At 71.1% G+C, this 56401-nt stretch carries 50 protein-coding genes, 1 other RNA gene and 1 pseudogene (1 of these 52 running past the window's edge); 32 read left to right on the top strand and 20 right to left on the bottom strand.

What is annotated here, in order from left to right; genetic code table 11:
* From ASF18_RS07360 to ASF18_RS07335, 6 genes are all read left to right on the top strand, one after another.
* A protein-coding gene (locus ASF18_RS07360; protein WP_056350498.1) for a phosphoglycerate kinase crosses the window boundary here: on the top strand, window positions 1–85 show its final stretch. The gene continues 1118 nt to the left of window position 1, outside the view; only the last 85 of its 1203 coding nucleotides appear in the window; its start codon lies beyond the left edge, outside the window; its stop codon occupies window positions 83–85.
* A gap of 193 nt (window positions 86–278) precedes the next feature.
* Entirely contained in the window at window positions 279–1352 is a 1074-nt protein-coding gene (gene fba / locus ASF18_RS07355) for a class II fructose-bisphosphate aldolase (RefSeq protein ID WP_056216895.1), read from the top strand.
* Window positions 1353–1371: 19 nt separating this feature from the next.
* Window positions 1372–2034 carry a thiamine phosphate synthase gene (locus tag ASF18_RS07350; protein ID WP_056350495.1) on the top strand — a complete coding sequence of 221 codons (663 nt, stop codon included), beginning with the start codon at window positions 1372–1374 and terminating at the stop codon, window positions 2032–2034.
* Window positions 2031–3056, top strand: a complete 1026-nt coding sequence (locus tag ASF18_RS07345) for a tetratricopeptide repeat protein (protein ID WP_244472606.1) — start codon at window positions 2031–2033, stop codon at window positions 3054–3056. The genes ASF18_RS07350 and ASF18_RS07345 overlap by 4 nt, the downstream gene beginning before the upstream one ends.
* 119 nt (window positions 3057–3175) lie before the next feature.
* Window positions 3176–3970, top strand: coding sequence for an inositol monophosphatase family protein (locus tag ASF18_RS07340; RefSeq protein ID WP_055955245.1), 795 nt, complete (start codon window positions 3176–3178; stop codon window positions 3968–3970).
* 51 nt (window positions 3971–4021) lie between these two features.
* Window positions 4022–4567: an adenine phosphoribosyltransferase gene (locus ASF18_RS07335; RefSeq protein WP_056216903.1), complete on the top strand. Its 546-nt coding sequence runs from the start codon at window positions 4022–4024 to the stop codon at window positions 4565–4567.
* Window positions 4568–4702: 135 nt separating this feature from the next.
* Here the strand turns inward: ASF18_RS07335 and purQ are convergent, their stop codons facing one another.
* The 5 genes from purQ to ASF18_RS07310 form a co-directional block, all read right to left on the bottom strand.
* A complete protein-coding gene (gene purQ, locus ASF18_RS07330) occupies window positions 4703–5386 on the bottom strand; it encodes a phosphoribosylformylglycinamidine synthase subunit PurQ (RefSeq protein ID WP_056350493.1) in 684 nt (227 codons plus the stop codon).
* Window positions 5386–5625, bottom strand: a complete 240-nt coding sequence (purS, locus tag ASF18_RS07325; protein ID WP_056269849.1) for a phosphoribosylformylglycinamidine synthase subunit PurS — start codon at window positions 5623–5625, stop codon at window positions 5386–5388. The genes purQ and purS overlap by 1 nt, the downstream gene beginning before the upstream one ends.
* Window positions 5626–5740: 115 nt before the next feature.
* Entirely contained in the window at window positions 5741–5977 is a 237-nt protein-coding gene (locus ASF18_RS07320) for a hypothetical protein (RefSeq protein WP_056216916.1), read from the bottom strand.
* Window positions 5978–6095: 118 nt separating this feature from the next.
* Window positions 6096–6698 carry an ActR/PrrA/RegA family redox response regulator transcription factor gene (locus ASF18_RS07315; RefSeq protein ID WP_056216919.1) on the bottom strand — a complete coding sequence of 201 codons (603 nt, stop codon included), beginning with the start codon at window positions 6696–6698 and terminating at the stop codon, window positions 6096–6098.
* Window positions 6699–6752: 54 nt separating this feature from the next.
* Window positions 6753–8138, bottom strand: a complete 1386-nt coding sequence (locus ASF18_RS07310; RefSeq protein WP_056269847.1) for an ActS/PrrB/RegB family redox-sensitive histidine kinase — start codon at window positions 8136–8138, stop codon at window positions 6753–6755.
* A gap of 189 nt (window positions 8139–8327) precedes the next feature.
* Between ASF18_RS07310 and phaZ the strand changes: the two genes are divergently transcribed.
* Complete coding sequence (gene phaZ / locus ASF18_RS07305) at window positions 8328–9629, top strand: polyhydroxyalkanoate depolymerase (RefSeq protein WP_056350491.1); 1302 nt, start codon at window positions 8328–8330, stop codon at window positions 9627–9629.
* Window positions 9630–9685: 56 nt separating this feature from the next.
* Window positions 9686–10420 (top strand): SprT family zinc-dependent metalloprotease, encoded by a 735-nt coding sequence (locus ASF18_RS07300; protein ID WP_056216930.1) that lies wholly within the window; start codon window positions 9686–9688, stop codon window positions 10418–10420.
* Window positions 10421–10427: 7 nt separating this feature from the next.
* On the opposite strand, the gene ASF18_RS07295 is transcribed toward ASF18_RS07300, so the two are convergent.
* A complete protein-coding gene (locus tag ASF18_RS07295) occupies window positions 10428–10805 on the bottom strand; it encodes a hypothetical protein (RefSeq protein ID WP_056350489.1) in 378 nt (125 codons plus the stop codon).
* A gap of 192 nt (window positions 10806–10997) precedes the next feature.
* Here ASF18_RS07295 and ASF18_RS07290 point away from each other — a divergent pair, with 192 nt between their 5' ends.
* The 4 genes from ASF18_RS07290 (at window position 10998) to ASF18_RS07275 (ending at window position 16000) form a co-directional block, all read left to right on the top strand.
* Entirely contained in the window at window positions 10998–11528 is a 531-nt protein-coding gene (locus tag ASF18_RS07290) for an invasion associated locus B family protein (protein WP_108039224.1), read from the top strand.
* A gap of 55 nt (window positions 11529–11583) precedes the next feature.
* Window positions 11584–12249, top strand: a complete 666-nt coding sequence (locus ASF18_RS07285) for a hypothetical protein (protein ID WP_056350487.1) — start codon at window positions 11584–11586, stop codon at window positions 12247–12249.
* A complete protein-coding gene (locus ASF18_RS07280; RefSeq protein ID WP_082487196.1) occupies window positions 12236–14296 on the top strand; it encodes a glycosyltransferase family 2 protein in 2061 nt (686 codons plus the stop codon). The genes ASF18_RS07285 and ASF18_RS07280 overlap by 14 nt, the downstream gene beginning before the upstream one ends.
* 135 nt (window positions 14297–14431) lie before the next feature.
* On the top strand, window positions 14432–16000 hold the full coding sequence (locus tag ASF18_RS07275; RefSeq protein ID WP_082487193.1) for a glycosyltransferase: 1569 nt from the start codon (window positions 14432–14434) through the stop codon (window positions 15998–16000).
* 285 nt (window positions 16001–16285) lie between these two features.
* Here ASF18_RS07275 and purC read toward each other — a convergent pair whose 3' ends face one another.
* Both purC and nth read right to left on the bottom strand, forming a co-directional pair.
* Complete coding sequence (gene purC / locus ASF18_RS07270; protein ID WP_055955211.1) at window positions 16286–17080, bottom strand: phosphoribosylaminoimidazolesuccinocarboxamide synthase; 795 nt, start codon at window positions 17078–17080, stop codon at window positions 16286–16288.
* A 272-nt stretch (window positions 17081–17352) separates the two neighbouring features.
* Window positions 17353–18087 (bottom strand): endonuclease III, encoded by a 735-nt coding sequence (nth, locus tag ASF18_RS07265; protein WP_082487191.1) that lies wholly within the window; start codon window positions 18085–18087, stop codon window positions 17353–17355.
* 20 nt (window positions 18088–18107) lie between these two features.
* Here nth and ASF18_RS07260 point away from each other — a divergent pair, with 20 nt between their 5' ends.
* From ASF18_RS07260 to ASF18_RS07240, 5 genes are all read left to right on the top strand, one after another.
* The gene (locus ASF18_RS07260) at window positions 18108–18644 is read left to right on the top strand and encodes a DUF2244 domain-containing protein (RefSeq protein ID WP_056216945.1); all 537 of its coding nucleotides are present in this window, start codon (window positions 18108–18110) and stop codon (window positions 18642–18644) included.
* A gap of 31 nt (window positions 18645–18675) precedes the next feature.
* A complete protein-coding gene (locus ASF18_RS07255) occupies window positions 18676–19188 on the top strand; it encodes a DUF3016 domain-containing protein (protein WP_056217447.1) in 513 nt (170 codons plus the stop codon).
* 180 nt (window positions 19189–19368) lie between these two features.
* Window positions 19369–20079, top strand: a complete 711-nt coding sequence (locus ASF18_RS07250) for a response regulator transcription factor (protein ID WP_056216948.1) — start codon at window positions 19369–19371, stop codon at window positions 20077–20079.
* Complete coding sequence (locus tag ASF18_RS07245) at window positions 20076–21488, top strand: ATP-binding protein (protein ID WP_056350483.1); 1413 nt, start codon at window positions 20076–20078, stop codon at window positions 21486–21488. Before ASF18_RS07250 ends, ASF18_RS07245 begins: the two co-directional genes overlap by 4 nt.
* A 3-nt stretch (window positions 21489–21491) precedes the next feature.
* A complete protein-coding gene (locus ASF18_RS07240) occupies window positions 21492–24410 on the top strand; it encodes a bifunctional [glutamine synthetase] adenylyltransferase/[glutamine synthetase]-adenylyl-L-tyrosine phosphorylase (protein ID WP_056350480.1) in 2919 nt (972 codons plus the stop codon).
* Window positions 24411–24666: 256 nt separating this feature from the next.
* Here the strand turns inward: ASF18_RS07240 and ASF18_RS07235 are convergent, their stop codons facing one another.
* Window positions 24667–27057 carry an ATP-binding protein gene (locus ASF18_RS07235; RefSeq protein WP_056269829.1) on the bottom strand — a complete coding sequence of 797 codons (2391 nt, stop codon included), beginning with the start codon at window positions 27055–27057 and terminating at the stop codon, window positions 24667–24669.
* Window positions 27058–27250: 193 nt separating this feature from the next.
* Entirely contained in the window at window positions 27251–29878 is a 2628-nt protein-coding gene (gene pepN / locus ASF18_RS07230; RefSeq protein ID WP_056350478.1) for an aminopeptidase N, read from the bottom strand.
* Window positions 29879–30025: 147 nt separating this feature from the next.
* On the opposite strand from pepN, the gene gloA reads away from it, so the two are divergent.
* Complete coding sequence (gene gloA / locus ASF18_RS07225) at window positions 30026–30466, top strand: lactoylglutathione lyase (protein ID WP_056216966.1); 441 nt, start codon at window positions 30026–30028, stop codon at window positions 30464–30466.
* 73 nt (window positions 30467–30539) lie between these two features.
* Here the strand turns inward: gloA and ASF18_RS07220 are convergent, their stop codons facing one another.
* The gene (locus tag ASF18_RS07220) at window positions 30540–30713 is read right to left on the bottom strand and encodes a hypothetical protein (RefSeq protein ID WP_156649706.1); all 174 of its coding nucleotides are present in this window, start codon (window positions 30711–30713) and stop codon (window positions 30540–30542) included.
* 239 nt (window positions 30714–30952) lie between these two features.
* On the opposite strand from ASF18_RS07220, the gene rnpB reads away from it, so the two are divergent.
* The 9 genes from rnpB (at window position 30953) to ASF18_RS07180 (ending at window position 42125) form a co-directional block, all read left to right on the top strand.
* Window positions 30953–31363: RNase P RNA component class A (gene rnpB / locus ASF18_RS07690), an RNA gene on the top strand.
* A 511-nt stretch (window positions 31364–31874) separates the two neighbouring features.
* The gene (gene rsmH, locus ASF18_RS07215; RefSeq protein WP_056350474.1) at window positions 31875–32933 is read left to right on the top strand and encodes a 16S rRNA (cytosine(1402)-N(4))-methyltransferase RsmH; all 1059 of its coding nucleotides are present in this window, start codon (window positions 31875–31877) and stop codon (window positions 32931–32933) included.
* Window positions 32930–33358, top strand: a complete 429-nt coding sequence (locus ASF18_RS07210) for a hypothetical protein (protein ID WP_056216973.1) — start codon at window positions 32930–32932, stop codon at window positions 33356–33358. The genes rsmH and ASF18_RS07210 overlap by 4 nt, the downstream gene beginning before the upstream one ends.
* A gap of 119 nt (window positions 33359–33477) precedes the next feature.
* On the top strand, window positions 33478–35271 hold the full coding sequence (locus tag ASF18_RS07205; RefSeq protein WP_056269988.1) for a penicillin-binding protein 2: 1794 nt from the start codon (window positions 33478–33480) through the stop codon (window positions 35269–35271).
* The gene (locus ASF18_RS07200; protein ID WP_056350472.1) at window positions 35268–36746 is read left to right on the top strand and encodes a UDP-N-acetylmuramoyl-L-alanyl-D-glutamate--2,6-diaminopimelate ligase; all 1479 of its coding nucleotides are present in this window, start codon (window positions 35268–35270) and stop codon (window positions 36744–36746) included. Before ASF18_RS07205 ends, ASF18_RS07200 begins: the two co-directional genes overlap by 4 nt.
* Window positions 36743–38218: a UDP-N-acetylmuramoylalanyl-D-glutamyl-2,6-diaminopimelate--D-alanyl-D-alanine ligase gene (locus ASF18_RS07195; protein WP_056350470.1), complete on the top strand. Its 1476-nt coding sequence runs from the start codon at window positions 36743–36745 to the stop codon at window positions 38216–38218. Before ASF18_RS07200 ends, ASF18_RS07195 begins: the two co-directional genes overlap by 4 nt.
* Window positions 38219–38303: 85 nt before the next feature.
* Window positions 38304–39389, top strand: coding sequence for a phospho-N-acetylmuramoyl-pentapeptide-transferase (gene mraY / locus ASF18_RS07190; protein WP_056216982.1), 1086 nt, complete (start codon window positions 38304–38306; stop codon window positions 39387–39389).
* Window positions 39390–39394: 5 nt separating this feature from the next.
* Window positions 39395–40756: a UDP-N-acetylmuramoyl-L-alanine--D-glutamate ligase gene (gene murD / locus ASF18_RS07185; protein WP_056350468.1), complete on the top strand. Its 1362-nt coding sequence runs from the start codon at window positions 39395–39397 to the stop codon at window positions 40754–40756.
* 109 nt (window positions 40757–40865) lie between these two features.
* Window positions 40866–42125, top strand: a complete 1260-nt coding sequence (locus ASF18_RS07180) for an O-antigen ligase family protein (protein ID WP_056269814.1) — start codon at window positions 40866–40868, stop codon at window positions 42123–42125.
* A 24-nt stretch (window positions 42126–42149) separates the two neighbouring features.
* Here the strand turns inward: ASF18_RS07180 and ASF18_RS07175 are convergent, their stop codons facing one another.
* The 3 genes from ASF18_RS07175 to maiA all read right to left on the bottom strand — a co-directional run bounded on the left by ASF18_RS07175 (window position 42150) and on the right by maiA (window position 44594).
* The gene (locus ASF18_RS07175; protein ID WP_056216991.1) at window positions 42150–42482 is read right to left on the bottom strand and encodes a hypothetical protein; all 333 of its coding nucleotides are present in this window, start codon (window positions 42480–42482) and stop codon (window positions 42150–42152) included.
* Window positions 42483–42504: 22 nt separating this feature from the next.
* The gene (locus tag ASF18_RS07170) at window positions 42505–43836 is read right to left on the bottom strand and encodes an NAD(P)/FAD-dependent oxidoreductase (RefSeq protein WP_056350467.1); all 1332 of its coding nucleotides are present in this window, start codon (window positions 43834–43836) and stop codon (window positions 42505–42507) included.
* 113 nt (window positions 43837–43949) lie between these two features.
* Window positions 43950–44594, bottom strand: coding sequence for a maleylacetoacetate isomerase (gene maiA / locus ASF18_RS07165; protein WP_056350465.1), 645 nt, complete (start codon window positions 44592–44594; stop codon window positions 43950–43952).
* A gap of 185 nt (window positions 44595–44779) precedes the next feature.
* On the opposite strand from maiA, the gene dgcN reads away from it, so the two are divergent.
* Both dgcN and dgcA read left to right on the top strand, forming a co-directional pair.
* Window positions 44780–45811, top strand: coding sequence for an N-acetyltransferase DgcN (dgcN, locus tag ASF18_RS07160; RefSeq protein ID WP_056350594.1), 1032 nt, complete (start codon window positions 44780–44782; stop codon window positions 45809–45811).
* A complete protein-coding gene (gene dgcA / locus ASF18_RS07155) occupies window positions 45808–46794 on the top strand; it encodes an N-acetyl-D-Glu racemase DgcA (RefSeq protein WP_056350463.1) in 987 nt (328 codons plus the stop codon). Before dgcN ends, dgcA begins: the two co-directional genes overlap by 4 nt.
* A 46-nt stretch (window positions 46795–46840) precedes the next feature.
* Here the strand turns inward: dgcA and ASF18_RS25040 are convergent, their stop codons facing one another.
* Genes ASF18_RS25040 through ASF18_RS07145 form a run of 3 tightly spaced genes read right to left on the bottom strand, consistent with a single transcriptional unit; the run spans window position 46841 to window position 48360 of the window.
* Window positions 46841–46963, bottom strand: a complete 123-nt coding sequence (locus ASF18_RS25040; protein WP_274534737.1) for a hypothetical protein — start codon at window positions 46961–46963, stop codon at window positions 46841–46843.
* Window positions 46960–48006, bottom strand: a complete 1047-nt coding sequence (cydB, locus tag ASF18_RS07150) for a cytochrome d ubiquinol oxidase subunit II (RefSeq protein WP_056217013.1) — start codon at window positions 48004–48006, stop codon at window positions 46960–46962. Before cydB ends, ASF18_RS25040 begins: the two co-directional genes overlap by 4 nt.
* 39 nt (window positions 48007–48045) lie before the next feature.
* Window positions 48046–48360: a hypothetical protein gene (locus tag ASF18_RS07145; RefSeq protein ID WP_056217016.1), complete on the bottom strand. Its 315-nt coding sequence runs from the start codon at window positions 48358–48360 to the stop codon at window positions 48046–48048.
* Window positions 48361–48680: 320 nt separating this feature from the next.
* Here ASF18_RS07145 and ASF18_RS07140 point away from each other — a divergent pair, with 320 nt between their 5' ends.
* From ASF18_RS07140 to ASF18_RS07130, 3 genes are all read left to right on the top strand, one after another.
* A complete protein-coding gene (locus tag ASF18_RS07140) occupies window positions 48681–50621 on the top strand; it encodes an ATP-binding protein (RefSeq protein WP_056350460.1) in 1941 nt (646 codons plus the stop codon).
* Window positions 50622–50710: 89 nt separating this feature from the next.
* A complete protein-coding gene (locus tag ASF18_RS07135; protein ID WP_056350458.1) occupies window positions 50711–51439 on the top strand; it encodes a peptidoglycan-binding domain-containing protein in 729 nt (242 codons plus the stop codon).
* 31 nt (window positions 51440–51470) lie between these two features.
* On the top strand, window positions 51471–51812 hold the full coding sequence (locus ASF18_RS07130) for a DUF1491 family protein (RefSeq protein WP_056350455.1): 342 nt from the start codon (window positions 51471–51473) through the stop codon (window positions 51810–51812).
* Window positions 51813–51844: 32 nt separating this feature from the next.
* Here the strand turns inward: ASF18_RS07130 and ASF18_RS07125 are convergent, their stop codons facing one another.
* The 3 genes and pseudogenes from ASF18_RS07125 to ASF18_RS23570 all read right to left on the bottom strand — a co-directional run.
* On the bottom strand, window positions 51845–52969 hold the full coding sequence (locus ASF18_RS07125; protein ID WP_056350453.1) for a DUF2336 domain-containing protein: 1125 nt from the start codon (window positions 52967–52969) through the stop codon (window positions 51845–51847).
* A gap of 151 nt (window positions 52970–53120) precedes the next feature.
* Window positions 53121–54731 (bottom strand): heme biosynthesis HemY N-terminal domain-containing protein, encoded by a 1611-nt coding sequence (locus ASF18_RS07120; protein ID WP_056350450.1) that lies wholly within the window; start codon window positions 54729–54731, stop codon window positions 53121–53123.
* Window positions 54732–54866: 135 nt separating this feature from the next.
* Window positions 54867–56401: pseudogene (locus ASF18_RS23570) on the bottom strand (hypothetical protein); the annotation flags it as partial.

Raw genomic sequence — 56401 nt, 5'->3', positions numbered from 1 at the left:
CGTTTCTACCGCGGGCGGCGCCTTCCTCGAGTGGCTCGAGGGCAAGGAACTGCCCGGCGTCGAGGCCCTGCGGGCCAAGGGCTGATCGCATCCGCGACGCGGTCTTTTGCGGGATGTCAGTCTCCGTCACGCAACGCGGCGTCCCCGGAATGCTGTCCTGCGAGAGTTGCAACGGATCCGCAAAGGTCCGAAATGACGAACGAATTCGGAAGGCTCGCGTTTTCTGGCGCGACGATTGGCGGATCGCCTCGGCGGCGATCGTATCTGAGGAGAAACCCATGGCCCGCATCACCCTGAGGCAACTCCTGGACCATGCCGCCGAGCATGAATACGGCGTGCCGGCGTTTAATCTCAACAACATGGAGCAGGGCCTCGCCATCATGGCGGCGGCGGATGCGACCGACTCCCCGGTAATCCTGCAGGCGAGCAAGGGCGCGCGCGCCTATGCCAACGACATCGTGTTGGCCAAGCTTATCGACGGCCTCGTGGAGATCTATCCCCATATCCCCGTCTGCATGCACCTCGACCACGGCAGTGACGAGGCCACCTGCGCCACGGCGATCCAGTACGGCTTCACCTCGGTCATGATGGACGGGTCGCTGAAGGCCGACGGCAAGACCCCGGCCGACTACAACTACAATGTCGAGATCACTCGCAACGTCACCAAGATGGCCCACTGGGCCGGCGTCTCGGTCGAGGGCGAGCTCGGCGTGCTCGGCTCCCTGGAAAGCGGCCAGGGCGAGGCCGAGGACGGCCACGGCGCCGAGGGCGTGCTCAGCCACGACCAACTCCTCACCGATCCCGACGAGGCCGTGAAGTTCGTGGAGGCCACCAAAGTCGACGCGCTCGCGGTCGCCATGGGCACCTCGCACGGCGCCTACAAGTTTACCCGCAAGCCCGACGGCGACGTCCTGGCGATGAACGTCATCGAGGAGATCCACCGCCGCCTGCCCACGACCCACCTCGTGATGCATGGATCCTCATCGGTGCCGCAGGACCTTCAGGACATCATCAACCAGTATGGCGGCGAGATGAAGCCGACCTGGGGCGTGCCGGTCGAGGAGATCCAGCGCGGCATCAAGCATGGCGTTCGCAAGATCAACATCGACACGGACAACCGGATGGCGATGACGGGCCAGATTCGGAAGATTCTGGCCGAGAACAAGGCAGAGTTCGATCCGCGTAAGTACTTGAAGCCTGCCATGGAGGCGATGACCAAACTGTGCAGGCAGCGCTTCGAGGAGTTCGGTACCGCCGGCCAGGGTTCCAAGATTCGCCCGGTTTCCGTGGCCACCATGGCCAAGCGTTATGCCAACGGCTCCCTCGATCCGAAGATCGGCGCATTGAGCTGAGGCGCCGGAAGGACCCTGTATGTCGGAACCCCGCACCCGCCTCGCCCTGCTCAGCCCCCACCGGGTCGAGGCCGGTGATGCCGACGCGCTCGGCGCGGCGATCACGGCCGCCTGTGCGGCCGGCGACGTCGCGGCCGTCATCCTGAGACTGGCCCCGGTCGACGAGCGCAGCCTGGTCAATCTGGTCAAGCGCCTGGCCCCGGCCGCGCACGAGGCCGGCGCGGCCGTGGTCGTCGCCTGCGCGCATTTCGACGGCGACCTCGTCAGCGTCTCCGCCCGCGGCGGTGCCGATGGTGTTCATCTCGACAAGGCTCGGGATGGCGACCTGCGCGACCTGCGCGAGCGCTTGGCCGACGGACGAATCCTGGGGGCCGGCGGTCACGAGCAGAAGCACGCCGCGATGGAGGCCGGCGAGGCCGGCGTCGACTACGTCATGTTCGGTGGCCTCTACCCGGATGGGATGTCTCCCGACTCCGAGACGGTCCTAGATCGCGCCGGTTGGTGGACCGAGATCTTTGAGACGCCCTGCATCGCCGTTGCAGACGCTGTCGACCAGATCGGTCCACTTCTGGCGACCGGCGTGGAGTTCCTCGGCCTGGAGAGTGGCCTCTGGATCGGCGAGCACGCCGACGTAGCCGGAATCCAAGCGCGGGTTGCCGCCGCCGGGGAGACGGCCGCGTGAGGGTGGCGTTCAGCCTGTTGGCTCTGATGCTCGGCCTGTCCGAGGTCCGGGCCGCGTCGTCTCTGTCGCCGGAAGCGGCCAAGCCTGCGACACGCGAGGTCTTTTCCGCCCCGCTAAAGGAATTGCCGACTCCCTATTCGCCCAATGCCATGCGGGCGGTCCCCTTCACGGCGAAGCCCAGCGACAAGGCAGCCGATACAGCCTTTGGCGCCTACCAGCGCGGGCAATACACCACCGCGTTTCGTGAGGCGACGAAGCGGATCGCGGCTGACCCGAAGGATGCGGCGGCGATGACGCTGCTGGGTGAGCTTTACAATCAGGGCCTCGGCATCAAGCAGGATCCGGTCAAGGCGGCTGAGTGGTACCGACTCGCGGCGGCCCAGGGCGACGTGCACGCAATGGCGTCGCTGGGCCTGATGTCGATCGACGGGCGGGGCGGCGCCAAGGACATGAAGGCCGGCCGACAATGGCTCGAGAAGGCCGCCGGGAACGGTGACACGACGGCAGCCTACAATCTCGCCTTGATTCTCCTCGGGACGGGCTCCGAGCCGGATCAGGCCCGGGCCGCCACCCTGTTCCGCAAGGCGGCGGACGGGGAGATCGGCGCGGCCCAGCACGATCTCGGCGTCCTCTACCTACAGGGGCGCGGTGTGCAGAAGGATCCGACCCAGGCCGCCGAATGGTTTCGGCGTGCGGCGGATAACGGTGATCTGGCCGGCGAGGTCGAATTCGCCATCCTTCTCTTCAACGGGACGGGCCTCCCGAAGGACGAGACCCGTGCGGCGCGCTACTTCCAGCATGCCGCTGCCCGCGGCAATGCCATCGCGCAGAACCGGATCGCGCGGCTGTTCGTGGTCGGGCGCGGCGTTCAGAAGAATCTGGTCGAGGCGGCAGCCTGGAATCTCGCGGCATCCGCACAGGGTTTGTCCGACGGCTGGCTCGACGAGAACCTAAAGGGCCTGGAGCCAGCCGAGCGACAACGCGCTGAAGCGCTGGCCGCGGATCGCGCGAAGGTCAATTAGCTGCGTCCCGTGGGGCAGACCCGCTTTCGATAGGGGTGAGCCGGCGCGCAAACGTGCTATGGCCGCGCCGAATGTTAAGTGAATCGACGTTCTTTGAATCGGCCTGGACCTGAAGATCGATGATCAGCTCACCTCTCATGACCGTCATGGTCGACGCCGTGCGCAAGGCGGCCCGCGGTCTCAAGCGCGACTACGGCGAGATCGAAAATTTACAGGTCTCTCGCAAAGGCCCCGGAAACTTCGTCTCAGCCGCCGACCGCAAGGCCGAGGAAGTCTTGAAGGATGCCCTGATGAAGGCACGTCCGGGCTACGGGCTCATCTTGGAAGAATCCGGCAACGTTGAGGGCGCAGACAAGAGCCACACTTGGCACGTCGACCCCCTCGACGGGACTACGAACTTTCTTCATGGCATCCCGCACTTCGCGATTTCCGTCGGGCTGGAGCGTGAGGGACAGATCGTGGCCGGCGTGATCTACGATCCGGCCAAGGATGAGCTGTTCGTGGCCGAGCGCGGCAAGGGTGCCTATCTCAACAACCGTCGCCTGCGCGTCTCCGGGCGCACCGACATGGCCGATGCCCTGGTCGCCTACGGATCACCCTATCTCGGCCGCGGCGATCATCCGAAGCTCCTGCGGGAAGTCGCCGCCGTGATGGCCGTGACCGGGGGCGCCCGCCGCTTTGGCTCCGCCGCCCTGGATCTCGCCTACGTCGCCTGCGGCCGCTCGGACCTGTACTGGGAGCGCGATCTGCAAACCTGGGATATCGCCGCGGGGATCATTCTGGTGCGCGAGGCCGGTGGCTTCGTCACCAGCGCCGATGGGGGTGCCGAGCCCCTGGCAGCCCGCTCGGTCGCCTGCGGCAATGAGATTCTGCACGGTGAGCTCGTGAAGCTCCTGCGCCGCGCCAACGCCTAGGGGCGCCCTCGCGCGCTTCCTCGCCTCCACTCTCCTCGACAAGGGCTCCCCATGGAAACCCGCCGCCACATCGCGTTGAAGGACTCGATCCGGTCCATCCCGGATTACCCGAAGCCCGGCATCGTGTTTCGCGACATCACCACGCTTCTCAGCGACCCGCGCGCGTTCCGCCGGGCGGTTGACGCGCTGGTACATCCGTACGCGGGGGGACGCATCGATCAGGTGGCAGGCATTGAGGCGCGTGGATTCATCCTAGGAGGCGCGGTGGCACACCAGCTCTCGTCCGGCTTCGTTCCAATCCGCAAGAAGGGCAAGCTTCCGCACACGACGGTATCGATCGCCTACGCCCTAGAGTACGGCACGGACGAGATGGAAATCCACGTTGATGCCATCAAGCCGGGCGACCGGGTGCTTCTGGTGGATGACCTGATCGCCACCGGGGGGACGGCCTGTGCCGCGGTGAACCTGCTGCGTCGGATCGGCGCCGAAGTGGTGGCAGCTTGCTTCGTCATCGATCTGCCGGAAATCGGCGGCGCGCAGAAGCTGCGCGACCTCGATGTACCGGTCCGGACCTTGATGGAATTCGACGGCCACTGACCTTCGCCCCTTCGGGGACACGCGCGGGGCAGGTGGGTGAGGGTACGGGACCTATCCTGACCCCTCACCCACCTCGACCCAGCGTCAGCCGTTGGCGGGCAGCCTCTCTCCGGAGAAGAAAAAGGCGCGCGGAGGCTACGCCGCTGCCAAGCTCGTGAACAGGCCGCGCCCGTCACTCCCGCCGACGAGATCCTCTACGAAATTCTCCGGGTGCGGCATCAGGCCGAGCACGTTGAGTTTCTCGGAGTAGATGCCCGCGATGGAATTCAGCGAGCCGTTGCGATTGGCGTCCACGGTGAGGTTGCCAGCCGCGTCCGAGTAGCGGAACGCCACCCGGCCATCACCTTCGAGACGCGCAATGGTATCCGGGTCTGCGAAGTAATTGCCCTCGCCGTGAGCCACGCAGACGTCGATGACCTGATTCTCGGCATAGGCCGAGGTGAAACGGGTGTCGGCACGCTCCACCCGGAGCAGCTGGCGATGGCAGATAAAGCGCCGGTCCACGTTCCGCATCAGGACGCCCGGCAGAAGGCCGGACTCGCACAGGATCTGGAAGCCGTTGCAGATGCCGAGCACCAAGCCGCCCCGCGCGGCGTGCGCACGGACGGCATCCATCGCGGCTGCGCGGCCGGCGATGGCGCCGCAGCGTAGGTAATCGCCGTACGAAAATCCCCCCGGCAGCACGGCCAGATCGGTGCCGGCCGGTAGCGCGGTATCCGCGTGCCAAACCTTCACGACCTCCGCACCCGATTGGGTCAAGGCTCGGGCCACGTCCGCATCGCGGTTGGAGCCTGGAAAAACGATGATGGCAGCGCGCATCAGGCGATCTCGATGGCGTAGTTCTCGACGACCGTGTTCGCAAGCAGCTTCTCGCAGGCGCTCTTCAGCGTCGCCTCTGCAGCCGCGCGGTCCTCTCCCACGATCTCGACGTCGAAAACCTTCCCCTGGCGGACGCTGTCGATACCGGACAGGCCGAACGACGTCAGGGCTGCCTCAATCGCCTTGCCCTGCGGGTCCAGCACGCCGGTCTTCAGGGTGACGATGATGCGTGCTTTCATGGGTTCGAACTCGTCTGGTGTCGGGGCACCCTGCCGATAATCGGGAAATGCCAGGCAAGCAACGCGAAACGGCCCAAGAGCGGCCGCGCATAAACGTCGAAGCTGTGTGTTCCGATCAGCGTGTGGTGGGATCTGGCCCCCGCAGAGGCTCAATGCTCGTCGCGCGCCGCCAGAGTTGCAGCATCACCCAAGCTGCGAAGAGGCTGAACAGCGCCATCAGCACATGCCCCACCGTGTCGCCGAGGTCGAAGAGGCCGGCGAGAGCCCAGCCCGCCGCGATGGCGACGGCGAACACCTCTGTGCCGACGAGAACCATCATGCTCAGGATGGTGATGAGATTGCGCGTGTTCACTGAAGCGTCGCCCCGTTACCGGCTTCACGCGCGGGAGACCCGGCGCAAACATGATCGAGGGCGACGTAGCGCGAACCGGACGGGTCGCGCAATGTCGCCCTCGTTTCGACCCCGACCTTCAGCGTGGGGCGCGCTTGGCCAGGATACGCTGAAGCGTCCGGCGGTGCATGTTCAGGCGACGCGCCGTCTCGGAAACGTTTCGTCCGCACAGTTCGTAGACACGCTGGATGTGCTCCCAGCGCACCCGGTCCGCTGACATCGGGTTCTCCGGCGGGTCAGCCCGCTCGCCCGGCTGCGCCATCAGCGTCCCATGGATCTCGTCGGCGTCGGCTGGTTTGGCTAGATAGTCGAACGCACCGAGTTTCACGGCCGTGACCGCCGTCGCGATATTGCCGTAGCCGGTGAGAATAACCCCCCGTGCGTCCGGGCGGCGCTCCTTCAGGCGAGCGATCACGTCGAGCCCATTGCCGTCGCCGAGTCGCATGTCGATGACCGCGAAGGCCGGCGGACGGACGTCGACCATCGAGACGCCTTCGGCGACGCTTTCGGCAACTTGCACCTCGTAGCCGCGCATCTCCATGGCACGGGCCAGCCGGGTCGAGAACGGCTTATCGTCATCGACGATCAGCAGAGTGCGATCCTGGAAAGCGGCCAGGGGGTCATTGTCGGCGAGCTGAGCGATCTCAGCACTCGGCGCCGTGGTTCCAGTCTGCGTCAGCATCCGACGCTCCTCCGTAGTTCACGAACCATCTTCAATAGGGTTCTGCTGTGATCCTCATATAGGTGTCGCACCCGTTTCCGTCAGGGGTTGCCCACTACTCAATTGCGCATGATCGACCGTCGAGGCGCCTCGCTCAAAGATGTGACGCGCCCAGCTGACACGAACCACGGCGCCGGTCGCCTCATGTTGCGAGACGTTCGACAACGTCAGCTGCGCGCCGGAACGTTCGATCAGGGTCTTGGCGATGAAAAGTCCGAGGCCTAGACCGGCGCCGGTGCTGTCCGGGCTGCGGGAGCGATCCGGGCTCCGAGTCGTCACGTAGGGCTCGCCGGCCCGGAGCAGGACCTCGCTCGAGAAACCGGGTCCGTCGTCCCGGATCTCCAGCCAAACCCGCTCGAGGGTCCAGCGCGCCTCGATGATGACCCGCTCGGTGGCAAAGTCGACTGCGTTATCCACGATGTTGGCCAAGCCGAACATCACGCCCGGATTGCGCCGGCAAACCGGCTCCGGACCCTCTCCCTGGTTGGAGACGTCGAGGATGATGCCCATGGCACGCTGCGGCTCGACGAGCTCCTCCACGAGGTGGCTGAGACTGACCGTCTGCAGGAAGCCGGCCTCGTCGCTGTCGAGCGACGTCAGCTTCGAGAGGATACCACGGCAGCGATCGACCTGGTCGCGCAGGAGCGCAAGGTCCTCCCGCACCGAAGGGCTGGCGGTCGTCGCCAATTGACGGGTCAACTCCTTGGTGACCACCATGATGGTGCCGAGCGGCGTACCGAGTTCGTGAGCGGCTGCGGCCGCGAGCCCGTCGAGCTGTGACAGGTGCTGTTCGCGGGCCAGCACCAGTTCCGTGGCGGCCAAGGCCTGCGCCAGTTGGCGCGTCTCCTCCGCGACCTTCCAGGCATAGACGCCCGTGAAGGCGGTTCCGAGCAGGATCGCGGTCCAAATGCCCGAGATGTACAGGAAAGGCAGTTCCAACCGCCCGTCGGCAAACCAGGGCAGGGGGCGGTGCACGAGGGCGAGCAGGGTCGCGAGGCCGATCGCCAAGAGACCGAGCGCCAGGGTCCGTTCGGGCGGCAGGGCGGTTGCCGAGATCAGCACAGGCGCGAGGAACAGCAGCGAGAACGGGTTCTGCAGTCCGCCGGTCAGAAACAGCAGGGCGGCGAGCTGGATGATGTCGAAGGCGAGCAGCAGGGCCGCGGAATCGTCGCTCAAGCGGTAGCTCGCGGGAAAGCGGATGCGAAGCGCGAGGTTCAGCCAGGACGATGTGGCGATGACGAGGAAGCACCAGCCGAAGGGCAACGGCAGGCCCAATCCGAATTGCGCCCCGACCACCGCCGCACTTTGCCCGGTGATCGCGAGCCATCGCAGGCGCACGAAGGTGTCGAGACGCAGATGCCGTGCGTCGCGGACGAAGCCGTTGGTGCTCATGTCGATCATGTCAGGGGAACGATAGGGCCCGGCTGTCTCGCGTCTATCCCTCCGGGTTCGGACATGCGCTCTTGTCGACATCGCTTTTGCGCTAAACCGAGGGGAGCGAATCCGCAGAGGTCGATGTGGAGCGCCGAGCCGACGGCGCATTTCTCAGGCAGCTCGGGGAAGCGACGCCCGTGAAATGGGGAATGGTCCGTGAACTTGTCCTACCTCTGGTACGAGGCCGCCCGACTGATGACGACGCCGGCGCGACTTGTCGTCGACGTCGCCAGGCACGGCCTGCAGAACCCCGCCAATCCGCTCGCCTACTCGCCCTATGCCCGCTCGTTGGCGGCCGCCTGCGAGATGTTCGAGCGGGTCACGCGGCGCTACGGCAAGCCGTCCTTCGGCTTCACCAGCGTCACCGTCGACGGAACGAGCGTCCCGGTCAGCGAGCGAAGGGTGTGGGAGCGTCCCTTCTGCCGGGTGATCACCTTCGATCGAAGCTTCTTACGCGGCCCCACGGCGCCACAGCCGAAGCTTCTGATCGTCGCGCCGATGTCGGGCCACTACGCCACGCTCCTGCGCGGCACCGTGGAGGCCATGCTACCCGACCATCAGGTCTTCGTCACCGATTGGGCCGATGCGCGCATGGTGCCGATCGGAGCCGGGCGGTTCGATCTGGATTCCTACATCGACTACCTCATCGACATGTTTCGCGACCTCGGACCGGAGCTTCACGTCATGGCCGTGTGTCAGCCGGCCGTGCCGGTCCTGGCGGCGGTCGCCGTGATGGAGGCGCAGGGCTACGCACCGGTGACGCGCTCGATCACGCTGATGGGTGGTCCCATCGACACGCGGCGTTCACCGACCGCCGTGAACTGTGTGGCTCAGGAGCGCGGGACAGCCTGGTTCGAGCGCAACTGCATCACCACCGTGCCCGCCGGCTATCCCGGCGTCTGGCGCAGCGTCTATCCGGGCTTCTTCCAGCTCTCCGGATTCATGGCGATGAATCTCGACCGTCACGTTAACGCCCACGCCGAGATGTTCGACCACCTCGTGACGGGGGATGGCGATTCGGCTGAGAAGCACCGCGAGTTCTACGACGAGTATCTCGCCGTGATGGATCTGACGGCCGAGTTCTACCTGCAGACGGTGAAGACGGTCTTCGTCGATCACGCCCTTCCGAGGGGATCGATGATCCATCGTGGCGCCCGCGTCGACCTCGGCGCGATCCGTAGCTGTGCCATTCTCGCCATTGAGGGCGAGAACGACGACATCTCCGGCGTCGGCCAGACCCAAGCTGCCCTGGACCTCACGCCGAACCTTCCTCCGCAGCGAAAAGCCTATCATCTTCAGCAAGCTGTCGGACATTACGGGGTGTTCAACGGGTCGCGCTACCGCACCATCATCGCGCCCCGTATCGCCGCCTTCATTCGCCAGATGGGGGATTCCGAGGGGGGAGGAGTGGCAATCAGCCATCGGCCGGAACCCGACCTGTCGGGGGCGCCTGCCTGAGGATGGGGGCGCTCGGGTCGATGGCGAAGGGGCGCGACAGCGGCTAAGCTGGCGAGATGCGATTGGCGTTGCTGCGCGGGGCGGACCCGGATCACCTCGACATCCTGCACGAGGGCGAGACCCTCCGCGTCCTGCTGCGTCGCCGGCCGACAGCACGTCGTCTGACCCTGCGCGTCTCGAGTGCTACCGGCGAAGTGGTCATGACGCTTCCGACGCGCACCTCGGTCGGTGTCGCCCGAACCTTTGCCATCAGCCACGGGGGATGGATCGCGGCTCGGCTGGCGCGCATGCCCGAGCGGGTGCTGTTCGCGGCGGACGCTGTTCTGCCGATCCGAGGCGTGCCGCACAGGGTCCTGCATCGCGACCGTCGAAGCGGGCTCACCCGGCTCGAGACGCTTGCCGAGGAGCCCGTCCTCTCGGTTGCCTGCGACGCGCCGCACATCGCGCGAAGAGTCACCGATTTCCTGCAGCGGGAAGCCCGGCGTGATCTGACCGAGGCGGTGGCGCGCTACACCGAGAAGCTGGGGCAGGGGCCGACGCGCATCACCTTACGCGACACGCGAAGCCGCTGGGGCTCCTGCACGGTGCGTGGCGAGCTGAACTTCTCCTGGCGGCTGATCTTTGCGCCACCGATGGTGCTCGATTATCTGGTGGCGCACGAGATGGGGCATCTCCGCGAGATGAACCACTCGGCACGATTCTGGACCCTGGTGGGGTCGCTCTGCCCGCATGTGGACGAAGCCGAGCGCTGGCTGAAGCGCAACGGCGCCACCCTGCACCGCTACGGCTGAGGTCGGCTCAACCGCGGACGCGGAGTGCTCGGCCGCGTACGACTTGCTCGGCCGGCCAGGTCGGGCGGGGATCGACATCGCCCGGGTTCAGGGTGCGCGGCGCGACGCTGTCGCAGACTTCCCGCTGGCGCAGGATCACCGGCTGGCCGAACTCGTCCCGACGGCGGATGATGCCGCCGTCGCGGCAGAAGCCCGCGATCTCGGCCGAGCTTCCGCCGCGCCGGCCGCCGGGCGTGCGTGCCACCGGGCGATGCTCGATCACGAGGGGACCATCCCGGTTGAGGGAGCGCTCGACATAGGTCGTCTCGCCCACGGGGAGCGGCTCCGCGAGGGCCGGACCGGCGAGGGCGAGGGTGGCGAGGAGGAGGGGGGCGCGCAGTCGCATGGATCTGTCCGTTGTCGGGCAAGCGTGGCTGTCAGCACTAGAGGCTGTACGCGCGGCGCGATAGTCGGTTCCCGCAGGCCGGCCTTCGCTTGACATTCGATGGCCCAGCATGGTCGGAACACCCGTGTTTTCCGTTAACGGTTCGCGGGGCGGCGGGCCATGCGAAAGGGTCGACGCGTGGGGTTTCGAGGAATGGTGCAGCTTGCACGCGGCCTGGTCGCCCGGGGCGTCGCGGTGGGCCTGCTCGGTGCAGGGATCCTGCTCGCCGGCTTCGGGCCCGAGGGCGCAGCCGCCCAGGGGATGGTTCGCAACACGTTCGGCGATTGGCAACTACGGTGCGAGACCCCGGCGGGCGCCAAGGCCGAGCAATGCGCCCTGGTGCAATACCTGGCCGCCGAGGACCGGCCGAACCTCACGCTGGTCGTCATCGTCCTGAAGACGGCCGACAACCGTGGCTATCTCCTGCGGGTGGTCGCGCCGCTCGGTGTCCTGCTGCCGTCCGGCCTCGGCCTGAAGATCGACAAGACCGATGTGGGCCGCGCCGGCTTCGTGCGGTGTCTGACGACGGGCTGTGTCGCCGAGGTCGTGATGGATGACGGCTTGATCAAGCAGTTCAGCGGGGGGGCGCAGGCCACCTTCATCGTGTTCCAGACGCCGGAGGAGGGCGTCGGCATTCCTTTGTCGATGAAGGGATTCGCCCAGGGCTTCGATAGCCTCAAGTGATGGGCTTCGCGGCGTGCGGGTGAGACGGTTGGTGCGAAGAGAGCGGGATCTCGGCATGAATCTCAGCAGGGCGAAGGGCCGGCAGCGTTTGGGGCTCCTCCTGGCAGCGACCCTTGCGGCGAGCGGCGTCGGGGTCGGCCCCACCTCCGCGGAGGAGGGCAACGTCTTCATGAACATGCTGAAATTCGGCGGGACCACGGTGCCGCCGTCCCAGCCGGACGACGCCGATCCGCCCTATTGCCCGACGGTGGCGGTGCCGGAAGGCGGCGCAGCGATCCAGAGCTATGCGGGCCGGGCCGGAGACGGCACCAGCCTCCGGCACCAGGTCACGATCGGTCGCCTGGCCCGGGAATGCGCCAAGCTTCAGGACGGCTCCGTGTCGGTGAAGATCGGCGTCGAGGGGCAGGTTCTGCTCGGGCCCGTTGGTAAGCCGGGTCGCTTCGAAGCTCCGGTCTCGATCAGCATCAAGGCCGGCGACAAGGTCGTGCTGTCCCGGGTCCGCCGGGTGCCGGTCACGGTGCCCGCGGGGGCGGCGCAGGGACTGTTCTCCTTCGTCGAGGACAATCTCGTCGTCCCGGCGGCGATGGCCCGCGACTACGACATCGAGGTTCGTCTCGGGGCTGCGCCGCAGAAGATGGCGCCGCGGAAAAAGAAGATGCCCGCGGTCTCCGCCACGTCGGAGGATCGCGTGGCGGCGCCCGCCACGGATGCGGCCGAGTGAGCGGTGGGACTGCGCAGGTGATGTCCTGACCGCATCCGGACGCCCCGTCGCCTTCTCGCTCGACGCCACGGATGATCCCCTCTTCGGTCACCGGCTTCGCCTCGCCGAGAATGGGCGCGGTCGCTGGATCGTGTTGATGTATCGAGCAAATCCGGTCGTGCGTCCGCTACGGCCGCTCCTGCGCCTGACCCGCGACGACGGGCGGCGCGAACTTTTCGTCCTGCCCGGGGCGGGGCAGGGGGCGGCCTGCTGGCTCGGCTTCCTGCCGGCGGATGCCGCGGCGATCGACCTCGCCATCGACGAACGCAGCGGCTTCGTGTTGGAACGGGTCGGCCTGCGTTCGGAGGCGAGCGTGTTCGCCGAATGCCTGCGCGTACGTCCGCTCCGAGCGATTTCCGCGTTTTATCAGAGGCTTAGGCGCAACGAGCGCCGCACCCGCGACATCCTCCGGGGGAGCTGCGGGGTGACGCCGGTCGCGAATTTCGCGGATTGGGCGCGCCGGCGGACCCGCGCCGATGCGGCTCCGGTGCCGGAAGGGCGGGCGGTTCGGCTGGTGATGCCGGCCGGGCCGGCGGACGCGGAGCGGGTCGCCGCCACGATCGCGAGCCTGAAGGCCCAGCGTTACGCGGTCTGGCGCCTCGTCGTGGGCTGGTCGGAGGCGGGGGTCGCCATCCTCACGGACGATGCGCGGATCGCGCAACGCGTCTGGCCGGCCTCGGCCTGCCTCGGTGATTTGCTGAATGGTGACAGCGCTTTGGCGCTGCTTGCCCCGGGCGACACCCTCGATCCGGACGCCCTGGCGATCCTGGTCCGCGCCCTGGCGGAGCCGGACCGTCCGCAGATGGTCTATGCGGATGCACAGGGCGAGGGCCCGGACCCGACGCCGGCACTCAAGCCGGACTGGAGCCCGGACCTGGCGCTGACCACGGCCTATCCCGGCACCCCGACCCTCTATGCCGGGGGCCTGCTCGAACGCCTCAAGGCCGTCCCGCTCGGCGCGCCGGACGCGTTCGCGGTTCGCCTCGGGCTCGCCGCGGTATACCACGCGGGTCGCGACGAGGTCGCGCATGTCCCGCGCGTTCTCGCGCGCGTGGCGCCTCCGCCGCCGGATTCAGCCGAGCGTCACGCGGCGATTCTCCAGACGCACCTCACCGAGACCCGCCGTCCGGCGCGGGTCGAGGCACATCCGACGGGGTTCGACCTGCTCTGGGCGTTGCCGGAGCCGCCGCCGCTCGCCAGCGTCGTCATCCCGTCCCGGGATCGCCTGGACCTGATCCGGGTCGCCGCCGACGGGGTGCTCAACGGGACGGACTACCCGGCGATCGAGCTCGTCATCGTCGACAACGGCTCCACCGATCCGGCGGTGCTCGCCCATTACGAGACGTTGCGGCGGGATCCGCGGGTCCGCCTCCTGTCCTGTCCGGGGCCCTTCAATTTCTCCGCGATGATCAATGCCGGCGTGGCCGCGTCGCGGGGCGACGTGGTGGTCCTCCTCAACAACGACGTCGCGGTGCTGCGCGAGGACTGGCTCAGCGCCCTGGTGCGCCAAGCTTGCCGGCCGGAGATCGGCGCGGTGGGGGCGAAGCTCCTCTATGCGGACGGGACCCTGCAGCATGCCGGCGTGGTGGTGGGGCTCGGGGGCCGGGCCGGGCACATCCTGCGCCGGCGGCCGGCCGACACCCCCGGCATGCTCGGCCGGATGCGGGTCGCCCACGAGGTCTCGGCCGTCACCGCGGCCTGCCTCGCGGTCGGGCGGGCCAAGTTCGACGCGGTGGGCGGCCTCGACGCGGACAATTTCGCCGTCGACTTCAACGACGTCGATTTCTGCCTGCGTCTCGCGGCGGCCGGCTACCGGACGCTCTGGACGCCGCGGGCCGTGATGGCCCACCTCGAATCGACCAGCCGCGGACCGGCGGTCGGAGCGGCGCGGAAGCGCTTCGAGGCGGAGGCCGACCGCTTCGTGGCGCGCTGGCGCGACACCATCCGGCACGATCCCTACTACCATCCGGACCTGTCGCTGACGACGTTCGGGGAAGATCTAGAATAGGGAAGATCTTGACGAGGCAGGACCGTGAATAGGAGGCCCGACCCGGCGCTCGCCTTCGCGGGCGTGGCCCGGAGCCCGGTCTGGCGGCGCTGGGCGCTGGCCGCTGGGCACCTGCTCCGCCACCGGGGGGAGGGGATGGCGATCCTGCGGGCGCGGCTGGCGGGCAAGCGTGTCCGCGCCGGCCAGGCCGCGGCCGCCCTGTTCGGCCTCGACCATGCGGGACTCCTCTGCAGCCCGGCGGCGCAAGGCCGGCTCCTGCGGGCAACCACGACCACGACCGCGGGCGCGGCGCGTCCGCGCGAGACCGTCGCGGTCCTGTCCGTCGCGGATCTGGGGAGCGACCCGCCCTCCGGCGCCGACCTCCTCGTCCTCGCGGCGCCGGGTCATGCCCTGCTGCCGGGCGCCACCGCCCTTCTCGCCGCGGCGTTCGCGCGGTCCCCGGCGCACCAGCTCGCCTACGGCGATGCGCTGCTGGGGCCCGAGACCGGGCCGGCGATGCCGCTGCTGCGTCCCGCCTTCGACTCCGACTACGCCCGGGCGGTGCCGTATCTCGGGCCCGTGCTGGCGGTCCGGGCCTCGGCCCTCGCCGCCATCACCGAGACGGAGGGGCCGGTCACGGATGCCCTCGACCTCACCGAGCGGGTGGCGGAGCGGTTCGGGCGCGGGGCGATCGGGCACCTGCCGCGCCTCCTCTCGCGCGGCGAGGCGGCGGCGGACGGGGCGCAGGACCCGGCGGCGCGCGCCGCCACCCTGCGCCGGGCCCTGGACCGCCGGGGCGACCACGCCGTCGCGATCCGGGTGGAGGCGGACGGCGTGCTCACCCTGGCGCACCCCCTGCCGGCGGCGCGTCCGCGCGTCAGCCTCATCGTGCCGACCCGGGACCGGGTCGATCTCCTGCGGACCTGCATCGCCAGCCTCGTCGCCTGCACCGACTGGCCGGAGCGGGAGATCCTGATCTGCGACAACGACAGTCGCGCCCCCGAGACCCTGGCGTATTTCCGGGAGCTGGAGGCGGCCGGCCTCGCTCGAATCGTGCCCTGTCCCGGCCCCTTCGATTTCGCCGGCATGAACAACCGGGCCGCCGCGCAGGCGCGGGGGACGGTCCTGGCCTTCGTCAACAACGACGTCGCCGCCCTGCATCCGGACTGGCTGGAGCGGCTGGTGCGCGAGGCCCTGCGGCCGGATGTGGGGGCGGTGGGCGCCAAGCTCCTCGATGGGCAGGGTCGCATCCAGCACGGAGGGGTGCTGCTCGGGCCGGGCGGGCTGGTCACCCACGCGCACCGGTTCTTTCCCGGCGACGCGCCGGGCTACCTCGGCGGGCTGCGGGCGACCCGCGCGGTGGCGGCGGTCACGGCCGCCTGCCTCGTGGTGGAGGCGCGCAAGTTCGCGGCGGTCGGGGGCTTCGATGCGGGCGCCTTCGCGGTCGACTTCAACGACGTCGACCTGTGCCTGCGCCTCGGGGCGGCGGGCTATCGCACCCTGTTCGTCCCGGGGGCGGTGCTGCGCCACGACGAGGCCGCGAGCCGGCGCTGGACGGTCGCGGCCCGGGCGCGCCACGGGCGCGAAGTCGCGGCCTTCCAGGACCGATGGGGGCCGCTGCTGGCGCAGGACCCCCATTACCATCCGGGGTTCGACCCCGATCTCGGCACCTACGCGCGGTTGCGCCCGGACTGGCCGGAGGCGGGCGCGGTGGATCTGCGGTGAGCGTCGTGCCGGCTTCGGGTCCGGAAACCCACACGCAGCACCCCGTCATCCTGGGGCCGCGCAGCCGAGTTCAGGATCCGGACACGCAGGAAGTGCCGGATATGACGCTGCGTCGGCGGTTCTGGATTGCACGCCGCTGGCGCGCCCCTCCGGGGCCGGGCTCGCCTGCGGCGGCGCGGAATGACGGCGCGGTGCCATCCGCCAACGACCGCTGGTTCAGGAGTCGCCGTTCGAGAAACCCAGCCGGCCCGCGCGATCGAAACCCGCGGGGCCGGTCGGCGCGTCTTACTGGACGAGGCGGGGGCCGCCCGTCTGGACCTTCTCGTTCTCGGACATGATGCCGAGGCGCTTGGCCACTTCGGTATAGGCCTCGATCAGGCCGCCGAGGTCCTTGCGGAAGCGGTCCTTGTCGAGCTTGTCCGACGACTTGATGTCCCACAGGCGGCAGGAATCCGGGGAGATCTCGTCGGCGACGACGATGCGCATCATGTCGCCTTCCCAGAGGCGGCCGGTCTCGATCTTGAAGTCGACGAGGCGGATGCCGACGCCGAGGAAGAGGCCGGACAGGAAGTCGTTGACCCGGATGGCCAGCGCCATGATGTCGTCGATCTCCTGGGGGGTCGCCCAGCCGAAGGCCGTGATGTGCTCTTCCGACACCATCGGGTCGTTGAGCGCGTCGTTCTTGTAGTAGAACTCGATGATCGAGCGCGGCAGCTGCGTGCCTTCCTCGAGGCCGAGGCGGGTGGCGAGCGAGCCGGCGGCGACGTTGCGCACCACCACTTCGAGCGGGATGATCTCGACTTCGCGGATCAGCTGCTCGCGCATGTTCAGGCGGCGGATGAAGTGCGTGGGCACGCCGATGTCGTTGAGGTGCTGGAAGACGAACTCGGAGATCCGGTTGTTCAGTACGCCCTTACCGTCGATGACATCATGCTTCTGCGCGTTGAAGGCGGTGGCATCATCCTTGAAGTGCTGGATGAGCGTTCCCGGCTCCGGACCCTCGTAGAGGACCTTCGCCTTGCCCTCGTAGATGCGACGGCGGCGGTTCATAGGCGTGTACCGTGGTTTGAGGAAGTCCATGGGCCGTGACTCCTTGCGAGCGAACGATGCGGAATCCGCGGCGTGGCGGCCTGTGAGTGGGGCCGGGCCGAGAGACACGTCGTACGTCGAAAGCCTCCGCGACCGTGGCGCAAACTACCCGAAGGCGGCTGGCAGCACAACGCGCTGGCCGGATGGGACCCATGCCGTTCAGGGAGAGGCCGGGTGATAACGGGGAGTCCGTGCCGGAGGCAAGGGCGCGGCGGCCGAGGCCGGCCGGAGGAAGCGCCGCCGGGAGGGGGCGCGCCTCCGGGTCAGGGCGCCGGCGTCTTGGCCGGAAAACGGCAGAGGTCGGCGATGGGGCAGCGATAGCATTCGGGCTTGCGTGCCTTGCAGATGTAGCGGCCGAACAGGATCAGCCAGTGATGGGCGTTCAACCGATAGGGGGCGGGCACAAGGGCTTCGAGCCCGGCCTGGACCTTGTCGGTGGTGGGGGCGACCACCAGCGGGATCCGGTTGGAGACCCGGAAGATGTGGGTGTCGACCGCGATGGCCTCCTCGCCGAAGGCGACGTTGCGCACCACGCTCGCGGTCTTGGTGCCGACGCCCGGCAGCACCTCCAGGGCCTCGCGGGTGCGGGGCACTTCGCCGCCATGCTCCTCCACCAGGATGCGCGACAGGGCGATCACGTTCTTCGCCTTGGTGTTGAACAGGCCGATGGTGCGGATGAAGTCGCGCACCCGCTCTTCCCCGAGGGCCAGCATCGCGGCCGGCGTGTCGGCGACGGCGAAGAGCGGCGCTGTGGCGAGGTTGACGCTGCGGTCGGTGGCCTGGGCCGAGAGCACCACCGCCACCAGAAGGGTGAAGGGGTTCTGGAATTCCAGCTCGGCGCGCGGCTCCGGATTGGCCGCGCTGAGTCGCGCGAAGATCTCCGACACCGCCTCCGCGCCGACGGGATCGGGCGTGGCGGGCGCCTCTGCGACGATCGGCGCGGCGAGGCGCGCGGAGATCGGCGATTTCCGGGGTCGGGTCGGCTGTCGGCTGGGCATCCCTGCGTTATATTCCCCGCATGGCGAGCGGCAATGACCACGTCCCTCCGATCGGCCGGCATCCGGACGGCCTCGATCCCGACAGCATGGATCGGCCTGTCTTCCAGGCCACCATCCGGCCGCACCAATCCCTGAGCCCCGACGGCTTCCGCAACGTGATGATCGGGTGCTGCGCCGTCTCCCTCGTGACCTCGATCGCCTGCGTCCGGGCCGGGTTCTGGCCCGTGGCCGGTTTCTTCGGCCTCGACATGATCGCCCTCTACGTGGCGCTGAAGGCGAGCTTCCGGCGCGGGCGCTCCTTCGAGGAGGTGGCGATCACCCCGATCGAGGTGATGCTCGCCCGGGTGACCCATCGGGGCGAGCGCCGGGAATGGCGCTTCAACCCCCTCTGGACCAAGCTCACCCGGGTCGAGGACGACGAGTACGGCATGCAGACCCTGACCCTCGAATCGCGCCGGGAATTCGTGGTGGTCGCCCGCGACGCCTCGCCGCCGGAGCGCGAGGTGATCGCCGAGGGCCTGACCCGCGCGCTGGCGCAGGTGAAGAAGGGCTATTGAGGTGAGTCGGCGCGGGCGCGGATGGCTGGCCGTGCTGATCGGCGCGGGGCTGGCCAGCGCCGGTTTTTCGCGGGACGGCGCGGCGGCGCCGGCACAGGTCACCGTCCGCTTCGTGGCGCCGGAGCGCTACACCGACGCCGACGACCGCTACGGCTCGGGGCCCGGCCTGCGCGGCACCCTCGCGGAGATCCGCCGCATCATCGAGGCCTCGGCCCTGCGGGTGATGGGACCGGACGAGACGCTGGTGGTGGACGTCCTCGACATCGACCGGGCCGGCTTCGTGCGCCCGGACCTGAACATCCCCTCGGGCCTGCGGATCGTCAGCGACGTGACCCCGCCGGCGATCCGCCTGCGCTACGACCTGCGGCGGGGCGGCCGCCGGATCGCCGGGGGAGAGGAGCGCCTGACCGACATCAACTTCCTGTTCGGCGCCCGCGCCGCCGCGGCCTTCGGGAGCTTCGGCTACGAGGAGGCCCTGCTGCGCGACTGGGCCCGCACCCGGCTCTCCGGACGCGCCGGCGGTCCGGGGCCGCGGCCCGAATAGGCGCGCCGCCCCGTGGCGGCGGGGGCCGCCACATGACCAAAACGTCATGTTTCCGCCAGCGTCGCGCAACCCGCCGCTTCCCATGCTCCGGGCCATCGACCCGGCGAGGAGGGATGCGGCATGAGCGTTGCCGGACAAGGCGGTTTCGCGCGGACGGGCGAGCCCCTATCACTCCGTCCCATGCGTCTGCTCATCATCGAGGACGACCGCGAGGCGGTCGCGTACCTGCTCAAGGCGTTTCGCGAGGCCGGCCATGTGCCGGACCAGGCGTCCGACGGCCTCGACGGCTACGCCCTGGCCCAGGAGGGCGACTACGACGTGCTCATCGTCGACCGCATGCTGCCCAAGCTCGACGGCCTGTCGCTGATCCGCTCGCTCCGCGAGCAGGGCGTGACCACGCCGGTCCTGATCCTCTCGGCCCTCGGCCAGGTGGACGACCGGGTGAAGGGCCTGCGCGCGGGGGGCGACGACTACCTGCCCAAGCCCTACGCCTTCTCCGAGCTGCTCGCCCGGGCCGAGGTGCTGGCCCGCCGCCGGGCCGGGCCGGGCACGGCCGCGGAGGCCACCGCCTACCGGGTCGGCGACCTCGAGCTCGACCGCCTGTCCCACCGCGTCACCCGGGCGGGCCACGAGATCGCGCTGCAGCCGCGCGAATTCCGCCTGCTCGAGTACCTGATGCGCCATGCCGGCCAGGTCGTGACCCGGACGATGCTGCTGGAGCATGTCTGGGACTACCATTTCGACCCGCAGACCAACGTCATCGACGTCCACGTCTCGCGCCTGCGCGCCAAGGTCGACAAGGATTTCGAGCACCCGATCATCCACACCGTGCGCGGCACCGGCTACGTGCTGCGCGTCGACGAGGCGCGCGGCCCCGGCCCGGCGTCGTGACGAATCTCGACGACGCCCCGGCCGGGCGCCTCGGCAACCTGTTCCGGACGACGGCCTTCAAGCTGTCCTTCGCCTATCTGGTGGTGTTCGCCACCTTCGCGCTGCTGGCGCTCGGCTACGTCGCCTGGAACGCCAGCCGGGCCCTGGACGACCAGATGGTCTCCACCATCGAGGCCGAGATCAACGGCCTGTCCGAGCAGTACAAGGTCGGGGGCCTGCGGCGCCTGATCTCCGCCGTGGAGCGGCGCGCCGGCGAGCCCGGGGCCTCCCTCTACCTCGTCACCAACGCGGCGGGCGAGCGCCTCGTCGGCAACATCGACGCCCTGCCCACCGGGCTCATCGTCGATCCCGGCCAGACCGAGGCCAACTACGCCCGCATCGGGGGCGCGCGCGACGTCGAGCACCGGGCGATCATGCAGATCTTCGTCCTGCCCGGCGGCTTCCGGCTCCTCGTCGGCCGCGACGTGGCCGAGCGCGACCGGCTGCGGGCGGTGATCGGGCGGACCTTCGGCTCGTCCGTGGGGCTGGTGGTGGTGCTGGGCGTGATCGGCGCCTGGTTCATCGCCAGCCGGGTCCTGAAGCGCGTCGACGCCATGACCGAGACCACCCGCCGGATCATGGCGGGCGACCTCGACGGGCGCCTCGCGGTGGCGGGGACCGGCGACGAGCTCGACCGGCTGGCGCGCAACCTCAACGCCATGCTGGAGCGCATCGGCGAGCTGATGCGCGGCCTGCGCGACGTCTCCGACAACATCGCCCACGACCTCAAGACGCCCCTGACCCGCCTGCGCAACCGGGCCGAGGAGGCCCTGCGCACGGCCGAGACGCCGGACGCCCTCCGGGCCGCGATGGAGGGGGTGATCGAGGAGAGCGACGGGCTGATCCGGATCTTCAACGCGCTCCTGATGATCGCCCGGCTGGAGGGCGTGAACGCCCGCGAGGACTTCCAGACCTTCGACGTCGCCGCCGTGGTCCAGGCCGTGGCCGAGCTCTACGAGCCCCTGGCCTCCGAGCAGGGCCTGGCGCTGCACGTCGAGACGGAGGGCGCGCCCCTGACCCTGCGCGGCAGCCGCGAGCTGATCGGGCAGGCGCTGGCCAACCTCATCGACAACGCGGTGAAGTATGGCGGGGCCAGCGGCGAGATCCGCCTCAGCGCCGCGCGGATCGGCGACACCCTGCGCCTCGGCGTCGCCGATTCCGGACCGGGCATCCCCAGCGAGGCCCGCGGCCGGGTGCTGGACCGCTTCGTCCGGCTGGAGGAGGCGCGCTCCCGGCCGGGCTTCGGCCTGGGCCTGAGCCTCGTCAACGCGGTGGTGCGCCTGCACCAGGGCACGCTGGCGCTGGAAGACCATGCCCCCGGGCTCGCCGTCGTGATAACCCTGCCGGCCGGAGATCCGACGGGAGGGTAGGGCATGAACCAGGCCGCCGACGCGCAGAGCCGCCGCCTTCGGGCGCGCTTGTCCGCCGCCCCGGTCCTGTCCGATCCCGACGGGGCGGCGGCGCGCCTCGCCGAGGTGGCGCCCGCCTGGCCGGCGGGCTTCCTCGACGCGCCCCTGCGCGCCCTGCTCCTCGGCCTCGCCGACCATTCCCCGTTTCTCTGGCAGCTGGTCGCCCGGGCGCCCGAGCGCCTCGCGGCCCTCGTCGAGGCCGAGCCGGAGGCGGCCCTGGCGGCCCTCGTCGCCCGGCAGCGGGATGCGGGCCGCGGGCCCGACCTCGACGCCGTCGCCCGCGCCCTGCGGCAGAACCGGGCGGAGCACGCGCTCCTCGTCGCTCTGGCCGATCTCGGCGGGCTCTGGCCCCTGGCCACGGTGACCCAGGCCCTCTCGGACTTCGCCGACGCCTCGGTGCGGGCGGCCGCCGACGCCATGCTGCTCCAGGCCGCGGCGGCCGGGCGCTTCCTGCCCCGCGATCCGAGCGCACCCCAGGCCGGCTCCGGGCTCATCGTCCTGGCGCTCGGCAAGCACGGGGCGGGCGAGCTGAACTATTCGAGCGACATCGACCTCGTGGTCTTCTTCGACCCCGAGACCGCCCCCCTGAAGGCCGACCTGCCGCCGACGCCCTTCTTCAGCAAGCTGGCGCAGGGCATGGCCAAGCTGCTGCAGGAGCGCACCGCCGACGGCTACGTCCACCGGGTCGATTACCGCCTGCGCCCGGACCCGGGCTCGACCCCGGCGGCCCTCTCGCTCAACGCCGCCTACGTCTATTACGAGAACCTCGGCCAGAACTGGGAGCGGGCGGCCTACATCAAGGCGCGGGCGATCGCGGGCGACATCCCGGCCGGGGAGGCCTTCCTGGCGAACCTGCGCCCCTTCGTCTGGCGGAAGTACTTCGACTTCGCCTCCATCGCCGACGTGCACGCGATGAAGCGCCAGATCCACGCCGTGCGCGGCCACGACACGATCGCGGTGGCGGGCCACGACATCAAGCTGGGGCGCGGCGGCATCCGGGAGATCGAGTTCTTCGTCCAGACCCAGCAGCTCGTCTTCGGCGGGCGCCGGCCCGAGCTGCGCGGGCGCGGCACCGTCGCCATGCTCGACGGCCTGACCCGCGACGGCTGGATCGACGCCACCGCCCGCGACGACCTCACGGCGGCCTACGGCTTCCTGCGCACCATCGAGCACCGCCTGCAGATGCTGCGGGACGAGCAGACCCAGCGCCTGCCGAGCGAGGCCGACGAGCTCGAGCGCTTCGCGCGGTTCGCGGGCTTTGCCACGCGGGACGCCTTCGAGGCCGCCCTGTTCCACCAGGCCCGCCGGGTGCAGGGCCACTACGCCCTGCTGTTCGAGGCCGAGCCCGATCTTTCCTCCGATGTCGGCGACCTCGTCTTCAGCGGCACCGGCGACGACCCGGCGACCCTCGCGACCCTGGAGAAGCTCGGCTTCCGCGAGCCCGAGCGGGCGGTGGAGACCGTGCGTGGCTGGCATTTCGGCCGGCGGCCGGCGGTGCGGACGCCCCGCGCCCGCGAGGTGCTGACCGAGCTGGTGCCGGTGCTGATGCAGGCGCTCGGCGGCACCGCCCACCCGGACGCCGCCCTCGACACCCTCGACCGGGCCTTCGCCCGGATGCCGGCGGCCCTCGAACTCCTCACCATCCTGCGCTCGAACGAGCGCCTGCGCCTCCTCTTCGCCGACCTCCTCGGTACGGCGCCGCGCCTCGCCGAGACCGTCGCCTTCAGCCCGCACGTCCTCGACGCGGTGATCGACCGGGATTTCGCCGATGCCAGCGCGGATGCCGAGGCCCTGGCGCAGCAGGTTCGCGCCCGCCTCGGTCAGGCGAGCGACCACGAGGACTTCCTCGACCGGATCCGCGACGCCGCCCGCCAGCTCCGCTTCCTCACGGGTGCCCGGCTCCTCTCCGGCATCCTCTCGCCCGAGGAGGCCGGCCGCGCCTTCGCGGGCATCGCCGATGCGGTGATCGCCGTGACGGTGGAGCGCGTCTCCGCGACCTTCTTCTCCGAGCACGGGGCGGTGCCGAAGGGACGCCTCGCGGTGCTCGGCCTCGGGCGCCTCGGCGCGCGACAGCTCACCGCGGATTCCGACCTCGACCTCGTGCTGGTCTACGACTTCGACCCCGACGACCGCACCAGCGCCGGCCCGAAGCCCCTCGACGCGGCGGTGGCCTATAACCGTCTCGCCCAGCGCATCGTCGCCGCCCTCACGGTGCCGACCCGGCGCGGCCATCTCTACGAGGTCGACCTGCGCCTTCGGCCCGGCGGCGGCCAGGGCCCGGTGGCGGTGCAGTGGCGCAGCTTCCGCAGCTACCATGCCGAGGAGGCGGAGCTCTGGGAGCACATGGCCCTGACCCGCGCCCGGGTGATCGCCGGCGATGCGGGTCTCGGCGCCGAGCTCGACGGCGAGATCCGCGCCGTCGTCGCCCGACCGCGGGACCCCGCCGACGTGCGGCGCGCGGTGCGTGAGATGCGCGCCCTCGTGGAGCGGGAGAAGGGCCATCGCGGCCCCCTCGACCTCAAGCTCGCCCCCGGCGGTCTGCTCGACCTCGACTTCCTGGCCCAGGCCCTGGTGCTCGGGCTAGCCCACCGGCGGCCGGACCTCGTCGGTCTCGGGGCCTGCGCGGTGTTCGCGAAGGCCGCCGACCACGGCGACCTCCCCCGCCCCGCGGCGGAGCGCCTGATCGAAGCCTACCGCCAGTTCGACGACGTGCTGCACTGGCAGCGCCTGATGGTGGAGGGCGACCCGGCCGAGGCCTCGCCCGTGGCCCTCTCGCGCCTCGCGGTGGCGATGGGTTCACCGGATTCGAACCGGCTGGTCGCCGGGCTCGACGAAGCGCGCATGGAGATCCGCGCGCTGTTCGAGCGCCTGATGGCGGGGTGAGGACGAGGGGGCGGGCCGATGCCCTCCGTCCCGGCAGCGCGATCACCGACGGCAGCGCACCGTCATTCCGGGGCGCCACAGGCGAGCCCGGAATCCAGAGCCGCAGACGAGGGAAAGTCCTGCACCACCTGTGTCTCTGGATCCCGGACTCCGCTGCGCGGCTCCGGGATGACGTGGTGCTGCGCGTGGGTTGCCGACGAGCGGATCGGTCCCTTCAATCCCCCTGCCTGCCAGAGGCCCCCGCCCCGAAAAGACCTCAGACCGTCTCCGGTACCGCCTCGGGCGGGCGCGGGGTGGCGCCGGCGGCGTCGCGAAGGGAGGCGACGGTTTCCTGGGCGGCGGCGTCGACGAGGTTGCGGCGGTTCTCCGCGGTCGGGATCGGCAGCCGCACCATCACGATGGTGCCGAGGCCCTCCTGGGAGCGGATGCGCAGGGCGCCACCGTGCAGTTCGGCCATCGAGCGCGCGATGGCGAGGCCGAGCCCCGAGCCCTTGTGGCTGCGGGTGAGGTTGGTCTCGACCTGCTGGAACGGCGCGCCGAGGCGGCGCAGGGCCGATTTCGGGATGCCGATGCCGGTATCCTCCACGTAGATGTGGACGTTGGAACCGGCCGGCCGCGCCTTGATGATGATGCGGCCGTCGCCGGGCGGCGTGAACTTCACCGCGTTCTGCACGAGGTTGGTGAGGATCTGGTGCAGGGCGCGCTCGTCGGCCAGCACGGTCAGGTCCTCGACCACGTCCACGTTGATCGTCAGGGATTTGGCCCGGGCCGCCTCGCCCACGAGCTTCAGGGTGCCCTCGATCGCCCCGGCCACCGCGATCTCCCGCGGGGCGAGCTTCACCGTCTGGGCCTCGATGCGCGACATGTTGAGGATGTCGTCGATCACCGAGAGCAGGTAGTCGCCGCTGGTGCGGATGTCCCGGCAGTAATCGGTGTAGCGGGGCGAGCCGAGGGTGCCGTAGACCTCGCTCTCCATCAGCTCGGCGAAGCCCATGATGGCGTTGAGCGGCGTGCGCAGCTCGTGGCTCATGTTGGCGAGGAATTCGGACTTGGCCTGGTTGGCGCCCTCGGCCTGCGCCTTCTGGTCGAGGTAGCGCTCGGCGAGGTCGGCGAGCTGCTGGGTCTGGAGCTCCAGGGTCCGGCGGGAGCGCTTGAGGTCGCGCACGGTCTCGATCAGTTCGCGCTCGGACTGGACCAGCTGCTCCTGGTGGCGCTTGAGGCTGGTGATGTCGGTGCCCACCGAGACGTAGCCGCCGTCCTTGGTGCGGCGTTCGCTGATCTGGAGCCAGCGCCCGTCGGTGAGCTCGGCCTCGAAGGTGCGGGCGGTGGCGCCGCTCGGCTCCAGGTCCCGCAGCTCGCGCCGGACCGGCGGCAGCACGCCCCGGCCCATGATCTCGGCGTAGCGCCGGCCCGGAATCGCGTCCTCGGGGCTGAGGGCGTGGAGGTGGCGGAACTTCGAATTGCAGAGGACGAGGCGGTTGCCGGTGTCCCAGAGGACGAAGGCCTCGGAGATGGCCTCCACCGCGTCGCGCAGGCGCATGTCGGCGGTGGCGTTCAGTTCGGCGAGATTGCGCTGCTCGGTGACGTCGAGGGCGATGCCCACGAGGTGGCGGCCGCCGTCGATGGTGTCCGGCACGATCTCGGCCCGCATCCGCATCCAGACCCAGTTGCCGGTGGCGCCGCGCACCCGGAACTCGTGGTCGACGGTGGACTGGCTGGCCGCGAGGTGGCGCGCCAGGCTGTAGAGGTCGCCGTCGTCGGGGTGCACCAGGGCATTCACATCGCCGAAGGACAGGAACTCGCGCTCGCGGTGATAGCCGAGGAGCGCGTACATCGAATCGGACCAGTAGATCCGTCCGCGCGGGATGTCCCAGTCCCAGAGGCCGCAGCGGCCGCGGCCGAGGGCGGTGTCCAGGCGCTGCTTGATCTCCTCGCAGACCCGGTCGACGGCGTAGGCCCGGCGGGTCTGCAGGGCGTAGGCGATGCCGGTGCCGATGATGACCAGGGCGGCGGCCCCGAGGAGGATCGCCTGGTTGCGCATCCGGGTGGTCCAGGCGGCGGTGATGGCGGTGAGCGGCTGGAGCACCGCCACCTGGCCCCGCCCGCCGGGCAGGTTGCGCAGGGCCGCGATCACCACGGAGCCGTCCGCCAGGGTCACGGTCATCACGCCCGCGCTCTCGCCCAGGGTGGAGAGCGCCTGCATCTCCCCGAGATGCTGGGTCAGGGTGCGGCGGGGGCCGGGCAGGGGCGGATTGGCCGCCACGATGACGTCGTTGGGGGAGATCAGCAGGATCTGACGGCCGGCATGGAGCAGGCCCGGCGGCAACAGGGCGCCGAGGTTGCGGTGGGCCGCCTCGCCCTTGGCCTCGCCGTCGATGTCGATTCCGGCGAAGGCCGCCGCGGCGAGGCGGGTCACCGCCTCCACGTCCGTGGTCGCCGCCCGGATCACCTCCTCGCGCTGGGCCTGCAGCAGCATGGCCGCCACCGCCCCGAGGCAGATCAGGAACGTGGCGAAGAGGGCCGGCAGGGCGAAGCGCAGCCAGGTCTCGGCACGCACGAAACGGACATGGGCGGCGTGTTGCGGCCGGTGGATGCCAAGAATCGTATCCGCACGCGCGGAGAGGGAAGCGGAATCCGCCTCCAGCATGGACTAACTCCGCCGTTGGGATTGTAGCACCGGGAAGGCGGGCCGCCCCGCTTTCCGAATCGTATACGATTCAACATTTCCGGTGGGGTTTTGTCCACGCGTTTTTTCCGGCCACGCTTGACTCCCGTTGCGAATCCGAGGTGCGGAATCGACCCCGGGGCGGGCCGAAAAAACGATTCTCTTCAGGCACTTGCTAGCCGGCGAGGGTCCGCTCCAGGATGTCCCCGACGTCCCGTGACAGACCGGCAACAGCGCGAATTTTCAGCAATGTGGTCTCGGCGCGGCCGCGGCGCTCCGGCTCCATCATCCGCCACGATCCGAAGGCCGTCAGGAGGCGCGCGGCCACCTGCGGGTTGGTCTTGTCGAGGGCCAGAACCGCCTCCGCCACAAGGGCATAGCCCGCGCCATCGGGCCTGTTGAACTGGGTCGGATTGCCCATGCTGAAGCTGCCGATGAGGGACCGGACCCGGTTCGGATTGCCCATCGAGAAGGCCGGGTGAGTCTGCAGGCGGCGAATGCGGTCGGGGGTTTCGGCCTCCGGGATCCCGGCCTGGATCGCCAGCCACTTGTCGAGGACCAGGGGTTCGGCGCGGTAGGCCTCTGCGAATCGGTCGAGCAGCGCTTCGCGCTCGGGACCCGGAACCTGGGACAGGACCGAGAGGGCGGCGAGCCGGTCCGTCATCGTCGTCGCCGCGTCCATCTGGTGTGCGGCGAGCAGGCTCGCCGCAGCCGGATCGGCCGCCGCCACGAGGTCGAGGGCCGCATTGCGGAGGGCGCGCCGGCCGGCGGCCGCGGCCTCGGGGCTGAACGGCGTGCCGGGCGCGTCCGCCAGCGCGTCGCGCAAGGCGAGGAGCTGCGGCTTCAGGCGCGTCCCCAGCGCCCGGCGCAGGGCGTGCCGGGCCCGGTGGATCGCGTCCGGGTCGATCTCCGTGGCGATCTCGTTGGCGACGTCGGCCTCGCTCGGCAGGGCGAGGACCAGGGCGGCGAAGGCCGGGTCGATGAGGGCCTCGTCCGCCAGGAACCCGGCGAGGGCCGCACCGAACCCGTCCGCCCCGGCCTCCGGCAGGGTGCCCGACCGCGTCCCCTGCACGAGGAGGCGCATGGCCACGCTCTGGGCCGCCTGCCAGCGGTTGAAGGGGTCGGTGTCGTGGCGCAGCAGCGTCAGCGCGTCGGCATCCGGCATCTCGATCTCGACCCGCACCGGGGCGGAAAAGCCGCGGAACAGCGAGGGCACGGGGCGCACGGGGACATCGGCGAAGGTGAGGCCGTCGCTGGCCCGGTCGAGCACGAACACCCCGTCCGCGACCCGGTCGCTCGTCGCATCGAGCGGGCCGTCCGGGCCGATCAGGCCGAGGCGGATCGGGATCACCAGGGGCGGGGCCTCGGCGCTGCCGGGCAGGCTCTGGCGGAAGGCGAGGCGGTAGGTCCGCGCCTCGGCGTCGTAGGCGCCCTGCACGGCGACCCGCGGCGTGCCGGGCCGCTCGTACCAGCGGGCGAAGGCGGCGAGGTCGCGGCCGGAGGTGGCGGCGAAGGCGGCGAGGAAATCCTCCACCGTGGCGGCGGTGCCGTCGTTGTCGGCGAAGTAGCGGTCCATCCCGGCCCGGAAGCCCTGCGCGCCGAGAAGCGTGCGCAGCATCCGCACGATCTCGGCGCCCTTCTCGTAGACGGTGGCCGTGTAGAAGTTGTTGATCTCGGTGTAGTGCCGCGGCCGCACCGGGTGGGCCAGCGGCCCGGCATCCTCGGGGAACTGGCGCGCCCGCAAGGTGCGGACCTCGCCGATGCGATGCACCGCGCGGGAGCGCATGTCCGAGGAGAATTCCTGATCGCGATAAACCGTCAGGCCCTCCTTGAGGCAGAGCTGGAACCAGTCCCGGCAGGTGATGCGGTTGCCGGTCCAGTTGTGGAAGTACTCGTGAGCGATGATCGCCTCGATGGCGGCGTAGTCCGCGTCGGTGGCCGTCTCGGGGGAGGCCAGGACGTAGCGGTCGTTGAAGATGTTGAGGCCCTTGTTCTCCATCGCGCCCATGTTGAAGTCCGAGACCGCGACGACGTTGAAGACGTCGAGGTCGTAGGCGCGGCCGAAGGCGGTCTCGTCCCAGGCCATCGCGCGGGCCACCGCGTCGAGGGCGTAGTCGGCCCGCTCCGCCTTTCCGGGCTCGACATAGACGGCGAGCTCCACCACGCGGCCCTCGCTGGTGGTGAAGGGGCGCCGCACGGCGTCGAGGCGGCCTCCCACCAGGGCGAAGAGGTAGGCGGGCTTCGGGTGGGGATCGTGCCAGGTCGCGAAGTGGCGCCCGGGGCCGGCCGCGCCGGACTCCACGCGGTTGCCGTTGCCCAGCAGCACCGGCGCCGCGTCGCGATCGGCCTCGATCCGCGTGGTGTAGACCGCCATCACGTCGGGCCGGTCGAGGAAGTAGGTGATCCGCCGGAAGCCGTCGGCCTCGCACTGGGTGCAGTAGACCCCGTTCGAGCGGTAGAGCCCCATCAGCTTGGTGTTGGCGCTCGGGTCGATCCGGGTCTCGATGCCGAGGGTGAAGGGGCCCGCCGGCGGCCGGTGCACGGTCAGGCCGGCCGGCGAGACGCTGTAGGCCTCGGGCGCGAGGTCGGCGCCGTCGAGGGTGAGGCGCTCCAGCGCCAGGTCCTCGCCGTCGAGGACGAGGGGGGCGCCCGGGCGCCCGGCCGGGTTGGGGGCCAGGGTCAGCCGGGCCCGGACCCGGGTGGCGGTGGGATGGAGCGCGACGTCGAGGTCCACCGTGTCGATCCGGTAGTCGCTGGGGCGGTAATCCTCCAGGCGGATCGGGATCGGGGCTTCGGTGCGCATGCGGACTCCTCTGGCTGAGCCCCCACTGTGCGGGGTGCGCCGCGGCGGCGCAACGCGCGCCGGCTCCGGCGCGTTGACGCGCATCCCGCGTTGACGCGTGCGTGCGCCGGACCACATAGGCGCCAGTCCCTCGGAGAGCTCCAACCCATGCGATTCCTGCACACCATGGTCCGCGTCGCGGACCTCGACCGCGCCCTCGACTTCTACGTGAACACCTTCGGGCTGCAGGAGGTGCGGCGCGTCGACAACGAGAAGGGCCGCTTCACCCTCGTGTTCCTCGCCGCCCCCGACGATGCCGGCACGGCCAAAGAGACCCAGGCGCCCGTGATCGAGCTGACCCACAACTGGGACCCGGAGACCTATTCGGGCGGGCGCAACTTCGGCCACCTCGCCTACGAGGTCGACGACATCTACGCGTTCTGCGCCAAGCTGCAGGCGGCCGGGGTCACGATCAACCGCCCGCCCCGCGACGGCAACATGGCCTTCGTGAAGTCCCCCGACGGCATCTCGATCGAGCTGCTGCAGAAGGGCCCGGCCAAGCCGCCGCAGGAGCCCTGGTCCTCCATGGAGAACACCGGCTCCTGGTAGCGTCCACCCGGGACGGACGACCCCGCGCGGGGCCGTTCGTCCCGGTCCAGATCCCCAGTGTCGGTCCCCGCTCTCAGGCGCCGGTCTCGGGCACGGGCGTGATGCCGAGCTGGCTCAGCTTGGCCGCCACGATTTCGATCGGCCGGCGCAGCTTCAGGCTCATGACGGAGACCGGGATGCCCTCGCGGGCCATCTCGGTGAGTTGCTGGACGGATTCGAGCGTCCAGGCCGTGTCGTTCGTCGCCATCGCGTCCTCCTGATCCATTGCGGTCCGGGATCCCGTCGGACCCGGGACTGCGGTTGGTCCGTGGCGGCGCCGGACCCGCCGGCGCGCCAGCCCTGGACACCTGGCGCGAGGCGCGGGCTCCGCAAGCGGCGAGGCCAAAATCCGGGCATGCCGCTCCGGGCGGCAGCGTGCGCGTTCCCCGCCCGGGGACGCCCGGGGCCTTGACCCCCGGGCCGTGCCCGGCGCACACCCGCGCCGGATCAGTCGGCCGGGCGGCCGCTCCGGCCCGCAAGGTCCGGGGAGGAAAGTCCGGGCTCCATGGAGAGACGGTGCCGGATAACGTCCGGCGGGGGCGACCCCAGGGACAGTGCCACAGAGAGCAGACCGCCACGGACCGGCGCGAGCCGATCCGCGGTAAGGGTGAAAGGGTGCGGTAAGAGCGCACCGCGGACGCGGCAACGCGGACGGCACGGCAAACCCCACCGGGAGCAAGACCGAATAGGGGCGACACGGCGGGCCTTACGGTCCGTCAGGCCCTCTCTCCAGGCCCGTCGCCCGGGTTGGTTGCTCGAGGCGATCGGCAACGATCGTCCCAGAGGAATGGCCGCCACGTCCGGGGACCGCGAGGGTCCCGGGCCCTACAGAACCCGGCTTATAGGCCGGCTGATCCGCCTGAAGGTTCATCGCGGGCGGCGTCCGCCCGGGACGTCTTGCCTGGCCCGGCCGGCGGACCGTTTGAGGCGCCGGACTGCCCGCGCGCGATGAGAAACGGCCGTCGGTGCCCCATCCCCGGTGGTTGCGACGGCGCGCACCGGCAGACCGCTTTGCGCGGGAAAACTTACGCTCGGTTAACCTTGCTGAGGTCTGATCGTCCCGAGCCGCTCCCCCTCGGCCAGGTTCGTTGACGGCGCTCAGAGGCCCATGGTACCCCGATTCATCCCGTCAACGGCGATTTTCGGATCGACGGACGCACCCTGTCCCAGGCAGGCCGGTGTCCGCATGCGCGGTCGCGTCACGCGTCGACCCGGAGACGCCCCGTCTCTCCGAGCCGCGCCTGCGCGCTCCAGCCCCGTGGAAGGGACGCATGCGCCGCATCAGTCCGGTCGAGTCCTCGCTTCGTCCCTCCGCCCATGCGGCGTCCGTCCCCCGGCGCGCGCGACCGCCGCGCGCCGGGGCGCCCCGATGACGCGCGCTCCCCGCGAGGCGCGGGTGAACCGGGTGCCCAACGGGGCGCCGCACGTCCCCGTCCTCCTGGCGGAGGTCCTCGATTCCCTCGACCTGCCGGGCCGGGCGTTGGCCGTCGACGGCACCTTCGGGGCCGGCGGCTACACCCGCGCGATGCTCTCGGCCGATCCGTCCGTTCACGTTCTGGCGATCGATCGCGACCCCGGCGCCATCGCGGGCGGGGCACCCCTGGTGGCCGAGGCCGGCGGGCGCCTGACCCTGGTGCCGGGCCGCTTCGGCGGGCTCGACGCCTGCGTTCAGGGCGCCGGCCATGCCGCCGCCGACGCGGTCGTCCTCGATATCGGCGTCTCGTCGATGCAGATCGACCAGCCCGAGCGCGGCTTCTCCTTCCGCAACGACGGCCCCCTCGACATGCGCATGGAGCGCGCCGGGCCGAGTGCCGCCGACCTCGTCAACGAGTCCGAGGAAGCCGATCTCGCCGACATCATCTTCCACTACGGCGAGGAGCGCCGCTCCCGCGCCGTCGCCCGGGCGATCATCGAGGCGCGCCGCAGGGGCCGCATCGAGACCACCGCGGCCCTGGCCGACATCGTCGCCAGCGTGGTCTGGGCGGATCCCGCCAGCGGCATCCACCCGGCGACCCGGACCTTCCAGGGCCTGCGCATCGCGGTCAACGACGAGCTCGGCGAGCTCGTGCAGGCGCTCCACGCCGCCGAGCGCATCCTGCGGCCCGGCGGCCGCCTCGCGGTGGTGACCTTCCATTCGCTGGAGGACCGGATCGTGAAGCAGTTCTTCTCGGCCCGCAGCGGCCGGGCGGCCCAGGCCTCCCGCCACCTGCCGAGCCTGGAAGCGCCGGCCCCCCGCAGCTTCGCGGCCGTGACCAAGGGTCCGGTGCTGCCGACCGAGGCCGAGACCGCCGCCAATCCCCGTGCCCGCTCGGCCAAGCTGCGCGCGGTGGAACGCACGGACGCCCCCGTGCCCGCCCCCCTGGCCGCCATCGAGACCCTGGCCGCGCTGCCCGCGCGGACCGGTCGGAGCGGAGGAGCACGCCGGTGATCCGTTTGCTCAACCTGATCGCGGTGCTCGGCCTGATCGGCTCGGCGATCTACGCCTACTCGATCAAGTACGACACGCTCTACCAGGCCGGGCAGGTCTCGAAGGCCCAGACCCAGCTCAAGAAGGAGCGCCAGGCCATCGCGGTGCTGCGCGCCGAGTGGCAGCTCCTGACCCGGCCCGACCGGCTCCAGGCGGCGGTGGACCGCTACCTCGCCCTCGAGCCCATCGGCACCGCCCATCTCGGCCGCCTCGCCGACCTGCCGGCGCGGCCCGACCGCGGCGACGAGATCGGCCGGCTGCTGGCCGCCACCGCGACGCCGAAGGAGAAGCCGGTGGCGGGCCGCGGCGGCGACGAGCCGCGCACCACCGGCAGCATCACGCCGCGCACCACCACGACCAGAACCCCGACCACGACTTCGAGGTAGTGCCCGTGTCCGAAGTCCCGCCGCCCGGCCGAGACCCGATTCCCGCCCGAGACGCCGATTCCGCCGCCGCGTCGACCCCCGCGCCGGCCGAGCCCACTGCCGTCGCGGCGCCGGACGCGATGCCCGTCGAGCGGACGCGGCTGGAGCCGGCCGCCGAGGGCCTCGCGCCACCGCCCGTGTCGCGGCGCGCCTGGGTCATCCGCAACGCGCGGGCGATGTTCCACCTCGCCATCGAGCGCTCCTACACCCGCGTCGGCCTCGTGGGCCTCGCCTTCACGCTGGTGTTCGGCACCATCGCCGGCCGTCTGATCCTCGGGGCGGCCTTCCCGGAGGCCGACAACGGCGACCGCCGGATCGCGGCCGCCGCCACCACGGCGATCCGGCCCGACATCGTCGACCGCAACGGCGAGATCCTCGCCACCGACATCCGCACGGTCTCGATCTTCGCCGAGCCGCGCAACATCTACGACAAGGACGAGGCGGTCGAACTCCTCACCGCCGTGCTGCCGCAGATCAACGCCACCGAACTGCGCGCCAAGCTCTCCACCAAGAAGGGCTTCGTCTGGGTCAAGCGCGAGATCACGCCGAAGCAGCAGGCCGAGGTCCACCGCCTCGGCATCCCGGGCATCGGCTTCCTGCCCGACCACAAGCGCGTCTACCCGAACGGCGTGGCCGCGGCCCACATCCTCGGCGTGACCAACCTCGACAACATCGGCATCGCGGGCATCGAGAAGTACATCGACAACCAGGGCAACAAGGCCCTCAACGATTTCGGCCTCGTGGCCAAGCAGACCGACCTCGCGCCGATCCAGCTCTCCATCGACCTGCGCGCGCAGTTCGCCGTGCGGGACGAGCTCGCCTGGGGCCTGGAGCACTTCAAGGCCAAGGCCGCCGCCGGCATGATCCTCGACGTCCAGACCGGCGAGGTCATCGCGCTCGCCTCCCTGCCGGACTTCGACCCGAACGACCCGGCCGATGCGCTCAACCCCGACCGCATCAACCGCATGAACGTCGGCGTCTACGAGATGGGCTCGACCTTCAAGGCGATGACCCTGGCGATGGCGCTCGATTCCGGCAAGTACAACGTCAACTCGACCTTCGACACCCGCGGCGGCGTGCTGAACTGGGGCCGCCAGAAGATCCACGAATATCACGGCACCAACCGGGTCATCACCATGCCGGAGGTGTTCACGCACTCGTCCAACATCGGCTCGGCCAAGATGGCCCTCGGCATCGGCGTGCCCGGCCACAAGGCCTTCCTGAAGAAGATGGGCCTGACCGACCGCATGCGGACGGAGCTGCCCGAGAGCGCCGAACCCCTGGTGCCGCCGCGCTGGACCGAGATCAACACCATCACCATCGCGTTCGGCCACGGCCTCGCGGTGGCGCCGATCCAGGCGACCGCGGCGGTGGCGGCCATCGCCAATGGCGGCTTCCTGATGACCCCGACCTTCCTCAAGACCACGCCCGAGGCGGCGATGGCCAAGGCCACCCGGGTGCTCAAGCCCGAGACCAGCGAGGCCATGCGCTTCATCATGCGCCTCAACGCCGTCGAGGGCTCGGCCAAGAAGGCCGCGATCCCGTACTACTTCGTGGGCGGCAAGACCGGAACCGCCGAGAAGGTGATCCACGGCCGCTACGTGAAGAACCGCCTGTTCACGACCTTCATGGCCGCCGCCCCCATGAACAACCCGAAATACCTCTTCGTCACCATCATGGACGAGCCGCAGGGCCTGCCTGAATCCGGCGGCTACGCCACGGCTGCCTGGAATTCCGGCGTCGTCACCGGCCGGACGATCGAGCGGGTCGCGCCCATCCTGGGCCTGCCGCCGCAATTCGATCCGCCGGCGAAGCCCTTCCCCCTCATGGTGAAGCTCGGCGCCTACCACGCCACGCAGGTGGACGGGCGATGAGCGGGCCGACCCTCGGCGGGCTCTTTCCCGAGGCGGAGGCCGGCCTCGCCGGCTTGCCGGTCGCGGGGCTCACGGCGGACTCCCGCAAGGTCGCGCCGGGCTTCGTCTTCGTCGCCGTGCCCGGCACCGTCGCGGATGGCCGCCGCTTCGCCGCGGACGCCGCGACCGCCGGCGCCGTGGCGGTGGTGAGCGAGGGCGCGCGGCCGAAGGGGCTCGACGGGCGCGTGCCCTACGTCGCCGTGGCGGACGTGCGCCGCAGCCTCGCCCGCGCGGCCCGGGCCTTCTCGGGCCGGCAGCCGGCCCAGGTGGTGGCGGTGACGGGGACGAGCGGGAAGAGCTCCGTCACGGATTTCGTGCGCCAGATCCTCGCCCGCCTCGGCGCCGAGGCCGCGAGCCTCGGCACGGTGGGCATCGTCACCAACCGGGGCGCCACCTACGGCTCCCTGACCACCCCCGACCCCGTAACCCTGCACGCCACCCTGGCGCGGCTGGCCGAAGACGGCATCGCCTACCTCGCCATGGAGGCTTCCTCCCACGGGATCGAGCAGCGCCGCCTCGACGGGGTCGAGCTCGCCGCGGTGGGCTACACCAATCTCGGGCGCGACCACCTCGACTACCACGCCACCATGGACGATTACCTGGCGGCCAAGCTGCGGCTGTTCACGACCCTGGCGCAGCCCGGCATCCCGGCGGTGATCAACCTCGACGGCGCCTATGCCGACGTCGTGGTGGCGGCCGCCGCCGCCCGCGGCCTCGACGTCCACACCACGGGGTCGAAGGGCGACACGGTGCGGCTGGTCTCCGCGCGCACCGAGGGCTTCCACCAGCACCTCGCCCTGCAGGCGCCCGGTCCCTCGGGCCGGCTGCAGGACTACGCCGTGCGCCTGCCGCTGGTCGGCGGCTTCCAGGTGGAGAACGCGCTCCTCGCCGCCGGCCTCGTCCTGGCGACCCCCGCCGGCCGGGCCGACCCCGCCGGCGTCGTCGCCGCCCTCGACCACCTCACCGGCGTCCCGGGCCGGATGGAGCGGATCGGCGAAGCGAATGGCGGCCTGTGCCTCGTGGACTACGCCCACAAGCCGGAGGCCCTCGAGGGCGTGCTGACCGCCCTTCGCCCCTTCGCGACGGGGCGCCTGCGCCTCGTCTTCGGCTGCGGCGGCGACCGCGACACCGGCAAGCGCCCGATCATGGGCGCCATCGCGGCGGACAAGGCGGACGTCGTCATCGTCACCGACGACAATCCGCGCAGCGAGGACCCGGCGGCGATCCGCGCCGCGATCCTGGCCGCCGCCCCGGGCGCCGTCGAGATCGGCGACCGGGCCGAGGCGATCCGTACCGCCGTGCGGGCCCTGGAGCCCGGCGACGTCCTCGTGGTGGCCGGCAAGGGCCATGAAACCGGCCAGATCGTGGGGTCACAGGTTCTGCCCTTCTCGGACCACGACGTCCTCCGGGCTGCGATCGCGGAACGCTCAGCATGACCCAAACGACCCCGCCCGGCACGGCCCCGCTCTGGAGCGGCGAGGCCCTGGAGGCCGCCACCGGCGGCACCCTCCTGGGCGCGCGCAGGCCGATCACCGGCGCCTCGATCGACACCCGCACGCTGGAGCCGGGCGACCTGTTCTTCGCCATCCGGGGCGAGGCCCGCGACGGGCACGACTTCGTCCCGGCCGCCCTGGGGCGCGGGGCCGGCGCGGCCGTGGTCGCCGCCGACCGGGCGCAGGCCTTCGCCGAGGCCGGGCCGGTGCTGGCGGTGGCGGGGGCGGGCGACGACCCGGTCCTCGACGCCATGCGGGCGCTCGGCGCCGCGGCCCGGGCCCGAACCGACGCGGGCATCGTCGCGGTGACGGGGTCGGTCGGCAAGACCGGGACCAAGGAGGCCCTGCGCCACGTCCTGTCCGCGCAGGGGGCGACCCACGCCTCCATCGCCTCCTACAACAACCACTGGGGCGTCCCCCTGACCCTGGCGCGGATGCCGGCCCAGACGCAGTTCGGCGTGTTCGAGATCGGCATGAACCACGGGGGCGAGATCGTGCCGCTCACCGCGATGGTGCAGCCCGACATCGCCCTGATCACGACGGTCGAGCCCGTCCATATCGAGCACTTCGCCTCCGTGTCGGCCATCGCCGACGCCAAGGGCGAGATCTTCTCGGGCCTGAAGGCCGGCGGCACCGCGATCCTCAACCGCGACAACCCCCACTATGCCCGCCTCCTCGCCCATGCCCTGGCCTCGCGGGCGGGCCGGGTCGTCAGCTTCGGCGAGCACCCGGAGGCGGATGTCCGCGCGCAGCGCATCGTCCTGCGCCCCGACCTCTCGGTGGTGGATGCGGTGGTGATGGGCATCCCGGTGACCTACCAGCTCGGCACGCCGGGCCGGCACACGGCCATGAATTCTCTCGGCGTGATGGCGGTGGTGCATGCGCTCGGGGCGGACCTCGCCCGCGCGGCCCTGTCGCTGGCGGCCCTGCGCCCGCCCGTCGGCCGCGGCGAGCGCACCGCCCTGGCGATCGGGGCGGGCGAGGCCTTCCTGGTCGACGAGAGCTACAACGCCAACCCGGCCTCCATCCGCGCCGCCCTGGCGACGCTCGCCGGCATCGAGACCGGCCCGCGCGGGCGCCGCATCGCGGTGCTGGGCGACATGCTCGAACTCGGGCCCGAGGGCGAGGCCCATCACCGCGACCTCGCCGGACCGGTGGAGACGGCGAAGGTCGACCTCGTCTTCACGGCCGGCCCGCTGATGCGAAACCTGTTCGAGGCCCTGCCGGTGAGCCGGCGCGGCGCCTGCGCGGCGACCTCGGCCGACCTCCTCGAGCCCGTGCTCTCCGCGCTCCGTCCCGGAGACGCCGTGATGGTGAAGGGCTCGAACAGCATCCGCATGGGCCGGATTGTGGAAGCGCTCAAAGCCCGTTACGCGAACGCCCAAGCCGAACCGCCGCACGCCGTCGCGCGCTGAGGCGACCGTCATCACGGCCGGGGAGGGGGCGCGGCGCGCCCCCGGTCTCCGGCCGATTCCGAATCGAACCACGGCCGGGTGCTGGATGCTGTATCTCCTGTCGGACTTGAGCGGCACCGTCTCCGCCCTCAACGTCTTCCGCTACATCACCTTCCGCACCGGCGGCGCGCTGTTCACGGCAGGCCTGTTCGTGTTCTGGTTCGGGCCGCTGATCATCTCCTCGCTGCGCCTGCGCCAGGGCAAGGGCCAGCCGATCCGTGAGGACGGCCCCCAGTCGCACCTGCTGACGAAGCGGGGCACCCCGACCATGGGCGGCCTGATGATCCTGGCCGGCTGCGTGGTGGCGATCCTGCTCTGGGCCAACCCGCGCAACCACTACGTCTGGGTCACCCTGGCGGTGACGCTGGGCTTCGGCGCGATCGGCTTCTACGACGACTACCTCAAGGTGACGAAGCAGTCGCACAAGGGCTTCTCGGGCAAGTTCCGCCTGCTGCTGGAAGCCTGCATCGCCATCGCGGCCTGCGTGCTGATCGCGGTCTACTCGCCTCCGACCCTGCAGAACCAGCTCGCCTTCCCGATCTTCAAGGACGCGCTCCTGAACCTCGGCTGGTTCTACGTGCTGTTCGCCGCCTTCGTGATCGTCGGGGCCGGCAATTCGGTGAACATGACCGACGGCCTCGACGGCCTCGCCATCGTGCCGGTGATGATCGCCTGCGGCACCTTCGGCGTCATCGCCTACCTCGTCGGCAACGTCTTCACGGCGGGCTACCTCCAGGTGAACTACGTCCGCGACACCGGCGAGCTCGCGGTGGTCTGCGGCGCGGTGATCGGGGCGGGGCTGGGCTTCCTCTGGTTCAACGCGCCCCCCGCCCAGGTCTTCATGGGCGATACCGGGTCCCTGGCGCTGGGCGGTCTCCTCGGCACCATCGCGGTGGCGACCAAGCACGAGATCGTCCTGGCCATCGTGGGCGGCCTGTTCGTGCTGGAGATGATGTCGGTCATCATCCAGGTCGCGTCGTTCAAGCTGACGGGCAAGCGGGTCTTCCGCATGGCGCCGATCCACCACCATTTCGAGCAGAAGGGCTGGAAGGAGCCGCAGGTCGTGATCCGCTTCTGGATCATCGCCGTGATCCTGGCCTTGGCCGGCCTCGCCACCCTGAAGCTGCGCTGATCCGCATGACGCCCGTCACCACCTTCGCCGGCCAGAAGGTCGCCCTGTTCGGCCTCGGCGGCTCCGGCCTCGCCACCGTCCGGGCGCTGATCGCCGGGGGCGCCGACGTGCTGGCCTGGGACGATTCCCCGGAGAGCACGGGCCGCGCCCGCGACCAGGGCATCACCGTCTTCGACCTGAACGAGGCGGACTGGAGCGGCTTCTCGGCCCTCATCCTCGCCCCCGGCGTGCCCCTGACCCACCCGGCGCCGCACTGGACGGTGGAGAAGGCCGGCGCGGCCGGCATCCCGGTGATCGGCGACATCGAGCTGTTCTGCCAGGAGCGCCGGGCGCGCGCACCGGGCGCGCCCTTCGTCGCCATCACGGGCACCAACGGCAAGTCGACCACCACGGCGCTGATCGCCCACATCCTCGCCTCCGCCGGGCGCGACGTGCAGATGGGCGGCAACATCGGCACCGCGATCCTGTCGCTGGCGCCGCCGGCGCCGGACCGCATCCACGTGATCGAACTGTCGTCGTTCCAGATCGACCTGACGCCGAGCCTCGACCCGAGCCTCGGCATCCTCCTCAACATCACGCCGGACCACCTCGACCGCCACGGCACGCTGGACGCCTACGCCGCCATCAAGGCGCGGCTGGTGGCGGGCGCGGAATGCGCCATCGTCGGCGTCGACGACGACCTCAGCCGCGCCATCGCCGACGACCGCGTCGGTCCCCTCGTGCGCATCCACGTGGGAACGCCCGAGGCAGGCTTCGACGGCCTGTCCGCCCGCGACGGGACGGTGTTCGACGCCGATGGCACGCCCCTCGCCGATCTCGGCGGGATCGGGTCGCTGCGCGGGGCGCACAACTGGCAGAACGCGGCGGTGGCCGCGGCCTGCGTCCGCGCCCTCGGGATCGATGACGCCGAACTCGTCGCCGGCCTGCGCAGCTTCCCCGGCCTGCCGCACCGGATGGAAGCCGTCGGCCGGCGCGGACGCGTGCTCTTCGTCAACGACTCGAAGGCCACCAACGCCGATTCCACCGAGAAGGCGCTCACCGCCTTCCGCGACGTTCACTGGATCCTCGGCGGCAAGGCCAAGGAGGGCGGCATCGCCCCCCTGGCGCCCCTCTTCGATCGCGTCGCCCACGCCTACCTGATCGGCGCAGCGAGCGACGCCTTCGCCGCCACCCTGGAGGGCCGGGTGCCCTATTCGGCCTGCGGCACCCTCGCGGTCGCCACCGCCCGGGCGGCCGAGGCCGCCGCCGCGTCGGAGGCGGCCGAGCCCGTGGTGCTGCTCTCGCCGGCCTGCGCCTCCTACGACCAGTTCCGGAGTTTCGAGGATCGTGGGGATCAGTTCCGGAATCTGGTGCGCGCGCTGCCCTGAGGCCGGCCGGGCGCGGAATCGCGATCCAAATTCTCAATCATTCTGGCGTCCCATCCTGCGGGTGTAGCGCGGTCCCGCCCTGTCGGCGGCGCGGGGATGGGTTGAGTGCATGGCGTCCACGATGGCACCCGGCGCGTCGCGCTGGCAGGCGGGAGCCTGGGCCCACATCCCCGTCCTGCAGGTGCTCCGACGCCTGGCGACGCTGCTCCTCGTCGCCTTCATCTTCTTCGCCTGCTTCGCCTTCTCGGACACCTCGCCCTACGACGTGGTGGCGATTCCCACCATCGTGCTCTGGCTCTGCCTCGGCCTGCGCCTGCACCTGGGCATGGTGCCGCTGCTCGGGCTGCTGATCCTCTATGTCGGCGCGATCACGGTGGCGCTGATGCCCTATGTCGACCAGCCCCTGTCGGTCACCTGGACGATCCAGCTCGCCTACCTCGCCATCACGGGCGTGTTCTTCGCGATGCTGTTCTCCGACGACACGCAGGCGCGGATGGAGCTGGCGCTCAAGACCTTCGTGGCGAGCTGCCTGTTGTCCAGCGCCTTCGGCATCGTCGGCTACTTCGGATACATCCCGACCGAGGACCTGTTCTACAAGTACGGCCGCGCCTCGGGCACCTTCCAGGATCCGAATGTCTTCGGTTCGTTCCTCACCCTGGGCGCCCTCTACCTGATGCACGGCCTCCTCCTCGGTACCAGCCGGCGCCCGGTCCTCTCGTCGGCGATCCTCATGGTGATCGTGGCGGGCATCTTCCTGTCGTTCTCGCGCGGTTCCTGGGCGGGCTCGCTCATCGCCGTCGCCGTGATGGTCGGCAGCGTCTACACCACCACCCCCTCGGCGCGCCTGCGCCGCCGCATCGTCACCCTGACGGTGCTGGCCCTCGTTGCCACCACGGTCGCCATCGTCGGCCTGCTCTCGATCGGCGACACCGCGGAGATGTTCTCCCAGCGCGCCGCGGTCACGCAGGACTACGACACCGGCGAGACCGGGCGCTTCGGCAACCAGCTGCGCGGCCTCAACATGCTGGTGGACGAGCCGCTCGGCATGGGTCCCCTGCGCTGGCGGCTGATCTTCGCCCTGGAGCCGCACAACACCTATATCGGCAGCTTCGCCAATGGCGGCTGGCTCGCCGGCGTCGCCTTCGTCGGCCTCGTGCTGACGACGAGCGTGGTCGGCTTCCGGCTGATGCGCCACGACACGCCCTATCGCCGCCACGCCCAGATCGTCTGGCCGGCCCTGCTGATGTTCTTCCTGCAGGCTCTCCAGATCGACATCGAGAAGTGGCGCCACGTCTACATGATGCTGGGCATGATCTGGGGCCTGGAAGCCGCCCGCCTGCGCTGGCGCGCGGGCGGGGCGCGGGGCTGACGCGGCTGGGCGCGGGCGGGGGGCTCAGCCCCCCGCGGGCTCCGATGCCTCGGGCTCCTCCGGTTCCGGATCGGCCGTCCAGGCCGTGGCGAAGGCCGCGAGGTGGCGGGCATCCGCGAAGGCCAGGACGGTGACCGCCCGGTCGGCCGGCATCGCGCCGGGATAGGGCGCCAGCAGCACCTTCTCCTCGGAGAACCGGGCGCCCGGCGCGTGCTCGGCGAGCCAGGCTTCGGCCTCCGGGGAGAGCCGGCTCGGATCGGCCGGGTCGCGCGCCCGCGCGTCGCCGCGCAGCACGAGGACGTAGGAGCCGAGCGCCGGATTGCGCTGCTGGACCGCTTTCACGATGTCGAGAAACATGCCGATCGGGTTCCGGTTGTGCTCAGTGCAGCTTCACGCGCGACTCGGTGCGCCGGGTCAGCGCCCGGGCGACCGCGTCCAGGGTCGTCTTCACGGTGCCGTGCAGGGCCTGCTCGTGCATCTTGTACAGCGAGCGGTACATCATCCGCGCGAACAGCCCGGCGATGAACATGTTCTTGCCCTTGATGAACCCCATCAGGCTGCCGACCGTCGAGTATTCGCCCAGCGAGACCAGCGAGCCGAAGTCGCGGTACCTGAAGGCTTTCAGCGGCTTGCCGGCCATCTTGTCGGGGATGATCTTGATGAGGTGCGAGGCCTGCTGGTGGGCCGCCTGCGCCCGGGGCGGGATCGGGGTATCCGAGCCCTTCTCCACGAGATAGGCGCAGTCGCCCATCGCGAAGATGTCCGGGTCGCGGGTGGTCTGCAGGGTCGGGGTCACCACGAGCTGGTTGTTGCGCGTGGTCTCGAGGCCGCCGATCTCGTGCAGGAACGGCGGCGCCTTCACGCCGGCGGCCCAGACCACCAGTTCGGAGGGGATGAAGCCGCCATCGGCGAGCTGGACCCCGTCGGGCCGGACCTCGGTGACGCGGGCGCCGGTGCGGACCTCGACGCCGATCTTGGCGAGGAGCTCCATGACGTCGCGGGACATCCGCTCCGGCACCGCCGGCAGGATGCGGCTCGCGGCCTCCACCAGGGTGATCTTCAGGTCCTTGGCCGGGTCGATGCGGTCGAGGCCGGTGGCCGCCACGTGGCGGGTGGTGCGGTGGAGTTCGGCGGCGAGCTCGGTGCCGGTGGCGCCGGCCCCGATCACGGTGACGTGGAGCTGGCCCGGCCGCACCGGACCCGGCTGGGTGTGGGCCCGCAGCATCCCGTTCACCAGGCGCTGGTGGAAGCGCACCGCCTGGCTCTGGGTGTCGAGGGCGATGGCGTTCTCCTGCACGCCGGGCGTGCCGAAATCGTTGGTGGTCGAGCCCACCGCCATCACCAGCGTGTCGTAGGGGATCTCGCGGATCGGCGTGACCTCGCGGCCCTCGGTGTCGTGGCTGGCCGCGAGGTGAATCACCCGCTTGGACCGGTCGAGGCCGGTCATCTCGCCGATCCGGTAGCGGAAATGATGCCGGTGGGCATGGTGGAGGTAATCGACCGCGTGGTGGCCGACATCGAGGCTGCCGGCGGCGACCTCGTGCAGCAGCGGCTTCCAGATGTGGGTCCGCGCCCGGTCGACCAGGGTGACGTGCGCCTTGTGCGTGCGACCGAGCTTGTCGCCCAGCTTCGTGGCGAGCTGCAGGCCCGCCGCGCCGCCGCCGACGACCACGATGCGATGCAGATTGTCCTCGGTTTCGCCCGGTACCATGTCGCTCAGGTCCTCGTGTGCCGCGATTGTACGGATGCGTGCCCCCACGGCGAGCGACGCATCGTCATCCAGGGGTTCAGCTTAGAAGGATTGCCGGTGGACCGCCATTCCCGTCACGCCGGCGCGCCCGGCTGGCGCAGGGGATGGGCCCGGGCGAAGGCGTCCTGGGCGAGGCAATCCTCGGCGATCCGGCGGACCGTCGGGAAGGGGCCCGTGTCGACGCCGAAGATGCCGGTGCCGACCCAGAGGCTGACGAGGCAGAGATCGGCGTGGCTCACCGCGTCGCCCTGCGCGTAGCGCCCGGTCCCGGGCTCCTGGGTGAGGCGCGTCTCCAGGGTCTTCAGGCCGGTCGCCATCCAGTGGCGCACGAAGTCGAGCATGCGCTCGCGCGGCAGGTCGTAGCGTTCCATCAGGAAGTTGCGCACCCGCGGCACGTAGAGCGGATGGGTGTCGCAGGCGACCACCTGGGCCAGGGAACGGGCGCGGGCCCGCGCGCGGGGCTCGCCCGGCAGCAGCGGGGTGGCCGGATGGATGTCTTCGAGATAGTCGAGGATGGCGAGCGACTGGATCAGCGACGGCCCGTCGCCGTCGAAGAGCGCCGGCACCGCCCCCTGCGGATTGATCGCCAGGAAGTCCGGCTTGAACTGCTCGCCGGCATCGAGGTCCAGGAAGACCTCCTCGTAGGCGATGCCCTTGAGGTTGAGGGCGACCCGGACCCGGAACGCCGCGGCCGAGCGCCAATTACCGTACATCTTCATGCGCGCAACGTTTCCTCTTGGCGGAATCTTATCCGTCTCTTATCGCCCCGGACCACACCCGACATCGCGTCCGCCCGCAAGCCCGTTCTGCCGGCGAATGGCCATCGCGGGCACGATTTGGCAGCGCCGTGATCCTCGCGCATAGGAGAAGGCGAGGTGTCCATCCTCGGCCGATGAGTGACGCGATGCAGATCGAAACGCCCTACCTGATGTTCCTCGGCGACGTGCCCGATCGCTTGGCCGCCAAGACCGCCTACGGCATCAAGGACTGGCGTCCCGAATGGTGCGTCGGCCAGCTGCGCCTGCCCGGCTGCGCCGCCGACCTCGGGATCCCGGACCTCACCCTGGTCGAGGCCGTGGCGAAGGGCTGCCGCACGATGGTGATCGGCGTGGCCAATGCGGGCGGCGTCCTCCCCGAGCACTGGGTCGCCGAGGTGGTGGCGGCCCTGGAGGCCGGGCTCGACATCGCCAGCGGGCTGCATGCCCGTCTCGGGGCGGTGCCGGCCATCGCCGAGGCCGCCGAGCGCCACGGGCGGCAGCTGCACGACGTGCGCCACACCTCCGAGACCTTCGCCACCGGCAAGGGCACCAAGCGGCCCGGCCGACGCCTGCTCAGCGTCGGCACCGACTGCTCGGTGGGCAAGAAGTACACCGTGCTCGCCCTGGAGCGCGGCATGCGCGAGCGCGGCCTCGACGCGGATTTCCGCGCCACCGGCCAGACCGGCGTCTTCATCTCGGGGCGCGGCGTCGCCATCGATGCGGTGGTGGCCGACTTCATCTCCGGCGCCGTCGAGTGGATCGCCCCCGCCGCCGCGCCGGACCACTGGGACCTGCTCGAAGGGCAGGGCTCGCTTTTCCACCCCTCCTTCGCCGGCGTGAGCCTCGGGCTGCTGCACGGGGCGCAGGCCGATGCCTTCGTGGTCTGCCACGAGCCGACCCGCACGACGATGCGCGGCGTCGAGCACGCGCTTCCGACGATCCGGCAGGTCATCGATCTCACCGTCCAGCTCGGCCGTCTGACCAACCCGGACATCCGTCCGGTGGGCATCGCCGTCAACACGCAGGACCTGGCGGAGGGGGCGGCCCGCACGCTGCTCGCCGACCTCGCCCGGGACCACGACCTGCCGGCCACCGACCCGGTCCGCTTCGGCGTCGAGGCCATCGTCGACCGGATCGTGTCCGAGTTTCCCCCCGCCGCCACGGGGGCGAGCGCGTGACCCGGCACCTCGACGTCGCGGTCGAGTCGTTCCCGATCGCCGGGGCCTTCACCATCGCGCGGGGCAGCCGCACCGAGGCGGTGGTCGTGGTCGCCACCGTCTCCGACGGGGAGGGCCGGGCCGGCCGCGGCGAGTGCGTGCCCTATGCCCGCTACGGCGAGACCGTAGAGAGCGTCGTCGCGCTGATCCGGGACCACGCCGAGGCGATCGCCATGGGGGCGACCCGGGCGGACCTGCAGGTCGGCATGAAGCCGGGGGCCGCCCGCAACGCCCTCGATTGCGCCCTGTTCGACCTGGAGGCCAAGCAGCTCGGGCGCCCCGCCTTCGCGATCGCCGGCCTGTCGGCACCGCAGGTCGCCACCACCGCCTACACCCTGAGCCTCGGGGACCCGGAGAGCATGGAGGCGGCGGCCCGCCAGGCCGCGCACCGGCCCCTGCTCAAGGTGAAGCTCGGCGGCGTCGGCGACCCGGAGCGCATCGCCGCCGTGCGGCGCGGCGCACCGGATGCGCGCCTCATCGTCGATGCCAACGAGGCGTGGCGCCCCGAGACGATCGAGGCCAACCTCGCGGCCTGCGTCGCGGCGGGCGTCGGCCTGATCGAGCAGCCGCTGCCCGCCGGCGAGGACGCGCTCCTCGCCGAGATCGCCCGGCCGATCCCGATCTGCGCCGACGAGAGCCTGCACGACCGGGCCGGCCTCGACGCCCTCAGCCAGCGCTACGATGCCATCAACATCAAGCTCGACAAGGCCGGCGGCCTCACCGAGGCGGTGATGCTGGCCCACGAGGCGCGGGCGCGGGGCTTCTCGCTGATGATCGGCTGCATGGTCGGCACCTCCCTGGCCATGGCGCCCGCCATGCTGCTCGCCCACCACGCGGACTACGTCGACCTCGACGGTCCGCTGCTCCTGGCCCGGGACCGGGAACCGGGCCTGCGCTTCGAGGGCAGCCTGATCCATCCGCCCGAACCAGACCTGTGGGGGTGAAGGCGGCGCGTCTCCCCGCGAACGGCCCGCGCACTCGGCGGGCCGATCACCCCTTCACGACGGCGCGCAGGAGATAGACCAGCGCCGTGAAGGTCACGAGGCTGGCGGCGTAGAAGGCGACGAACCAGAGGAGCCGGCGGCCCTTGGCCCCGGAGGATCGTCCGCTCAATGCCCGTAGCCCCCGGATGCGATGTCCTCCGCCACCTTCCCGCGGAAGACCCAGTAGGCGTAGCCGGTATAGGCCAGGGTCAGCGGCATCACCACGGCGTAGCCGACGAGGGCGAATTGCAGGGCGCTGACCGCGTTGGCCGCCTGCCAGATCGTGTAGTGCGGCGGCACGATGTAGGGGAACAGGCTGATGGCAAGGCCGAGGAAGCCGAGCAGGAACAGCGCGATGGTGAGGAGGAACGGCGCCACGTGGCGGCCGTCGCGGATGCCCTGGAAGATGCCCCAGGCCACCAGGGCCGTCACCACCGGAACGGGCGCCACGTAGAGGATGTTCGGCCAGGAGATCCAGCGCCACTGGATGTCGAGGCCGAGGAACGGCACCCAGGCGCTCACCACCGCCATCGACACGATGGTGGCGGCCAGGAACTGCAGGCTCTTGCGCCGGGCCCAGATCTCGAGCTCGCCCGAGGTCTTCATCACGCACCAGGTCGCGCCGAGGAGGCCATAGCCGCAGACGAGGCCGATGCCGGTGAGCACGCTGAAGGGGGTGAGCCAGTCCAAGGTGCCGCCGGCGAAGCCGCGGCCCTCGACCTTGAAGCCCTGGACGAAGGCACCGAGCACCATGCCCTGCGCGAAGGTCGCCAGCAGCGAACCGTAGTGGAAGGCGTTGTCCCAGATGAACTGCGAGCGGTCCGCCTTGAAGCGGAATTCGAAGGCGACGCCGCGGAAGATCAGGGCGATCAGCATCAGGATGATCGGAATGTAGAGCGCCGGCAGGAGGATGGCGTAGGCGACGCTGAACACCGCGAACAGGCCCCCGCCGCCGAGCACCAGCCAGGTCTCGTTGCCGTCCCAGATCGGGGCGACCGAGAGCATCATCCGGTCGCGCCAATTGCCCTTCCGCGCCGCCGTGAACAGGATGCCGACCCCGAGGTCGAAGCCGTCGATGACGACGTACATCGCCACCGCGAGCGCCAGCAGGCCCGCCCAGACCACGGGCAGCCAGAAGGCGGCGCCCTCGTATTCCATCCCGTAGCCGAACATCCGCTGGATCCCTCGCCGCGTCGCGAACCATCTACCCCCTTACGGGGGCCCGCGTTCCCCGCGTTGGGCCAGCGTAGCGCGATCCGCGTGGGTTTGCGCGCCCCGCCACGGGACTTTTCTGTCGCTGTCCGAGAGGGTGTCGCGGGAGACGGGCGAGGCCGTGAAGGCCCGCCGCCCGATCTCCGCGGCGCCCTCGCGCAGGGCGGCGTCGCGCAGGGGCGCGGGCAGCGCGTCCCAGGCCGCCGCCGCCGCATCGGCCACCGCCGGTGGCGCGGGCGCGCGCTCGCCCTGGCGCTGAAGCGCCAGCCAGGACAGGACGCCGATCACGAGACCGGCACGGATGAGGAAGGACATGGGTCTCGTCCCGAACGCGCCCCGGCCGGGGCGCGAACACCGTCGGACGTGATCGGTAAAGACCCCCTGACGCGCCGCCCGCAAAGCGCCGGAATGGTGAACACAAGCTTATCCCGATGTCCTCGAGGCTTTTTCGTGTCGTGGCCCGAAAAGGTCTTTCGGAGGGACCGGTCATGGTTACGTCCCGGAAAGCATGCGGAGACAATCGGACTGTCTAGCGCAAGACTCGCTTAAGTCGGCTCTGCGAAGTTGCCCTCAGTCGAGTTTTCGTCGAGCCAAGGGGCGTCGGGGATGGCCGTCGGGCCCTGTCCGCGCTGTGCGTGTCGGTATTGCGTATCTACGGTGCCCTGGCTTCCCTCATCGATGTCCGCCTCGCGGGGCTCGTCCATGAGTCGGTGAAAGAGGATGGCGGCGTGCGCTTCCGGCACGAGCGCTTCCTGGTCTCCCGCCTTGCCACCGGCCTGATGATGATGCTGGGCCTGCCGCCCTACCTCGTGCTGCGCGGCGTGCCCACCGGCGTCGAGGCCCTGGCCATCGCCAGCCTGATGCTGCCGGTCTTCGCCGCCGTCCTCCTGTCCCGCACCGGCATCCTCTGGCTCGCCCACGCCATCTCCTCGGCGGGCCTGACCGGCGTGGTGGTCTGCCTCGCCATGATGACGGGGGGCGCCAATTCCGCCGCCGCGATCTGGCTGGTGGCGATCCCCCTCGAAGCCGTGGTCTCTGGCTCGCGGCGCGCCACCCTGGCCGCCGCCATCATCGCGGCCCTGGGAGCCCTCGCGGTGGCCCTGCTGCCGCCCCTCGCCGAGGGCACCCCGCTGCCCGAGTGGTCGCGCGCCCTGGCGATGCCGGTCTTCGCCATCACGGCGATCGGGCACATCGCGGCCCAGGCCCTCGAACATTTCCGCCACGAGGGCCGCTGGCTCGCCCGCCTGCGCGACAACGAGCGCCGCGACCGCATGCTGCTCTCGGCCATCGACGACCTCGTGACCTGGCACGACCCCAACGGCCGCGTCCTTGAGGCCAGCGCCTCGGCCACCCGCTTCCTCGGGGCCGAACCGGCCTCCCTGCACGGCCACGGCCTGCTGGAGCGCGTCCATGTGGGCGACCGCCCCCTGCTGCTGCAGGCGCTGAGCGACGTCGCCGCCCATGGCCGCCCGGCCCGGGTCCAGTTCCGCCTGCACCTCGACAGCGCCGCGGCCCGCGCCGAGACCGCGCCGCAGGTGATCTTCGCCGAGATGCGCATTCACCGGATCGACGCCCAGACGGCGGAGACGGGCTCGCCCGGCCGCCCGCGATCCAGCGTCGTCGCGGTGACCCGCGACGTCACCGAGCACCGCCGCCATGCCGAGGAGCTGGAGCAGGCCCGCGCCGAAGCCGAGCGGGCGGACGAGGTCAAGAGCCGCTTCCTGGCCAATGTCAGCCACGAGCTGCGCACGCCGCTCAACGCCATCATCGGCTTCTCCGAGGTGCTCTCGGGGGAGGGCGGGATGGCGACCGATCCGGAGCGCACCCGGGAATATGCCGGCATTATCCGGAATTCCGGCCAGCACCTGCTGGAAGTCGTCAACACGCTCCTCGACATGTCGCGGATCCAGAGCGGCCATTTCGACTACGCCCCGGAGCCCTTCGACCTCTCGGCCCTGATCCAGACCTGCTGCAACCTGATGCAGCTCAAGTTCGACCAGGCCGGCATCGCCCTGGTGCGCGACGCGAGCGTCGCTCCGGTGGAGATCACCGCCGACCTGCGCGCCTGCCGCCAGATGGTCATCAACCTCCTGTCGAACGCGGTGAAGTTCACCCCGCGGGGCGGGCGGGTGGAAGTCGGCCTGCGCGGTTCGGCCAAGCACCTCGACCTCATCGTCGCCGATACCGGCATCGGCATCAGCGAGGCCGACCTGCCCCGCGTCGGCAGCCCGTTCTACCAGTGCGCCGGCGGCTACGAGCGCACCCACGAGGGCACCGGCCTCGGCCTCTCGGTGGTGCAGGGCCTCGTCGGCCTGCACGGGGGGGCCATCACCATCGAGAGCACCCGGAGCGAGGGCACCACGATCATCGTCACCCTGCCCCGCGCCTGCCGGGTCGGCACCGGCGCCGTCCCGGCGGCCCCGATCCGCACCCGCCTGCGCCCGTCGGTCTCGGGCGGCAGCCTCGTCGGTGCCGTGAACGACGGTCCCGTGCCGATGCGCCGGCCCATGGGCCTGTTCGAATCGAGCCCCGAGACGGTGCGCGAGAGCTACGTTCCCCTGCGGCGCGCCGGATGAGTGCGCCGCGATCCTACCGGCACCGGATCGTCCGGACCCCGCTTCGCGCGGGGCCCGGACACCGTTGCGATCAGCCCTGAGGAGATCGAATGCGCGAGCCGCAAGCACGCCGCGACCAGCGAGAGATCGTCGTTCCGTCCCGTGGCCGCGAGGCCCGGCCCGCTGCCCGGCGACGGCCGGCCCCCGGCCGCTTCGCCGGGCTCGGCGGCTTGGCGGGGTTCGGGGCGCTGGCGGGAGGTGCGGGCCGCGCGGTCCTGCGCCATCCCGGCGAGGCCCTCGGGGTTGCCGTCGTCCTCGGCGCCGTGTCGATGATCTGCCTGAACGCGCTCGGCTACCAGATGGGCCGCCATCCCGCGCCGATCTTCCCCAAGCTCCCGGCCAAGCCGGCCCTCGCCCGGGCGGCCGAGGCCCCGAAGCCCGCGGCCCCCGTGGTCGCGAAGACGGAGGCGGGCAAATCCGACCCGTCCGGCAAGCCCGAGGTGTCCAGCAAGCCCGAGTCCTCGAAGGCGGAGCCGTCCCGGGCCGAGGCGGCGCGCGCGCCGCGGGACGGCATCGGCGAGATCATCCGGGCCGGCGAGCCGGCGGGGGCGGAGACCACCGCCTCGGTGGCGACCCTCGGGGGCCTCTCCATCGCCCAGGCCCAGCGCGCCCTGGTCAAGCTCGGCTACGGGCCGCTGAAGGCCGACGGCCTGATGGGCGCCAGCACCCGGGCGGCGATCGAGAAATTCGAGCGGGACCGCAAGCTTCCGGTGAAGGGCGAGCCCTCACCGCGGACCTTCCGCGAACTCGCCACCTGGGCGGGCGCCGCCCGGGGCTGATCCGGCGGGGCGGCGTGCTATAGACCGGCACATGGCACGCCTGCGCTCGGATTTCTGGGTTTCCGCCCATCTTCGCCGCCTCGACATCGAGGGCATCGCCGCGGTGCAGCGCCGCCGCGGCTCCCCCGAGGCGGGGGCGATCTTCGTGAAGGTGGATCGCCTCGACGGCCGGGCCGATCTCTACGGCCCGGCCCCGCAATCCCTCGTGGACACCGAGTCCCACGGCGACCGCCGCTTCGTGGCCCTGCTCAGCGAGGCCCCGCCCGCCGACGTAGAGGTGCGCCTCGGCAAAGAGCTGCGCTTCGACGACGATCTCTGGATCGTCGAGATCGACGATCGCGCCGGACGCCACCGCCTCGATCTCGCCGAATAGGCGGCGTCCCGCGCGGGCTTCGCGGGGCCGGATCAGGTCGCCTGGCGCTGCCGGCTGGGCAGGGGCGTGCGCAGGGGCGGGCGCTCGCTGGCCGTGGCCTGCGCCCGGGGGCGCTGGGCGTCCGGGGCATGGTAGGGCTGGTGACCCGCCTGCGAGGCCCGCTCCGGCGGGGTCCAGGCCAGGATCGCGGCCAGGAGGTCGCGCGCGGCGACCCGCGGGAGGGTCCGGAACAGCTTGACCAGGCTGAACACGCGGTCGACCGACTGCGCCACGGTCTCGTTCAGGGTGAGGTAGATGTAGACCGCCTCCTCCTCGTGCAGGCCGGCGGCGCGCAGGGCGACCGTCAGCAGCTCGTAGCGCAGCGAGGGATCGGGGGTTGTGGCGAGGAAGCCCTTGGGCAGGCCCAGCATCTCGGTAAGGGCGGCCACGAACCCGGCCACGTCGCCTCGGGCGGAGAAGCCGGTGAGCACGGCGCCGGCCTCGCGCGGTGCCGGCGGATTCGGCCGCAGGGCCGCCGTCGCCATCATCGCGTGGCCGATCGCCTCGCGGCGGGTCTCGTCCGCCAGCAGGAACAGCGGCGCCACGTCGGCATGGGCGAGGTCGTGGCGGGCGAGGAGCGTCCGACCGAGGTCCGGCTGCTTGCGCGCGCGGGCGACGAGGCGGGCCAGCAACTCGCCCTGAAGGGTGGCGGCCGGATTGGCGGCCAGCGCCCGGTCGATGCCGGGATTCTCGCGGCCGATCAGGTCCAGGATTGTGGCGCGGCTGAGATCGTGCCGGCTGGCGATGGCGGGGCCGAGATCGGCGTCCTCGGCGAGGGCGGCCTGGATCATCGCCTGCGTGAGGATGGGAGCCTGGGCGAGGACGGCGTCCCGGGCGCCGCCGCCACGCTCCACCAGGGCGGCGAGGAGGGCGGGCGGCGTGTCGGGAAAGGGCGCGAGCTTGCGGGCGACGATCTCGGCGGTCTCGGCGTCGACGATCGGGATCAGTCCTCCGGCCAGGGAGGCGAAGGCCGCCACGGTCTTCCGGTCCCGGACCGTAGCCGAGAGAAAGTGATCCGTCTGCACCCGAAGGATGACGGGTTTCAGATCGAGGCTGTCGAGACGCGACAACTCGATCAGGCCGGAGAGGTCCGGCGCATCGTCGAAAGATGGGGACATGGCACTTCGGTTACGCAGAACTCGCTGATCGAGAGGATTAGCGGAATTGCGTGAACCGACCTTTAAGGACGGTCGCTTGGGACCGTCCCTGCATGCGCCATGCTGGCCCCGAGCCCGGCGGCGCGACCGGGCTCGGCGACCGGGGTCGCCGTCAGCCGGCGCGGCGGGGCTGGGTGTCGCCGGCCTTCGGCGGGGGAAACACCACCGGGGTCGGCGACTTGGCGGAGAGCGGACCCGAGGCCGGGGACGGGCCGACCGGGGTGGAACCCGACGCGGGGTGTGCGGCCGCGGCCGCCATCCCGGCGGCCACCGGCGCCGTCTCCTTGGCGGCGGACGGGAACAGCACCGTCGCGGGCTTGGGTTCGGCCGCACCATCCGCCTTCGGCGAGGCCACCGGCGGAGCGGCCGGCATCGGGGCCGCGAGGACGCCCTCGGGGGCCGTTGCGTCCTCGTCGTGCGGCGCCTCGGGGCCGGCGATCAGCTCGGTCGGCGTCTTCCAGACGAAGGCGTCCAGGCGGCCGCTCACCGGCGAGACGGGTGCCCAGATCTCGGACGCGACGCCGTCGGCGATCCAGAGCGGATCGCGCGGGGCGTGCGCGGCGCGGGAGAGCCATTCGCGGGTCCGGCCCGAACCGGCGCCGTGCTCGGCCTCCTCGATGCGGGCCATGGTCAGGCAGGCGCGGACCGTGGGCCGGTCGGCGAGGAGGGGCGCCAGGGCTTCGCGCGCCTGGCCGAACTCGCGGGCCTCGTAGGCCGCCTGCGCCATGGCGAGGCGGGCCTCCGGGTGCCAGGACGAGATCTTGGCCAGGGTCTCGGCGCGGGCCATGCGGTCGCGCACGGAATCGCCGGTGCGCAGGTTCAGGTAGGTCTTGGCGAGGTCCGGGTGCGGCCCGGCGCGCCAGGCGGCCTCGATGATCTTGGCGCCCTTCCGCAGGTCGCCCCGGCGCACCATCAGGCGCGCGGCGAGCACCGCGGCCGGGACGAGGTCGGGGGCGAGCTTGACCGCCTTGAGCACGCGCTCGGTGGCGGCCTCCGGTTCGCCGGCCTCGCGCTCCTGCGCGGCGGCGGTGAGCAGGACGGCGCGCTGGCGCCGGGCGGTCGACTTGTCGATGAGGCCCAGGGAGGCACGGCGCTCTACGGTCTCGTTGGCCCCGCTCCAGTCGCCGTCGGCGCATTGCGCCTCCAGGACGGCCTCGTTGGCCCAGGTGACGCTGGGGGCCAGGCGGGCGGCTTCGGCGGCGTAGGCGCGGGCGGAGGCGTCGTCCTCGCGGCGGCGGGCCTCGACGAACAGGCCGCGCAGGCCGAGCACGCGGGTCTCGGGGTCGTTGACCATGCGCTGGAAGGCCTGCTCGGCGGCCTCGCGGTCGCCGGAGATCTGGGCGGCCTGGGCCTTGAGCAGCAGCGTCAGCGGCTCGGCGCCGAGCAGGCGCTCGGCGTCGTTGGCGTGGCGGCGGGCGGCGAGGGGATCGCCCGACCCGACGGCGACCATGCCGCGGGACAGGGCCGAGAAGCCCTTGGCCCGGCGCCGGTCGCGCGAGCCGCGCACCAGCGTCTCCGGCAAGGTGATGAAGCCCCGCACGATTGCCCAGATGAAGCCGATCAGGATGGCGGCGATCAGGACGCCGATCAGCCCGATGGCGAGGCTGGTGGCCACCTCGTAGCCGTTCCACACGATGGTGACGGTGCCGGGATGGTCGGCGACCCAGGTCGCGCCATAGGCGGCAACCGCGAGAAGGGCCAGGAAGGCGAGGGCGCGCCACATGGGATCAGAAACTCCTGGGAGTGGCGTCGGCCGGTCCGGCGACACCGAGAGTCGGGGGCGGGAGCGTTGGGCGCTCCCGCGCGAAATCCGGGTGGCCGCGCATCCCGCCGGAGGACAGGGCGCGCGGCCGCGCGCTCAACGGGAGGCGCCGGTTGCGGGCAGGCCCTTGAAGGCGTCGGCGAGCAGGCCCTGGGCCGCGTCGGCGGCGGCGACGCGCGAGGCCAGCTTGGTCCCGAAATCGCCGGCCTCGGCCCGGTCCGCCTCGGGCAGCGCCGCGAAGGCCTCGGCGGCCTCCTTGATCGCGCCGCGGTCGAGGGCGTCCTGCACCTTCGGGGCGGTGTCGGGGGCCGCCGCGCCGGGGGTGCCGCCGGCGGCCGGGGTCTCGACGCGCCGGACCTGGACGATCGACTCGGCCATGCTCATCAGCTTGGTCCCGATGTCGCCGGTCTCGGCCACGGCCTTGGTCTGGGCCGCCCGGCGCTTCGCCGCGATTCGCTCGGCGACGGGGCGGAACTCGGCCGCGAGCGAGCGGGCGGTCGGGGCCCCCTTGTCGGCGAAGGCCGCCACCGCCGTGAGGCGGGCCGGGTCGCCCGGCTCCAGCCCGCGCAGGGCCGAGAGGGCATCCGCGTAGGGGGCGCCGGTGTTGAGGGCGGTGACGATCCGGTCGGCCGACACGACGCGCAGGGCGGCCTGCAGGGTCGCGGTCTCGGCCCGCTCTGAGACGGCCTTGTCGAGACCGGCGATCTTGTCGGCCTGGGCCTGGAGCTGGCGCTCCACCGCCTTGGCCGCCTCGGCCGCCTGGGTCTTGTTCGCGTCGACGACCTTCTCGCTCGCCTGGGTCGCGGCCTGGACCGCCTCGGTGGCGGCCTGGACGCGAGCCTCCAGCGACTGCTGCAGGGCGGCCACCTTCTGGCTCAGCGCCTGGGCGGCCTCGGCATTGGCCTTGGTCTTGGCCTCGACGTCGCCCTGGAGGGCGGCGAGCTTCGGGGCGAGATCGGGCTGCGCGGCGGGCTTCGGCGCGGACTCGACCTTGCCCTCGATGGCCTTCAGGCGCTGTTCCAGCGCGGCGAGCTGCGGTCCCGCGGATTGGGTCACCGCCATCCGGGCGTCGCCGCCCTGGTCGCGGCCCGGTTCTTCCTGGAGCGCCGAGACGCGCTGGTCCAGGGCGTCGAGGCGGGCGACGAGATCGGCCGGCACGGCGGCCGGGGCCGCCGCCGCAGCGGGCGCTCCCTCGGCCTGAGCCGGCGCACCGCCCTGGGCCGCGTTCGCCCTCTCGAGGGCCTGGCGCGCCGTCGACACCGCCTCCGGAACGGCCTTGAGGGCGGCCTCGTTCGCGGCGACCCGCTTGTCCAGGCCGGCCACCGCATCCTTCGGGGCGAGGGCGGCGATCCGCTGGTCGAGGGCGGTGATGCGGGCATCCTCGCCCGGGGCCATCAGGCCGCTGCGCGCGACGCCGAACAGGAGGCCGGCCCCCACCACGCCGCCGAGGAGGCCGGCGGTGACGAGGGAGCCGAAGCCGGCCCCGGACGAAGCGGCCGGGGCAGCCGCGGCTGCCGGGGTGATGCGGGGCGTCGTCGGACCTCCCGCCTTCGGGGACTCCGAAGCGGTTTTGGAATCGGACGTCTTGCTATCAGAGGTCTTGCCGTCGGCCGGCTTGCTCGCCATTCCCG

It is taken from the genome of Methylobacterium sp. Leaf89 (assembly GCF_001422215.1).
In the GTDB taxonomy this organism is placed as follows: Bacteria; Pseudomonadota; Alphaproteobacteria; order Rhizobiales; family Beijerinckiaceae; genus Methylobacterium.
Note: the sequence above shows the minus strand (reverse complement) of the source record. Positions and strands in the feature narration are given on the sequence as shown.

Bases quoted from the DNA above. Each gene is read 5' to 3' on its own strand.
- ASF18_RS07290 (WP_108039224.1), top strand. From the start codon at position 10,998: ATGGTGCAGCTTGCACGCGGCCTGGTCGCCCGGGGCGTCGCGGTGGGC.
- murD (WP_056350468.1), top strand. From the start codon at position 39,395: ATGACGCCCGTCACCACCTTCGCCGGCCAGAAGGTCGCCCTGTTCGGC.
- ASF18_RS07205 (WP_056269988.1), top strand. From the start codon at position 33,478: ATGCCCGTCGAGCGGACGCGGCTGGAGCCGGCCGCCGAGGGCCTCGCG.
- dgcN (WP_056350594.1), top strand. From the start codon at position 44,780: ATGCAGATCGAAACGCCCTACCTGATGTTCCTCGGCGACGTGCCCGAT.
- ASF18_RS07340 (WP_055955245.1), top strand. From the start codon at position 3,176: ATGATCAGCTCACCTCTCATGACCGTCATGGTCGACGCCGTGCGCAAG.
- cydB (WP_056217013.1), bottom strand. From the start codon at position 48,006: ATGTTCGGCTACGGGATGGAATACGAGGGCGCCGCCTTCTGGCTGCCC.
- ASF18_RS07285 (WP_056350487.1), top strand. From the start codon at position 11,584: ATGAATCTCAGCAGGGCGAAGGGCCGGCAGCGTTTGGGGCTCCTCCTG.
- purS (WP_056269849.1), bottom strand. From the start codon at position 5,625: ATGAAAGCACGCATCATCGTCACCCTGAAGACCGGCGTGCTGGACCCG.
- ASF18_RS07335 (WP_056216903.1), top strand. From the start codon at position 4,022: ATGGAAACCCGCCGCCACATCGCGTTGAAGGACTCGATCCGGTCCATC.
- ASF18_RS07235 (WP_056269829.1), bottom strand. From the start codon at position 27,057: ATGCTGGAGGCGGATTCCGCTTCCCTCTCCGCGCGTGCGGATACGATT.
- gloA (WP_056216966.1), top strand. From the start codon at position 30,026: ATGCGATTCCTGCACACCATGGTCCGCGTCGCGGACCTCGACCGCGCC.
- ASF18_RS07275 (WP_082487193.1), top strand. From the start codon at position 14,432: ATGGCGATCCTGCGGGCGCGGCTGGCGGGCAAGCGTGTCCGCGCCGGC.
- ASF18_RS07125 (WP_056350453.1), bottom strand. From the start codon at position 52,969: ATGTCCCCATCTTTCGACGATGCGCCGGACCTCTCCGGCCTGATCGAG.
- pepN (WP_056350478.1), bottom strand. From the start codon at position 29,878: ATGCGCACCGAAGCCCCGATCCCGATCCGCCTGGAGGATTACCGCCCC.
- ASF18_RS07300 (WP_056216930.1), top strand. From the start codon at position 9,686: ATGCGATTGGCGTTGCTGCGCGGGGCGGACCCGGATCACCTCGACATC.
- ASF18_RS07170 (WP_056350467.1), bottom strand. From the start codon at position 43,836: ATGGTACCGGGCGAAACCGAGGACAATCTGCATCGCATCGTGGTCGTC.
- nth (WP_082487191.1), bottom strand. From the start codon at position 18,087: ATGCCCAGCCGACAGCCGACCCGACCCCGGAAATCGCCGATCTCCGCG.
- ASF18_RS07310 (WP_056269847.1), bottom strand. From the start codon at position 8,138: ATGATCGACATGAGCACCAACGGCTTCGTCCGCGACGCACGGCATCTG.
- rsmH (WP_056350474.1), top strand. From the start codon at position 31,875: ATGACGCGCGCTCCCCGCGAGGCGCGGGTGAACCGGGTGCCCAACGGG.
- purC (WP_055955211.1), bottom strand. From the start codon at position 17,080: ATGGACTTCCTCAAACCACGGTACACGCCTATGAACCGCCGCCGTCGC.
- ASF18_RS07260 (WP_056216945.1), top strand. From the start codon at position 18,108: ATGGCGAGCGGCAATGACCACGTCCCTCCGATCGGCCGGCATCCGGAC.
- mraY (WP_056216982.1), top strand. From the start codon at position 38,304: ATGCTGTATCTCCTGTCGGACTTGAGCGGCACCGTCTCCGCCCTCAAC.
- maiA (WP_056350465.1), bottom strand. From the start codon at position 44,594: ATGAAGATGTACGGTAATTGGCGCTCGGCCGCGGCGTTCCGGGTCCGG.
- ASF18_RS07350 (WP_056350495.1), top strand. From the start codon at position 1,372: ATGTCGGAACCCCGCACCCGCCTCGCCCTGCTCAGCCCCCACCGGGTC.
- ASF18_RS07315 (WP_056216919.1), bottom strand. From the start codon at position 6,698: ATGCTGACGCAGACTGGAACCACGGCGCCGAGTGCTGAGATCGCTCAG.
- ASF18_RS07180 (WP_056269814.1), top strand. From the start codon at position 40,866: ATGGCGTCCACGATGGCACCCGGCGCGTCGCGCTGGCAGGCGGGAGCC.
- ASF18_RS07200 (WP_056350472.1), top strand. From the start codon at position 35,268: ATGAGCGGGCCGACCCTCGGCGGGCTCTTTCCCGAGGCGGAGGCCGGC.
- ASF18_RS07250 (WP_056216948.1), top strand. From the start codon at position 19,369: ATGCGTCTGCTCATCATCGAGGACGACCGCGAGGCGGTCGCGTACCTG.
- ASF18_RS07145 (WP_056217016.1), bottom strand. From the start codon at position 48,360: ATGTCCTTCCTCATCCGTGCCGGTCTCGTGATCGGCGTCCTGTCCTGG.
- fba (WP_056216895.1), top strand. From the start codon at position 279: ATGGCCCGCATCACCCTGAGGCAACTCCTGGACCATGCCGCCGAGCAT.
- ASF18_RS07175 (WP_056216991.1), bottom strand. From the start codon at position 42,482: ATGTTTCTCGACATCGTGAAAGCGGTCCAGCAGCGCAATCCGGCGCTC.
- ASF18_RS07135 (WP_056350458.1), top strand. From the start codon at position 50,711: ATGCGCGAGCCGCAAGCACGCCGCGACCAGCGAGAGATCGTCGTTCCG.
- ASF18_RS07280 (WP_082487196.1), top strand. From the start codon at position 12,236: ATGCGGCCGAGTGAGCGGTGGGACTGCGCAGGTGATGTCCTGACCGCA.
- ASF18_RS07295 (WP_056350489.1), bottom strand. From the start codon at position 10,805: ATGCGACTGCGCGCCCCCCTCCTCCTCGCCACCCTCGCCCTCGCCGGT.
- ASF18_RS07130 (WP_056350455.1), top strand. From the start codon at position 51,471: ATGGCACGCCTGCGCTCGGATTTCTGGGTTTCCGCCCATCTTCGCCGC.
- ASF18_RS07240 (WP_056350480.1), top strand. From the start codon at position 21,492: ATGAACCAGGCCGCCGACGCGCAGAGCCGCCGCCTTCGGGCGCGCTTG.
- ASF18_RS07195 (WP_056350470.1), top strand. From the start codon at position 36,743: ATGACCCAAACGACCCCGCCCGGCACGGCCCCGCTCTGGAGCGGCGAG.
- ASF18_RS07220 (WP_156649706.1), bottom strand. From the start codon at position 30,713: ATGGCGACGAACGACACGGCCTGGACGCTCGAATCCGTCCAGCAACTC.
- ASF18_RS07120 (WP_056350450.1), bottom strand. From the start codon at position 54,731: ATGTGGCGCGCCCTCGCCTTCCTGGCCCTTCTCGCGGTTGCCGCCTAT.
- purQ (WP_056350493.1), bottom strand. From the start codon at position 5,386: ATGCGCGCTGCCATCATCGTTTTTCCAGGCTCCAACCGCGATGCGGAC.